Origin of the sequence: Pseudomonas sp. W15Feb9B, from assembly GCF_000828175.1 — a bacterium.
GTDB classification, from domain to species: domain Bacteria; phylum Pseudomonadota; class Gammaproteobacteria; order Pseudomonadales; family Pseudomonadaceae; genus Aquipseudomonas; species Aquipseudomonas parakoreensis.
On record NZ_JTKF01000009.1, the window covers coordinates 57058 to 112590 of the forward strand.

The following is a 55533-nucleotide window of genomic DNA, read 5'->3' on the forward strand; positions in this document are numbered from 1 at the left end:
GGAGTGACAGCATGAGTCAGGAATGGGATGCCGGTCGGCTGGACAGCGACCTCGAAGGCGTAGCGTTCGATACCCTGGCCGTACGTGCCGGTCAGCACCGTACGCCGGAAGGCGAACACGGTGATCCGATGTTCTTCACTTCCAGCTACGTGTTCCGTACCGCCGCCGACGCGGCCGCGCGCTTTGCCGGGGAAGTGCCGGGCAACGTTTACTCGCGTTACACCAACCCGACCGTGCGCGCGTTCGAAGAGCGTATCGCTGCGCTGGAAGGCGCTGAGCAAGCGGTCGCCACTGCCACGGGCATGGCCGCGATCATGGCGGTGGTGATGAGCCTGTGCAGTGCCGGCGATCACGTGCTGGTGTCGCGCAGCGTGTTCGGTTCGACCATCAGCCTGTTCGAAAAGTACTTCAAGCGTTTCGGCGTGGAAGTTGATTACGTGCCGCTGGCCGATCTGTCGGGTTGGGAAGCGGCAATCAAGCCGAACACCAAGCTGTTGTTCGTCGAGTCGCCGTCCAATCCGTTGGCCGAGCTGGTGGATATCAGCGCGCTGGCGGAAATCGCTCACGCCAAAGGCGCGATGCTGGTGGTCGACAATTGCTTCTGCACGCCTGCCTTGCAGCAACCGCTGAAACTCGGTGCGGACATCGTCGTGCACTCGGCGACCAAGTTCATCGACGGCCAAGGCCGTTGCATGGGCGGGGTGGTGGCCGGTCGCAGCGAACAGATGAAAGAAGTCGTCGGCTTCCTGCGCACCGCCGGGCCGACCCTCAGTCCGTTCAATGCGTGGATCTTCCTCAAGGGCCTGGAAACCCTGAACCTGCGGATGAAGGCGCACTGCGCCAACGCTCAGCAACTCGCCGAGTGGCTGGAGCAGCAGGACGGTATCGAGAAAGTCCATTACGCCGGGCTCAAGAGCCATCCGCAGCACGAGCTGGCCCAGCGTCAGCAGAAGGGCTTCGGTGCGGTAGTCAGTTTCGAGGTCAAGGGCGGCAAAGAGGGCGCATGGCGCTTTGTCGACGCCACCCGCTTGATCTCGATCACTGCCAACCTTGGTGACAGCAAAACCACCATCACCCATCCGAGCACGACCTCCCACGGCCGTCTGGCGCCGCAGGAGCGTGAGGCGGCGGGGATTCGTGACAGCCTGATCCGCATTGCGGTCGGTCTGGAAGACGTGGCCGACCTGCAGGCCGACCTGTCGCGCGGTCTGGCGGCGTTGTGATCGAGTTGTCGACGCCGACGGCGGGTACCCATGGCCGCGTGGCGCTGGTCACCGGCGCCGCGCGTGGCATCGGTCTTGGCATCGCGGCCTGGCTGATCAGCGAAGGCTGGCAAGTGGTGCTGACCGATCTTGATCGGGCACGCGGTTCGAAAGTGGCGAAGGTGCTGGGCGAGAATGCCTGGTTCATCGCCATGGACGTGGCGGATGAAAGTCAGGTGGCATTGGGTGTTGCTGAAGTGCTTGGGCAATTCGGTCGTCTCGATGCGTTAGTGTGCAACGCGGCGGTGGCTGATCCGCACAATATCACCCTGGAAAGTCTGGATCTGGCGTACTGGAATCGGGTGCTGGCAGTGAATCTCAGCGGGCCGATGCTGCTGGCCAAGCACTGCGCGCCGTATCTGCGCGCGCACAACGGCTCGATCGTCAATCTGGCCTCGACCCGTGCGCGGCAGTCGGAGGCAGATTCCGAGGCGTATGCGGCGAGCAAGGGCGGGTTGTTGGCGCTGACCCATGCGTTGGCGATCAGTCTTGGGCCGGAGATTCGGGTCAACGCGGTCAGTCCCGGCTGGATCGATGCGCGGGATCCTTCTGCGCGTCGAGCTGAGCCGCTGGCCGATGCCGATCATGCGCAGCATCCGGCGGGCAGGGTAGGGACGGTCGAGGATGTGGCGGCGATGGTTGCGTGGCTGTTGTCGCGCAATGCCGGGTTTGTGACCGGGCAGGAATTCGTCGTGGATGGTGGCATGACGAAAAAGATGATCTACAGCGAGTAGATCTCCTTTTTCTACTGAATTTGCGTTGAATGAACTGACGTCTTCGCGGGCAAGCCCGCTCCCACATGAGGAATGCATTTCTCTGTGGGTGCGGGCTTGCTCGCGAATGCAGTCTTGCAGGATGGAAACAATTTCGTCTTTTTCAGAAAAACTTCAATCCTGCTATTGACTTAGGTTCGCTACCTGCGTAAATTTCGCGGCCTCGGAGATGCAAACGGGTGATTAGCTCAGCTGGGAGAGCGTCTGCCTTACAAGCAGAATGTCGGCGGTTCGATCCCGTCATCACCCACCACTCCCGAGAAACTTGCGAAAGCAAGAGGTAGGCTGAAAGTGCCTCCACCGACGCGCAGCGGTAGTTCAGTCGGTTAGAATACCGGCCTGTCACGCCGGGGGTCGCGGGTTCGAGTCCCGTCCGCTGCGCCATATTTTACGAGTCAGACATTGTCTGGTTCGCGATTGAAAAGCACCGAAGCTTTCAGTCAAAACGAGTTAATTGAGCGCAAGCTCAAAGCGATACGCAGCGGTAGTTCAGTCGGTTAGAATACCGGCCTGTCACGCCGGGGGTCGCGGGTTCGAGTCCCGTCCGCTGCGCCATATCTGTTTCAAGGACCACTGAACGCCTTGAAACACCGAAAGCAACAGCTGGTTGTTTCGGAATCGATAGCAAAGACCCTGGTCGAAAGACCGGGGTTTTTTGTGTCTGAAATTTGGCTTTCCTCTCTTCCTCCCTCCTCAATCCAGCGCAAATCCCTGTGGGAGCGAGCCTGCTCGCGAAGGCGTCGGCACGTTAAAAATCAGCATTGGCTGGAAGAACGCTTTCGCGAGCAGGCTCGCTCCCACAAGGGGTGTCGATATGCCCTGCGATCTGCTGCGGTGCCACGTCGCATTGATTTTTTGATTCTTTAGTCAAATTTTTGTAACTGGTTGTTTGCTGCGAGCGCGGAAACCTTTAAAGTTAACCTTTCGGTCAGCTTTGCACTGTCAACACGCCCTTTGTTTCGCCAAGAAGGGCTTCTGCAAGACTCGAGATTCCCAGTAGATAACCAGAAGGGCGGACACATAACCGCCCAGAGGATGATCCATGTCCAACCGTGATATATCCCGGCGCTCGTTCCTCCAGGGCGGGCTGGTGGCGGGTGTGAGCGTCACGCTCACGCCGCTCAGCAGCCAGGCGCTGGCTGCCTTGATGGAAACCAGCGTCACCGTGCCGTCCGAGAAGTGGCTCGGCAACAACGGCAAGGCGCGTCAACGTAATGATGCGCTGTCCAAAGTTTGCGGCAGCAAAGTATTTGCCCGCGACATTCGCTCCAAGGACATGCCGGGCTGGCCTGAGCAACAGGGCCACGCCATGCTGCTGAAAACCATCAAGGCCGACCGTATCTACGCTGGCTACGACCTGTCGTGGCTCGGTGCCGACTTGCAACCTGACCGCATCGTCACCGCCGCCGATCTGGACAAGGACGGCATCGTCTTCCCGGAAGAGCACGCGCCGGACCCCTTGCTGCCGGAAGGCAAAGTGCCGATGTTCATCGGTCACCCGGTAGCAATCCTGATCTGGAACGATTTCGAGCGTTTCCGCCAGGCCAAGAACAAACTCAAATTCAATGACAAGGCGATTCGTTACGGTGCACAAGTGCCGTACTACGAAGGCGACCCTTATGGCAGCTTCCGCTACGTGCGCGTGGGCGGTCCGACCTCGGCCGACGAAGACGAATTCGCCAGCCTGAAAGACTCGATCCTGTTCCCGATGCTGAAAAACCGTCGGCCGGTGTGGAATTCCCAGCCGAACCTGCACGGCAACCTGACTGAGCGCGGTCTGTTCTACGCCGATCGCATGAAAAAACAGATCGATACCCCGCCAGACAACTGGCTGGTGTTCGACGAGCGCTACAAGACCCCGTCGATCGAACCGGCCGCAATGGAGCCGGACAACGGCAACGGCTGGTACGACCCGAAAACCAAGACCCTGCATTTCGTGGTCGCCACTCAGTGCCCCCTGGAAGCGGCGACCGAGACCGCGAAAATGATCGCGCCGTCGCGCTTTGGCCTGGCCAACCTGAACATGCACCCGGGTTACACCGTGGGTTACGGTTCCAAAGACCACAACATCTTCGTCTACTACGCGGCCCTCGCGGCGCTGTACGGTGCCGGTGTGCCGATCCGTCTGGCGAATGACCGCTACGAGCAGTTCCAGAGCGGCATCAAGCGCCACCCGTTCGACATCCGCTATCAACTGGCGGTGGACAAGAACGACTACAGCTTCAAGATTTTCCGTGCCGAGATGAGCGTCGACGGTGGTGGCCGTATCAACTACAGCCCGTCGGTAGCGGCAGTCGGTGCCACGGCAGCGCAGTCGATCTATTACATGCCGCAGAACGATCTGCAGGTCACCGCTTATCACTCGCGTGGTGTTGAAGCAGGTTCGATGCGCGGTTACGGCACCCTGCAAAGCATGGCCTCGACCGAAATGATGGTCGACGAAATCGCCAATCGTCTCGGCGTTGACGCGATTGATCTGCGTCGCAAGAACGCCTTGCGTTCGGGGATGAAAAACACCCAGGGCGCGATCCCGGCGGGTGCTTTGCGCCTGCACGAAATTCTCGACAAGGCCTCGGTGCACGAAGTCTGGAAAAACCGCGACGCGATCAAGAAACAGCGCGAAGCCGCCGACCCGGACAACTGGTACGGCGTGGGTTTTGCCATTTGCCAGAAAGACTTCGGCACCGGTTCGGAAGCGCCGATGGCCAGCATCGAATTCACCGCTGAAGGTCGCATCACCCTGCGCCACATCGGTATCGAAATCGGCACCGGCATGTCCACTTCGCAGGCGCTGGTCGTTGCTGATTTCCTCGGCAGCCCGGCGCACGACGTGAAGACCGGCGAAACCGAATGGCAGGAAATGCAGCTGATCACCAGCGGCAACCCTTACATCATGAGCCAAGCCGAACAGGACAATCTGCTGCGCAACCCGCGCTGGGTTGGCAAGCTGGCCTCGGCATCGTCGGCGACCAACTCGGCTTACTACTTCAGTCACGCCACCCGTGAAGCGGCGCGCGTGCTGTTCAACAACGGTTTGTGGCCGGCGGCCATGGAAATCTGGCGTCAGGGCCCTTACGGCGGTCAAGCCAACCCTTACGTGGTGCGTCGTGAAGATGCGCATTGGGTCGATGGCAAGCTCACTGCCAATGGCATGCAGCCATTGAGCTTCGAAGAGCTGGCCAAACGCGCTCACGAACGTGGTCTGGTCACCGGCGCCACCGTTCACGCGTTCAACCGCTGGAGCTGGGCCGAGGCCGAATACAGCATCGACGGCGTGCGCGAGCGTCTGCCGCTCGACGGTCTCGCAGTGAAGTACGGTGATGGCGCGCCGAAGGCGAAGAAAGCGTTGATGAGTACCGCAGGTTTCCACCTGCTGGATCGCCAGAACATCAACTACCCGGTGGTCCAGTTGAATAACGCCGCGGTGACTTACTACAGCCCGGTCGCGACACTGGTCGAGTTGAAGGTCAATAAAGGCTCGGCGGAAGTCGAAGTGCTCAACCACCATTCGTGGGTTGAGTGCGGTCGGGTGCTGGTCGAAGAACTGGTCAAGGGCCAGCTTGAAGGCGGGATCGCGATGGGCATCGGTCACGCCCTGATGGAAGAAATGCCGCTGTACGAAGGCGGACCGGGGGAGGGTGACTGGAACTTCAACCGTTATCGCCTGCCGATGGCCCGTCACGTCGCGGTGTGGAAGCAGACCGCGGAGATTCTGCCGCCGCTGTCGCCAAGCGATCCGTCCAAAGGCATCGCCGAAGTGGTGATGATCCCGGTGGTCGGTGCCATCGGTAACGCCGTGGCGCACGCCATCGGTAAACGTGTTCGCGATCTGCCAATCACTGCTGCGCGCATCAAGGAGGCCCTCAATGGCTAACCGTCCGCTTCAACTGACCCTCAATGGTCAATCCGTCGGTCCGGTGGACATCCCTGATGACCTGCCGATGATCGACTATCTGCACGAATACAAGAATCTCACTGGTTCGCGCCTGGGCTGCGGCCAGGGCATCTGCCACGCCTGTGTGGTGATCGTCGACAACCCGGACGGCACCAGCGAAGAAGTGCGCACCTGCGTCACCGGCGCGCATTACTTCGAGGGCAAAAAAGTCCGCACCATCGAAGGTCACGCCAAGCGTGATGAGAGCGGTCAGGTCACTGAGCTGAACCCGATCCAGCAGCGGTTCGTCGACGAATTCGCCTTCCAGTGCAGCTACTGCGCGCCGGGTTTCGTCAACGCCGCGACGGTGCTGGTGGAGAAGCTGCAGCGTCAGCCGATCGTCAAAAGCCAGCTGGAAAAAGTCATCGAGGACAGCCTCGGCCATCACGTCTGCCGTTGCACCGGATACGTGCGTTACTACAACGCCACGCGCAACGTGCTGACCGATCTCGGCCTGGTCAAGGAGGGTTGAGCATGAAGCATCTATTGACCCGCCTGACCCTGGCGGTCGGGCTGGCTGCGCCGGTGTTATTTGCCCACGCCGACGATCAGGTCAAGCGTGGCGAATACCTCGCTCGCGCCGCCGACTGCATGGCGTGCCACACCGCACCGGGCGGCGCGCCGTTTGCCGGCGGGCTGCCGATCGTCTCGCCATTCGGCACGATCTACGGTACCAACATCACCCCGAGCAAAGAGCACGGCATCGGCTTGTACAGCGATGACGAATTCTTCGCTGCGCTGACCGAAGGCAAGCGTCGCGACGGCGCCAATCTGTATCCGGCGATGCCCTACACCTCGTATCACTTGGTGCCGCGGGAAGACTCGGACGCGATTCATGCGTACCTGAAAACCATCGAGCCAATCGAGCGCGCCGCGCCGGTCACCAGCCTGAGCTTTCCGTTCAACGTGCGTCTGGGCCTGATCGGCTGGAACATGATGTACGGCAAGGTCTTGAAGCTGGAATCTGCCGAAGGCAAAAGCGAAGCCTGGAAACGGGGCCAGTACATGGTCGAAGTGCTCGGTCACTGCGGCGAATGCCACACGCCACGCGGTCTGCCGGGCGCGATGCAATTGGACAAGCGCCTGACCGGCGGCATCCTCAACGGTTATCTGGCACCGAGCCTGCTCGCCACCGATCTGGCGGCGCGTGGCTGGAACCAGCAGGACTTGAGCACGTTCCTCAAGCACGGCATGAGCGCCCAGGGCACGATGTTCAACGAGATGTTCCCGGTGTTTCACAACAGCACCCAGGGCCTGAACGATCAGGATCTGGCGGCGATGGCGACGTTCCTGCTTGGCGACAAGCCGCCCGCGGCGAAAGAGCTGACTGAAGTGTCGCTGGACAAGCTCAGCCCGAGCGCCCAGCGCGGCCGTCAGGAATACTTGAACGTCTGCGCCGGTTGCCATGCTGCCGGTGGCGAAGGCAAGCCGCACATCGCCGTGGCCATGCGCGGCAACACCACGCTGCGTCTGGAAGATCCGCGCAACCTGGTGCGGGTGATCGAGGACGGCATCGGCGAGCAGAAATTCGCCGGGTTCGAACACATGCAGCCGATGCCGGGTTTCGCCGACAAGCTCAAGCCTGAGCAACTGACCGATCTGCTGAACTACCTGCGTCAAGGCTGGGGCGGTCAATCGGCTGAACTGGCGGTCAGCGACGTGCAGAAGCTGCAGGCTGACGCTCCGGCCGTCGAGCACAAGGCGCACTGACATGCAGCATCTCGATCTACAGGTTGTGCGACGTGCACTGGAGTGGTCGGTGGCGGGGCAGCGCATTTGGCTGTGCACGGTGCTGACCACTTACGGCTCGGCGCCGCGTGCGCCGGGTTCGCTGCTGGCGGTGAACGATAGCGGCCAGTGGATCGGGTCGCTTTCCGGTGGCTGCGTAGAGGAAGACTTTCTCGCGCGCGTCGCTGAAGGTGCGTTTCTCGATGCGGTCAACGTGGTGCGTTACGGCGAAGGTGATGATCCGCGCTCGCGGGTCAGCCTGCCCTGTGGCGGCATTCTCGACGTACTGGTAGAGAAATTTGACGCCGACTGTGAGGTGCAGGCGCATCTGCGTGAGCTTGAATCGGCGTTGCTCGGCCAGCGTCGTCTGATTCGCGAGGTCGATCTGGCCAGTGGTGCGCGCAGTCTGTTCGCGGATCGCGAGCAGGGCGCGCGCATCGAGCGCGAGATCGACCGGGTGCGGATTCGCATCGGTGCCGTGCAGCGCTTGCTGCTGGCGGGCTATTCCAGCGTGGCGCAAGCCTGTGCCGAGTTCGCGGTCGGTCTTGGTTTTGAAGTGATTCTTTGCGATCCGCGCGACGAAGTGCTCGAAGGCGTGGTGCTGAATGGCGTGGAGATTCGTCGGCAATTGCCGTCAGTGTTTATCGCCGATGGCGGCTGTCACCGCGATACCGCGGTGGTAGCGTTGACCCATGATCCGCGTATCGACGACCTGGCAATGATGGAAGCGGTGCGCACCGAGGCGTTTTACATCGGCGTCATGGGCTCGCAGCAGACCTCGCAGAAACGTTTCGAGCGCCTGCGCAGGATTGGTGGGCTGGGGGAGATCGAACTGGCGCGGATTCATGCGCCGATCGGGCTTAACCTGGGCAGCAAGACACCGGCGGAGATCGCTTTGGCGGTGCTGGCGGATATCTTGCGGATTCGTAGCGGGATCGCCCGGGACCAGCTCTGATCTGAATTCTGCAAATATTTGTGGCGAGGGAGCTTGCTCCCGCTGGACTGCGCAGCTGGCCTTCTTTTCAGATAAAAGAGAGTCCGCTGCGCGAACCGGCGGGAGCAAGCTCCCTCGCCACAGTTGTTTGCCAGTCAAGAAAACTGATCAGAACCCCAGCTTGTCACGCAACCCGTAATACCACGCACCCAATGCCGCAAACGGCGTACGCAGCAACTGCCCGCCCGGGAACGGATAGTGCGGCAGATCGGCAAACGCATCAAAACGCTCAGCCTGACCGCGCAACGCTTCAGCCAGTACCTTGCCGGCCAGATGTGTGTACGTCACGCCGTGGCCGCTGCAGCCCTGCGAGTAATAAATGTTGTCGCCAAGGCGTCCGACCTGCGGCAGGCGCGACAGGGTCAGCAGGAAATTGCCCGTCCACGCGTAATCAATCTTCACGTCTTTCAGTTGTGGAAAGGCCTTGAGCATTTTCGGGCGGATGATCGCTTCGATGTTCGCCGGGTCCCGGGCACCGTACACCACGCCACCACCGAAGATCAGGCGCTTGTCGCCGGTCAGGCGGTAGTAGTCGAGCAGGTAGTTGCAGTCCTCGACGCAGTAATCCTGTGGCAGGAGGGATTTCGCCAGCTCATCGCCCAGCGGTTCGGTAGTGATCACCTGAGTGCCGCACGGCATCGATTTGGCCGCCAATTCCGGCACCAGATTACCGAGGTAGGCGTTGCCGGCGACGATGATGAACTTGGCCCTGACCTTGCCTTGTGGCGTGTGCACCACCGGGTTGGCACCGCGCTCGATGCGCACGGCCGGCGATTGCTCATAGATCGTGCCGCCGAGGGACTCCACCGCAGCGGCTTCACCGAGCGCCAGGTTCAGCGGGTGGATGTGACCACCGCTCATGTCGAGCATGCCGCCGACGTACTGATCGCAGGCGACCACTTCGCGAATGCGGCGCTGGTCGAGCAGTTCCAGTTGCGTGTGGCCGAAGCGCTCCCACAGGCGCTTCTGCGATTCCAGGTGACCCATCTGCTTGGTGGAGAGGGCGGCGAACACGCCGCCGTCCTTCAGGTCACACTGGATGTTGTACTTGGCCACGCGCTCACGAATGATCCGACCGCCTTCGAAGGCCATCTGCCCGAGCAGTTGCGCCTGCTTGGGGCCGACTGTGCGCTCGATGACGTCGATGTCGCGGCTATAGCTGTTGACGATCTGCCCGCCATTGCGCCCCGACGCACCGAAACCGACCTTCGCCGCTTCCAGTACTGTCACGCGAAAACCGTTCTCCAGCAGAAACAACGCCGAGGACAGCCCGGTGTACCCGGCGCCGATCACACAGACATCCGTCTCCACATCATCCTGCAAGGTCGGACGTGGCGGTACGGCATTGGCCGACGCAGCGTAATAAGACTCTGGGTAAGGGGTGTTCGCCATCCTGCAGCCTCTGTTTAATATATTTTACGAGTGCGCCGATCCTACCCGAGTTGAAAAACCTCCGCCAGCCACCGGAAAAATCTTATCTAACGGTCCGAAATTAAATATTTTGCATATTCATAGGGTTAGGTGAAAAAAAGGTGTTGACACCCCTCCGGAATTCCGTAGAATGCCGCCTCACAGCAGGCACGTAGCTCAGTTGGTTAGAGCACCACCTTGACATGGTGGGGGTCGTTGGTTCGAGTCCAATCGCGCCTACCAAACAAAATCCGCTCTGCTGGGCGGTCTAGAAGGGCTCACCGAAAGGTGGGCCCTTTTTTGTTGTCTGCGATTTGTCAAAGCCTTGCTCCAGGCGCTCGCCTCAATCCTTCCGATCTTTCGTTACCCTGACCGCTTAGCGTGTTTCGAAATAACACGACCTGCTGATATGGCGTTCTGTGCTTTTTTGGATCCGTCTAAAAAGTGTGGATATTGAAGGGGTTACCGGTATTTTTAACCGTCCGGTGATCAAAAAAATGTTGTTGCTGATCGTGAACTTCAGTAACATCTGCCCCGCGTTCACCACCACGGTTTATGCATTTTTAAATCCCAAGCTTCCATCAGCTGCTTGGGATTTTTTTTGCCTGCGATTTGGCCAATCCCTTTCTCTGTCTCCTTGCTTCCTGCGCGAAGCTTTCCAGTCCCACTGCTGTGTGCGGGCGAAACCGGTTTTTTTCGACTACTACTGACTGGCGTTTTCCACGGCTTTCTCAAGGAGTTCGTCGATGCTGGTTCATTGGTTTCTCGCCGCTATTCATCTCTTGGCTTTTGCACTGGGCTTCTGGGCCGTGTTGACCCGTGGCACGGCGTTCAGTCGTCTGGCGGCTGGCGTCGGTGAAGCAAAGCGGGTTTTGCTTGCCGATAATCTGTGGGGGATTGCTGCGCTGGTGCTGCTGGTGACTGGTGGCATGCGCGCCTTTGGCGGCTTTGAAAAGGGTGCTGACTACTATCTGCACCAGCCGCTGTTTCATTTGAAGATGACGTTGTTCGTGCTGCTTCTGTTGATTGAGCTGGCGCCGATGATCACGCTGGTCAAATGGCGGATCGCATTGGCGCGAGGCAAGGCGTTCGATACCACGCGTGCAAAGCTGTATGCACGGATCAGTCACGTCGAGGCGCTGCTGTTGGTATTGATGGTGATTGCAGCCACCGGCATGGCGCGCGGCGTGACGTTCGGCTAACAAGGAGCAATTCCCTGTGCGCTCTCGGAAATGTCTGACAGCCAGGCTGGGCAGTCGCGGGTAGTATCGCGCTGCAGGAGAGGAAGGGAGCAAATGAAGTAGAGCGATGGGATGTGTCAGGCGCCGTGCCGAGTGGGCTGGGGAGCGGATGGCAATACGGCGCGTGTATCTCTAGCCAGTCATTATGCAAAGCAAACGAACTGGCTACTGACTGCAATGCGGTTCAGGGCGTTTGTGGCTTGTCCGGGGCGGTCAGGCCGGCCTGAATGCGCTGATAGATTTCTTCACGGTGTACGGCAACGTTTTTCGGAGCATTGATGCCGATACGGACTTGCTGACCGCTTACGCCGAGGATGGTGATCGTAATGTCATCACCAATATTTATGCTTTCACCGACTTTGCGGGTGAGTATCAGCATGGTCTTCTCCTTGATTGCTTTGTAGGGCACCTGATTCAGACAGTGCAGAGGTCGGTGGTACGTATAGATTAGTGCGAAGTCTCACGGTTTGGGTGCCTCTTTCTGACGCGCAGATGCGGCATTAATTCCCAGGGCGTAACTATACAGAGGCTGCAATCATCAATCTCGTTGTTTTGTGCCCATTTTGCGGGCCTCGCGAAGTATTTATGAATGTTAAGATCGCCGCTTTGTGATTTTCGAGGAAAGCGTTGTGCGCAAATTGGTCTGGATGTTCGCGGCACTGGCATTGGCAGGGTGTGGTGAAGGCAAGAGTGTAGACGTGCAGAAGCCGAAAACGACAGTCGCAGCCGCGCCTGTGGCGGCATCTTCTGCGCAGTGGGACCTCGAAGTGCGCGGCGAAACACCTCAGGCTGTCAGCGACCTGAGTGGCTGGTTGATCGAGCATGCGTTCGTGCCGACCGTGATCAAAGACAGTAGCGGCAAGACGCGGATCCTGATTGGTCCGTTCAACTCCCAGGCCGACGCGCAAGCGCGCAAGGTCGAGGTGGATGCAGCATTGGTGAAGGCCAAGAAGCAGAACGTCGAATCGGTGATCGTCGAGCATCCGCTCGCACCGTAAGCCGCACTTTCAGCGGAGCGGCCTAAAGGACATCGCAGTCGACTCGTCTTATACGAGTCAATCACGATTTCTCGAAGGAGCTCCGCATGGCCTCCGCCGCTCCCTATAAGCTTTTCAATGCGGTTTTGCGCCGCAAGACGCTGGTGAGTCCGCACATGATGCGGATCACGCTCGCCGACCCTTCAATAGGTGGCATGGCCACTTGGGCGCCGGACCAGCGCGTCAAACTGTTCTTCCCTGCTGAAGATGGATCACCTGCGAGCCTTGCGCAGGAGGAGGGCTGGTACGCGCGTTTTCGTTCAATGCTGGCGAGCCGTCGACCGGCAATGCGCACGTACACCATTCGTCATTTACGCGCTGATCTGGGCGAGGTCGACATCGATTTTGTCCTGCATGGCGAGACCGGTCCCGCGTCGCGCTGGGCGCTGCGTGCGCAGCCGGGAGCGTCGATGCAGATTCTTGCTCCCGGCAGCGGTTTTTCCGCGCAGGACGCCGGAGGGTTCGAATGGAAACCGCCACAGCTACTCAAACAGGTTTTGCTGGTGGCCGATGCCACGGCATTGCCGGCGGCGATGGGTATTCTTGAAGAATTGTCCGCCATGGCTGAGCCGCCCCAGACTCACGCGTACTTTGAAGTCGATAGTTTGGCAGACATGCTCTCGGTGCCAGACTGGCCCGGGCTGGCGGTGCAGTGGCTGGTTCGCGATCAGGGGCCAGAAGCAGTGGCTGGCGCGCTGATGGTCGAGGCGGTGCAGCAGGCGTTCTTGCCTGCAGAGGATTCATCGGTCGGGCAAGCAGCCGAACTCGCCGAAGTCGATATCGACAAAGACATTCTCTGGGAGATCGCCAACACGGCCCCCGAAGGTTTTTATGGCTGGATTGCCGGCGAAAGTGCTGCGGTCATGCGTCTGCGCAAATACCTGATCAAGGAATGCGGTATCCCCCGTGAGTCACTCAATCTGATGGGCTACTGGCGCTACAACAAGGCTGGCAGTTAGGTACAAAAAAGGCCTCGAACATCACGTTCGAGGCCTTTTCCTTTGAGCTGGAGGGTCAGCCGCAGGCTTTCAGGTTCACCGGGCCGACGAATTCATTGCCGTGTCCCATGACGCACGCCACGCTCTGATTACGCTGGCGTTCCCAGTCTTGCACCGGGTACGTCTTGTCCCAGGCTTCGTAAAGCTGCCGATCCTGTTTCGACAGGCGCAAGCCGTACTGCTTGCTCATGTAGAAATAGGTGCGCGCGATCATGCCGCGAATCGACGGGCGAGGCATGACCTTCTTGGCCTTGAAGTCTACTTGAGTCAGGCACGAGCCATATTGACCGGATTGCACCGGCAGCCAGCCATAACTGAAATTGCTGCGATCACCGTTGACCTCGCCAATGCTCGGTACCAGGTTGTGCAGGTCGGCTTCGGCTTTCTGATAACTCGGGTCGTAGCGTGTGCAGTTCTTGCGCCCGCCCGACTGCCAGCATTGACGCTGGTGACCGAATTCCCACGCAGGGACAATGTGCTCCCATTCGATGCGCGAAGCGCGCTTGGCATTTTTGCGTGGTACATAACCGCAAGCCTTCAAGTCCACCTTGTTGCCAGTGTATTTGCATCCGCAGTAAAACTCGGTGGACTGCGGTGCGTACAGCTTCCAGGCGGCTTTCTTGGCCTCGGTAAAGGTGCGGGGAGCGCCAGCCTGGGCGCCAAAAGCGATGAACAGCAACAGTAATGCAAAACAGCGGACACTCATTGAATCAATCTTCCTTCGGCACAACCCAAAAAATCTGCACGCCGCCATCGTCGCGATAGGCGAGTGTGACGTTGTCGTTCTCGTCGATTTCCTCGAGCAGTTGCTCCCATGCATCCACAGGCTCGTCCGGCAGGCGGAAGATCAAGGCGGCTTTGGCTTTTTGTGCGGTAGGGGAATTGATGATTTTTTGAACGCGCATACCCATGCGTTCGTAAGCGTCAGGAGCATCAGGGGAGGTGGCCACGAGGTTATCCTTATTAGGCTGTACGTGCATACAGTATTTAACTGTAAGCATTTTCGCAACTGCTTAAAATTCAAGAAAATCCTCTGACAGCGCTTTTACGATTTTGGTGTAAGCCGGGTCGATTATTTTGTGCGAAAAGGTCGCGCGCAGCGTAGGTGGCAGCACCACCCGCCGCGCGGGCGAGTGGTGAGCAGGTTGCCCGATCCGGAAAGGCTCAGGCGTGGGCCAATCAATATTCCCAGAACATCCGTTGCAGCTCTTTGCTGTCGTTGGTTTTGGTCAGGGCGACCATGGCCAGGATCCGAGCTTTTTGCGGGTTCAGGTCGTGAGCGACGACCCAATCGTATTTGTCGTCAGGTTGTTCGGCGTTACGCAGAACGAAACCACCGGCGTTCACGTGGGACGAGCGGATGATCTGCACGCCGTCTTTACGCAAGGCTTGCAGGCTCGGCACTACGCGCGAAGAAACAGAACCATTACCGGTACCGGCATGGATGATGGCTTTGGCGCCGGCCTGGGCCAGTGCTTTGTAGGCGGTGTCATCAACGTTGCCGTAGGAATAGGCGATTTCTACGTCAGGCAGGCTCTTGATGTTCTTGATGTCGAATTCCGAATCCATGGTGTGGCGCTTGGCTGGCAAGCGGAACCAATAGGATTTGCCTTCGACCACCATGCCCAGCGGACCCCAAGGGCTTTTGAACGCCTCGGTCTTGATGTTGATCATTTTGCTCACGTCGCGACCAGACTGGATCTCGTCATTCATGGTCACCAGCACGCCTTTGCCGTGCGCTTCTTTGCTGCTGGCGACGGCGACGGCGTTGTACAGGTTGAGCATGCCGTCCGCCGACATGGCGGTGCCCGGACGCATCGAGCCGACGACGATGATCGGCTTGTCGGTCTTCTCTACCAGGTTGAGGAAGTAGGCGGTTTCTTCCAGGGTGTCGGTGCCGTGGGTGATGACGATGCCATCGACGTCTTTGCTGTCGGCCAGTTCCGATACGCGGCGACCCAGTTGCAGCAGGTTGTCGTTGGTGATGCTTTCCGAGGCGATCTGCATGACTTGTTCGCCACGCACGTTTGCCAGTTTGCTCAACTCGGGGATGCCGGCAATCAGTTGTTCAATGCCAACCTTGGCCGCCTGGTAAGTGGCGCTGTTGGCTGCGCTGGCGCCGGCACCGGCAATGGTGCCGCCAGTGGCAAGTACCACGACGTTGGCGAGTTTGGTCTGGGTTTCGACTTCTTTTGCCTGAAGGGCGGTTGGCAGGAGCAGGAGGAGGGCCAAAGCGCCCGGTACCAAGGTGTTGAAAGCAGATTTCATTATTTTTCTCTCTAGTAGTGAGACGGTGCTGATGCAGGTTCATCTAGATGCGCCCTGAGCCGATCTGAATGCTCGGGGTGCAGGCTAGGGAGCAGGATCCGTACCAGCGCTACTTTGCTTCAGAGAAATGTTTAACTTCATGATTTGCATCAGGTTTTTGTGGAATGGCCAATGGTTGGGCCGATCACCTGTCCGGGTTTCCGAATATTGGGATCTTTCATGTTCGGTTCACCGAAAAGGACTACAGCTCTTGGCGAACGAAACGGCTTGCCGGTTTCGGCTTTTCTGCTAAAGAAACCCGTCAGCAGGCCGATGGGTGTTAAAGGAAACGATTATTTAGGGAGTTCACATGTCACTGACGATCGGTTTTTCACATCCCGGCGCAGTCACCATCGGCGGTAAAACCGCAGCGACAATCAATGCAATGAACCAGGCGGAAGCAGACGCATCCGAAGAGGCGCTGGGCGTTGAAAAAGAGCAAAGCAACCAGGTCAGAACCGGTGGGCCTGCGCAAGAAGCCAGCCAGGCGAGTAATGCTGACAGCGGCGATAGCCTGAGCATCACCGTCAAAATGCTGCTCAAGCGGATGCAGGAATTGCAGAAGCAACTGCAAGAACAGCAACAGCAATTGGCGGCGGCGCAGGCGGCAAGTTATCCGACGCCCGAGGCCAAGTCACAGGCGGTCATGTCCGTTCAGGGCCAAATCGCGCAAACCAGCGGCGCGCTGATGGAAGTCGCAGCGGCACTGGTCAAGGAAATGTCCAAGGATTCAACCAGCGGCAACCTGGTCAGCACCACGGCTTAAGCAGGGAAGGGCGAATCGGACGATTCGCCCTGCAATAAAACGATGATTTCTGATTGTTGACAAATGTCAGCGGGATTCGCATAGTTCGGTCTACGCAAACGTTTGCGCGGCTTCCCCGGTACACTATTGGCCGGAAGAGAGCGCTGAAGCTTACGCCAGCGCGAGCGTTGCTCACAATAATCATAAGATCGGAGTGAACCCATGAAGCTGCCATTCGCTGGACGTCTTCTTGCTGTCGCTATGCTGGCTGCTGCAGCCGCCGCACTACCTGTCTCTTCGGCCTTCGCCGAGTCCCCGGAAAAACCCAAAGTCGCATTGGTCATGAAATCCCTGGCCAACGAATTCTTCCTGACCATGGAAGATGGCGCCAAGGCGTACCAGAAAGAACACTCCGCTGATTTCGACCTGATCTCCAACGGCATCAAGGACGAGACCGATACCGCCGGCCAGACCCGCATCGTCGAGCAGATGATTCTGGCCAAGGTCAACGCGCTGGTCATCGCACCGTCCGATTCCAAGGCCATGGTGCCGGTCATCAAGAAAGCCGTCGATGCCGGCATCACCGTGATCAACATCGACAACCAGCTTGATCCGCAAATCGTCAAAAGCAAAAATATCAGTGTGCCATTCGTAGGGCCGGACAACCGCAAGGGTGCGCGTCTGGTCGGTGAGTACCTGGCCAAGCAACTGAAGGCCGGTGACGAAGTCGGCATCATCGAAGGTGTGTCCACCACCACCAACGCCCAGCAGCGCACCGCCGGCTTCAAGGATGCGATGGATGCGGCGCAGATCAAGGTGGTCTCGTTGCAATCGGGCGACTGGGAAATCGACAAGGGCAACAAGGTTGCTGCTTCGATTCTCAGCGAATACCCGGATGTGAAAGCGCTCTTGGCGGGTAACGACAGCATGGCCGTCGGCGCTGTTTCCGCTGTGCGCGCTGCCGGCAAGGCGGGCAAGGTACAAGTGGTCGGTTACGACAATATCAACGCGATCAAGCCGATGCTCAAGGACGGTCGCGTGCTGGCGACGGCCGATCAGTTCGCTGCCAAGCAGGCTGTGTTCGGTATTGAGACCGCGCTGAAAATCCTCAAGGGCGAAAAAGTCGACAGCGGCGCCAATGGCGTGATCGAAACGCCAGTCGAGCTGGTCACCCAGTAAGTCTTCCGGCGACACAACGGCGCTCGTCCGTCCGGACGAGCGCATGGAGAGTTTTTATGTCAGTTTCCGCCCCGAACGCTGTCCTCTCGGTCAGCGGTATCGGTAAGACCTATGCGCAACCGGTGCTCACGGGCATCGACTTGACGCTGATGCGCGGTGAAGTGCTGGCGCTGACCGGTGAGAATGGTGCCGGTAAAAGCACGCTGTCGAAGATCATTGGTGGTCTGGTTACGCCGACCACAGGCCAGATGCAGTTCCAGGGCAAAGACTACCGCCCCGGCAGCCGTACCCAAGCTGAAGAGCTGGGCGTGCGCATGGTCATGCAAGAACTCAATCTGCTGCCGACCCTGTCGGTGGCGGAAAACCTGTTTCTCGACAACCTGCCCAGCAACGGCGGCTGGATCAGTCGCAAGCAATTGCGCAAAGCCGCCATCGAAGCCATGGCGCAGGTCGGTCTCGATGCGATTGATCCGGACACTCTGGTCGGCGAGTTGGGTATCGGGCATCAGCAGATGGTCGAGATCGCGCGCAACCTGATCGGCGATTGTCATGTGCTGATTCTTGATGAGCCGACGGCCATGCTCACTGCCCGTGAAGTTGAAATGCTCTTTGAGCAGATCACCCGTTTGCAGGCGCGTGGCGTTGCGATCATCTATATCTCCCACCGCCTGGAAGAGCTGGCGCGCGTCGCGCAACGCATTGCTGTGCTGCGCGACGGCAATCTGGTCTGTGTCGAGCCGATGGCCAACTATAACAGTGAGCAGTTGGTGACCTTGATGGTCGGCCGTGAGCTGGGCGAACACATTGACATGGGCCCGCGCAAGATTGGCGCGCCAGCCCTGACGGTCAAGGGCCTGACCCGCTCCGACAAGGTGCGCGATGTTTCCTTTGAAGTGCGTGCTGGCGAGATTTTCGGGATTTCCGGGCTGATCGGCGCCGGGCGCACTGAATTGCTAAGGCTGATCTTCGGTGCCGACCTGGCCGACAGCGGCACGATCGCGCTGGGTTCGCCGGCGCAGGAGGTCAGTGTGCGTTCGCCGGTTGATGCAGTGAAACACGGCATCGCCCTGATCACCGAAGACCGCAAGGGTGAAGGCCTGCTGCTCAGTCAGTCGATCAGCGCCAACATTGCTTTGGGCAACATGCCGGAAATTTCCCGGGTCGGGGTCGTCAATAACAGCAACGAAATTTCCTTGGCGCAGCGTCAGATCAACGCCATGCGCATCCGCAGTTCGAGCCCGACCCAATTGGTTTCCGAGCTGTCTGGCGGCAATCAGCAGAAGGTCGTGATCGGTCGCTGGCTGGAGCGTGATTGCTCAGTGCTGTTGTTCGACGAGCCGACTCGCGGCATTGATGTGGGTGCCAAGTTCGATATCTATGCCTTGCTGGGCGAGTTGACACGTCAGGGCAAGGCGCTGGTGGTGGTATCCAGTGACCTGCGCGAGCTGATGCTGATCTGCGACCGTATCGGCGTTCTGTCGGCAGGGCGTTTGATCGACACCTTCGAGCGCGACAGCTGGACCCAGGATGATTTGCTTGCTGCCGCGTTCGCCGGCTACCAAAAACGTGATGCGCAGCTCAATGAAGCGGCGCCTAGGGAACTCCCATGAAAACTGCATCTTCTGCCGGCAAACGTGGTGGCAATTTCTACGGTCTTGGCACCTATCTGGGCCTGGCGGGTGCCTTGTTGGCGATGGTGGCGTTGTTCTCGGTCATGAGCAGCCACTTTCTGTCCTATGACACCTTCAGCACGCTGGCCAACCAGATCCCCGATCTGATGGTGCTGGCGGTGGGCATGACCTTCGTACTGATCATCGGCGGCATCGACCTGTCGGTCGGTTCGGTGCTGGCGCTTGCCGCCTCCACAGTCAGCGTAGCGATTCTCGGCTGGGGCTGGAGCGTGTTGCCGTCCGCTCTGCTTGGAATGGCGGTAGCTGCACTGGCGGGTACGGTGACCGGTTCGATCACTGTGGCGTGGCGTATTCCGTCATTCATCGTTTCGCTCGGTGTGCTGGAAATGGCCCGTGGCCTGGCGTATCAGATGACCGGTTCGCGCACCGCCTACATCGGTGATTCGTTTGCCTGGCTGTCGAACCCGATCGCCTTCGGTATCTCGCCGTCGTTCATCATTGCCTTGCTGGTGATCTTCATTGCGCAAGCGGTGTTGACCCGCACCGTGTTCGGTCGCTACCTGATCGGCATCGGCACCAACGAAGAAGCGGTGCGTCTGGCCGGGATCAATCCAAAACCGTACAAGATTCTGGTGTTCAGCCTGATGGGGCTGCTCGCGGGCATCGCCGCGCTGTTCCAGATTTCCCGTCTGGAAGCGGCGGATCCGAATGCCGGCTCCGGCCTCGAACTGCAAGTGATCGCTGCGGTGGTCATTGGTGGCACCAGCCTGATGGGGGGGCGTGGTTCGGTGATCAGCACCTTCTTCGGCGTGTTGATCATTTCGGTGCTGGCCGCCGGTCTGGCGCAGATCGGTGCGACCGAGCCGACCAAGCGCATCATCACCGGTGCGGTGATCGTCATTGCGGTGGTTCTCGATACCTATCGCAGTCAACGCGCCAGTCGACGGGGCTAAGTCATGGCAACGATCAAGGATGTGGCGGCGCTCGCGGGGATTTCCTACACCACGGTTTCTCACGTGGTGAACAAGACGCGCCCCGTCAGCCAGGAAGTGCGGTTGAAGGTCGAGGCGGCCATCAAAAGCCTCGATTACGTGCCAAGTGCCGTGGCGCGTTCACTGAAAGCCAAGACCACTGCGACCATTGGCTTATTGGTGCCCAACAGCCTCAACCCGTATTTTGCCGAGTTGGCTCGGGGTATCGAGGATTACTGCGAGCGTAACGGCTATTGTGTGATCCTTTGCAACTCTGACGATAACCCGGAAAAACAGCGCAGCTATTTGCGGGTGCTGCTGGAGAAGCGCATTGACGGCCTGATCGTCGCCTCCGCCGGTGGCGACATCGGGCTCGCGCAAGGGCTGGCCGGGGTGAAAACGCCGATGGTCATCGTCGACCGTGGACTGGATGGCGTGGACGCCGATCTGGTGCGCATCGACCATGAATATGGCGCTTATCTGGCGACGCGGCACCTGCTGGAGCTGGGCCATCGCGACATCGCCACCATCGGTGGTCCGTCGAGCACCAGCGTGGCGCAAATGCGTCAGGCCGGTTTTTGTCGGGCGCTGCAGGAGGCGGGCATCACCGTGCGGCCCGAACGCATGCTGGAAAGCGATTTCACCAGTACCGGTGGCTACAACGCGGCGGCGATCCTGCTTGAAAGCAATCCGCCGAGCGCGATCTTCGCCGGAAACGACATGATCGGTATCGGTGTGCTGCGTGCGGCGGCCGAGCGCAATGTGCGCGTGCCAAGCGAGCTGTCGGTGATCGGCTTCGACGATATCCAGATGAGCCGTTATGTGTACCCGGCGCTGACCACCGTTGGTCAGTCGATCCTGCAGTTGGGCGAGATGGCTGCCGAAGTGCTGCTGCGAAGGATTGCTACCCCGAGTCTGGTCACCGATCAACGAATCGTGACCCCGAGTATTGTCTTGCGCGAATCGACTGCACCGCTGTCAGGCGTGTTCACCGAGTACCGCTGAAATCGAATTGACGAGTAGTGATGTATGCCAGCAAATGTAGTGGTAATAGGCAGCCTGAACATGGATCTGGTCACCCGGGCGCCACGGCTGCCAAAGGGTGGTGAAACGCTGATCGGTCATTCCTTTGCCACCGTTTCCGGCGGCAAGGGCGCCAATCAGGCAGTCGCTGCTGCGCGCCTGGGTGCGCAGGTGGCGATGGTCGGCTGTGTTGGCAACGATGACTACGGCGTGCAATTGCGCGACGCATTGCTGGCCGAGCAGATCGATTGTCAGGCGGTGAGCACGGTTGCCGACTCCAGTGGCGTGGCGCTGATTGTGGTCGATGACAACAGTCAGAACGCCATCGTGATCGTCGCTGGCGCCAACGGTGCAATGACCCCGGCGGTGATTGACCGTTTTGATGCGGTGCTGCAAGCGGCCGACGTGATTATCTGCCAGCTGGAGATCCCGGACGCAACGGTGGGGCATGCGCTCAAGCGAGCGCGTGAGCTGGGCAAAACCGTGATTTTAAACCCGGCGCCGGCCAGTCGTCCGTTGCCGGCAGACTGGTTTACCGCCATCGATTACCTGATTCCCAACGAAAGCGAAGCCGCTGCGTTGAGCGGGTTGCCAGTCGATTCGCTGGAGGCCGCAGAAAGCGCTGCCAGCCAGTTGATCGCCATGGGCGCGGGCAAGGTCATCATTACCCTCGGTGCGCAAGGTTCGCTATTTGCCAATGGCAAAGGTTTCGAGCATTTCCCGGCGCCCAAGGTGAAGGCGGTCGATACCACCGCCGCGGGCGATACCTTTGTGGGTGGTTTTGCCGCAGCGCTCGCCAGTGGCAAATCCGAGGCTGAGGCGATCCGTTACGGGCAAGTCGCTGCAGCGTTATCTGTGACCCGGGCCGGCGCACAGCCTTCCATTCCCACCATGTCCGACGTACAGGCGTTCAAACCCGCATGAAAAAGACTCCTTTGCTCAACGTCGCGTTGTCGCGGCTGATCGCCTCCCTGGGGCATGGCGACATGGTGGTGATCGGTGACGCCGGACTGCCGGTTCCTCCTGGCGTTGAATTGATCGATTTGGCGCTGACCCACGGCGTTCCGGATTTCGTCAGTACCCTGAAAGTCGTGCTCAGCGAGATGCAGGTGGAAAGCCATGTGCTGGCCAACGAAATCCTCGACAAGCAGCCGACCGCCCTGGTTGTGCTGGACGAGTTGCAAGAAGAGGGCGCCCTCGGTCGGCGCGATCTGCTGACGCATGAGCAATTCAAGGTCCTTAGCCGACAGGCACGGGCGATTGTTCGTACAGGCGAATGTCAGCCGTACTGCAACATCGTGCTGGTGGCCGGAGTAACGTTCTAATCGGATTTTCGACCCTTTCATTTTCATCAGCACAAGGAATGCGCCATGCACCGCTATGCTCAAAAACTCCATCAATTGCTTCGGAGTCTGCTGCTTTTGTCTTTTATTACCGCCACCAGCGCTCAGGCTGCTGAAAAGATCGACCTGATCATCGACACCGATCCGGGTGCCGACGACGTGGTCGCGTTGCTGTTCGCCCTGGCTTCGCCGGATGAACTGAACATTCGCGCACTGACCACCGTGGCCGGCAACGTACGCCTCGACAAGACGTCGCGCAACGCGCGCCTGGCTCGCGAGTGGGCAGGGCGCGAGGATGTTCCGGTTTACGCCGGCGCGCCGAAGCCGCTGATGCGTACGCCAATCTACGCCGAGAACATCCATGGCAAGGAAGGCCTGTCGGGTGTCACCGTGCATGAGCCGAAAAAAGGCCTGGCCGAAGGCAATGCGGTCAACTACCTGATTGATACCCTGAAAAAAGCCAAGCCGCACAGCATCACCATCGCCATGCTTGGCCCGCAGACCAACCTGGCGCTGGCGCTGATCCAGGAGCCGGAGATCGTTAACGGTATCAAGGAAGTGGTGATCATGGGCGGTGCGCACTTCAATGGCGGCAACATCACCCCGGTGGCCGAATTCAACTTGTTTGCCGACCCGCAAGCGGCAGAAGTGGTACTCAAGAGCGGTGTAAAACTGACCTATCTGCCGCTGGACGTGACCCACAAGATCCTCACCAGCGACGCCCGCCTGAAGCAGATTGCCGCGCTCAACAACAATGCGAGCAAGATTGTCGGCGACATCCTCAACGAGTACATCAAGGGCGACATGGAGCACTACGGCATCCCGGGTGGCCCGGTGCATGACGCTACCGTCATTGCTTACCTGCTCAAGCCGGAGCTATTCACTGGTCGCTCGGTGAACGTGGCCATCGACAGCCGTGAGGGGATCACGTTCGGTCAGACCGTGGTCGACTGGTACGACGGTCTGAAACAGCCGAAAAACGCATTTTGGGTCGAGAATGGCGATGCCCAAGGTTTCTTCGATCTGCTGACTGAGCGTCTGAAGCGCTTGAAGTAAGGCCACGACCCGCAGGTGCAAGCCTGCGGGTTTTTAATCCCTATCCGTGTCCTGCATGCTCTTGTCGTCATGCTGGTACCTCTCGAACACTTGAGCGATAAACGTTTGTGCGCCTTGGGTTCCCATCGTCTTGACCAGCAGATCGATGCTGATCAGCGCCAGCTCCTCCGAACTGCCCGGGCTATACGAACTGTGTCCCTTCGGCCACAAAACCTTGATGTCGGCGGAGATGCTTACGGTGCTCATGAGTGCGCTCGAAAAGTCGGGAATGCCTGAGCGCGAGTTAACCACTTTGTCGGGCGTTTGGCACTGCGACTTAGGCATGGGCGCGCCGCTATGCGACACTTGGTCTTTTCCGGCTGAACCAAGGAATGTGCTGTGCAGATCGATTTGAACTCCCCCGACGGCCTCACACTCGACGCTGTGCGCCAGTTGCTCGCGTCGGCCAGCGATGATGTGCATACGCAGCTGCGTGTGACCAAGGGTGGGATTGCCTATATTTCTTCCGGTGTGACCGGCGGGCAGGATATTGATGGCCTGCTCTTTCGCCTGGAGACCTGGGCCAAGGGTTCGGGGTATGTCGGCAACGTCGCGGCCAGCGATGAAGTCTGGGTGATGCAGATTTTCAATGCGCTGAAAGACAACTGGCCGAATCCGCCGCTCGATTACATCGACGTCTATTGAGCTTCGTTAATATTCGGTGACGATTGTGTGAGGATGCGCTGCACGCTCTTCAGGCAGACTCAGCGTTTTTCCGGATCGTGGGGCAGGGTGGCAGCATTGGTTGTGAAACCAAACGCCAGATTGGCGGTCGCACGATCTCAGCTTAACCATTTGAAAGAAGGAGGCTTCATGCCTTTGAAGTTCGCGTCTCTGGGTGCACTTATGGCCGTTGCCATGTTGGCCGGTTGCAGCACGTCCTCCAGCGAGTCGGCAAAGGATCCTGTGGCGACCGATGCCGGTCACAGCCGCTGTGAAGCAAAGGCAGCGGAATTTGCCATCGGTAAAAAGGCTTCGCCGGAACTGCTCGATCAGGCGCGTGCCAAGTCTGGCGCGCAAAACGCCCGTTTCCTCAAGCCAACCGACATGATCACGCTGGAATACCGCTCCGATCGCTTGAATCTGAACACCGACAACAACCTGGTGGTCACTCGCGTCAACTGCGGTTGATCGCAGAGCGCTTTTGTTGCAGGCATAAAAAACCCCGTCACATGGACGGGGTTTTTTTAGTGCGCCGGGAAATTACTCTGGGCGAACTTGTGCAGCTTGCATACCCTTTTGGCCTTTCTCAGCCACGAAAGAGACGGTCTGGCCTTCTTTCAGGCTTTTGAAACCGTCGGATTCGATAGCTTTGAAGTGTACGAACAGGTCGTCACCGCCACCTTGAGGAGTGATGAAGCCGAAGCCTTTTTCATCGTTGAACCATTTAACGGTGCCGGTTTGGCGATTAGACATGGTGTATCTCCAAGAAACATATATTTTCAGTAGTACTGTGCTGCTCAGGCCAACTGGGCACACCCGGGTATCATAGTCGAAATGTTCGCTTTGGTAGCCCCCCGGACGTGCTGTTTGCTTTCATATTGCATCGATTTCAACCTCTGAAATGTCTGCAAGCCCCGGTTTCAGTGGCTTTTGGCCGAATGAAGAGGGTGTAAAAAAAGCTATAAAACCTGCGTAAATTATCGATTTCGGGGTCTTTTTGGCGGTTTTTGGTCTGCCGGACGCCCGAAAAAACACTCATCAGCGCTTATTTCTGCACTCGGCAAACCGAGATTTCTTTCAGTGCGCGCTGACCCAGTTCACCACTTGGTGGAGTGTTCTTGTCCATCAGTTGCGCGATCTCTTGTGTGGTGAATTTCTTTTCCAGCACATCGGCACCGCAGGCGCAGTGTTTATTGGCTTCGGCTGGATTGACGCTCTTGCTGGCTGCGGCGGTGCAGTCGTTCATGTACTGGGCTTTGACACCGGCAGGCCAGGCCGCGTTGGCGCTCAGCGGCAGTAGCAGGGCCAGCGGGGCCGCGTAAGCAAAAAGTCGGATAAGGCGCATGTCGGAAACTCCTTGGGTTGATATCGGCGACGATTCTCAGCTTATTTGAGGCAAAGCGTATATCCCAAGTTCACTTTGCGCCGCAAAAATGCACAAATATTCAGCACTGAAAATCCTTCGACTCGATGACCGCTCATCTGTGCTAGCATGCCGGGCTCAAGCGTTCTCAGGCTCCGGATGGCCTTCAGCCCCGAAGCGGTCAGCGTGCGAAACCCTGATTTGAATCCCAGTCACTCTGGTTCGGTTTTCCGGTTGGCCGCAAGGCTCCTGCCGCTGTAAGGCAGGCGTTCGTCATTGAATGGCCTGGATCGGATCTTGTACTGGCTCATCCCAACCCACGTGACCTTTGGTAGGGGTCACCACTAGGAGAGGAGGCGCCATGCCAACTATTACTCTTCCCGACGGCAGTCAACGTTCATTCGATCACCCGGTTTCCGTAGCCGAGGTCGCCGCATCCATTGGTGCCGGTCTGGCCAAGGCCACCGTGGCCGGCAAGGTCAACGGCAAGCTGGTCGACGCCTGCGACATCATTGACAGCGACGCGACGCTGCAAATCATCACGCCAAAGGATGAAGAGGGGCTGGAGATCATTCGCCACTCCTGCGCGCACCTGGTTGGCCATGCGGTCAAGCAGCTGTACCCGACTGCGAAAATGGTCATCGGCCCGGTTATCGATGAAGGCTTCTATTACGACATCGCCTTCGAGCGTCCTTTCACTCCGGACGACATGGCCGCCATCGAACAGCGCATGCATCAGCTGATCGACAAGGATTACGACGTCATCAAGAAAGTCACTCCGCGCGCCGAAGTGATCGAAGTGTTCAAGGCCCGCGGCGAAGACTACAAGCTGCGTCTGGTCGAAGACATGCCGAACGAGCAGGCCATGGGCCTGTACTACCACGAAGAATACGTCGACATGTGCCGCGGCCCGCACGTGCCGAACACTCGCTTCCTTAAATCTTTCAAGCTGACCAAGTTGTCCGGTGCCTACTGGCGCGGTGATGCCAAGAATGAGCAGCTGCAGCGCGTTTACGGTACTGCCTGGGCAGACAAGAAGCAGCTGGCGGCTTACATCCAGCGCATCGAAGAAGCGGAAAAACGCGATCACCGCAAGATCGGCAAACGCCTGGGCCTGTTCCACACCCAGGAAGAAGCACCGGGCATGGTGTTCTGGCACCCGAACGGCTGGACCCTGTATCAAGTGCTCGAGCAGTACATGCGCAAAGTGCAGCGTGACAACGGCTATCTCGAGATCAAGACGCCGCAAGTCGTTGACCGCAGCCTGTGGGAGAAATCCGGGCACTGGGCCAACTACGCCGACAACATGTTCACCACCGAGTCGGAAAGCCGCGACTACGCCATCAAGCCGATGAACTGTCCGTGCCACGTGCAGGTGTTCAACCAGGGCCTGAAGAGCTACCGCGAGCTGCCGATGCGTCTGGCCGAGTTCGGTGCCTGCCACCGTAACGAGCCGTCGGGTGCGTTGCACGGCATCATGCGGGTGCGTGCGTTTACTCAGGACGACGCCCACATTTTCTGCACTGAAGAGCAGATGCAGGCCGAATCCGCAGCGTTCATCAAGTTGACCATGGACGTTTACCGCGACTTCGGCTTCACCGATGTCGAGATGAAACTGTCCACTCGTCCGGAAAAACGCGTAGGTTCCGACGAGCTGTGGGATCGCGCCGAAGCAGCACTGGCTGCAGCCCTTGATTCCGCGGGTCTGCCGTATGATCTGCAGCCGGGTGAAGGTGCGTTCTACGGTCCGAAAATCGAGTTCTCGCTGAAAGATTGCCTCGGTCGCGTCTGGCAGTGTGGTACCTTGCAGCTCGATTTCAACCTGCCTGTCCGTCTCGGCGCCGAATACGTCTCCGAAGACAACAGCCGCAAACACCCAGTGATGCTGCACCGGGCGATCCTCGGTTCGTTCGAGCGTTTCGTCGGGATTTTGATCGAGCATTACGAAGGTGCATTCCCTGCGTGGCTGGCGCCAACCCAGGCAGTGATCATGAATATCACTGATAAACAGGCAGATTTCGTCGCTCAGGTTGAAAAAACTCTCAACGAAAGCGGATTTCGTGCCAAGTCCGACTTGAGAAATGAAAAGATCGGCTTTAAAATCCGCGAGCATACTTTGCTCAAGGTTCCCTATCTTTTGGTTATCGGAGATAAGGAAGTCGAGATGCAGACTGTCGCTGTGCGTACTCGTGAAGGTGCTGACCTGGGCTCGATGCCCGTCGCCCAGTTCGCTGAGTTTCTCGCGCAAGCGGTTTCCCGGCGTGGTCGCCCAGATTCGGAGTAATTATTATTAAGCGTGAAATGAGACAAGATAAACGAGCTGCACCGAAAGCCCCGATCAACGAGAATATCTCGGCACGCGAGGTTCGGTTAATTGGCGCTGATGGCGAGCAGATTGGCATCGTCTCGATTGATGAAGCGCTTCGTATTGCTGAAGAAGCAAAGCTTGATCTGGTAGAAATCTCTGCTGACGCAGTCCCACCGGTTTGCCGGGTGATGGACTACGGCAAATCGATCTTCGAAAAGAAGAAGCAGATTGCAGCAGCGAAGAAAAACCAGAAGCAGATTCAGGTAAAAGAAATCAAGTTTCGTCCAGGGACGGAGGAAGGGGATTACCAGGTAAAACTGCGCAACCTGGTACGTTTCCTGAGTGACGGGGACAGGGCCAAGGTATCCTTGCGATTCCGCGGCCGTGAGATGGCCCACCAGGAGCTGGGGATGGAACTCCTCAAGCGGGTTGAAGCTGACCTGCTCGAGTACGGTTCGGTCGAACAGCATCCTAAGATGGAAGGACGCCAGCTGATCATGGTCATCGCCCCGAAAAAGAAGAAGTAATCAACAGGGCACGGCAGGCCTTCTGATTATGTTTATCAACTGAATGCGGAGTATCCGAACATGCCAAAAATGAAAACCAAAAGTGGTGCTGCTAAGCGGTTTCTGAAAACTGCTAACGGTATCAAGCACAAGCACGCTTTCAAGAGCCACATCCTGACCAAAATGTCGACCAAGCGTAAGCGTCAACTGCGCGGTAGCAGCTTGCTGCATCCGTCTGACGTGGCAAAAGTCGAGCGCATGCTGCGCCTTCGTTAATTTTAGTCAAGAATAGAGGAAGTAACTCATGGCTCGTGTAAAGCGTGGCGTCATTGCCCGTAAGCGTCACAAAAAAATTCTGAAACTTGCTAAAGGCTACTACGGCGCACGCTCCCGCGTATTCCGTGTTGCCAAGCAAGCGGTAATCAAGGCAGGCCAATACGCCTACCGTGACCGTCGTCAGAAAAAACGTCAGTTCCGCGCTCTGTGGATCGCTCGTATCAACGCTGGTGCTCGTGTTAACGGTCTGTCCTACAGCCGTTTCATTGCTGGCCTGAAAAAAGCGTCCATCGAGATCGACCGTAAGGTTCTGGCTGATCTGGCAGTGAACGAAAAAGCGGCGTTTGCTGCGATTGTCGAGAAAGCTAAAGCCACCTTGGCTTAAGTACCCCCGACAGTCACCCGGCCCCACCTCTGTGGGGTCAGGTGTTAAACGTCATAAATAGGGGAAGAGCCTTCAAGCTCTTCCCCTATTTTGTATCTGGAGTCTGTACATGGAAAACCTGGATGCGCTGGTCTCTCAAGCACTAGAGGCTGTGCAAAGCGCTGAAGATATCAATGCCCTGGAGCAAATCCGGGTTCAATACCTTGGCAAAAAAGGTGAATTGACTCAGGTGATGAAGACCCTGGGGAATTTGCCGGCAGAAGAGCGTCCGCAAGTCGGTGCCCTGATCAACGTTGCCAAGGAACGTGTCACAGGCGTTCTCAATGCGCGCATGGCTCTGTTTGAAGAAGCCGAACTGGCTGCCAAACTGTCTGCCGAATCCATTGACGTGACGTTGCCGGGCCGTGGCCAGACCTCCGGTGGTCTGCATCCGGTGACCCGGACTCTGGAACGAGTCGAGCAGTTCTTCACCCGCATCGGCTACGGCATCGCCGAAGGCCCTGAGGTCGAAGACGACTATCACAACTTCGAAGCGCTCAACATCCCAGGCCACCACCCGGCCCGGTCGATGCATGACACCTTCTATTTCAACGCGAACATGTTGCTGCGCACCCATACCTCGCCAGTACAGGTCCGCACCATGGAGTCCAAGCAACCGCCGATCCGCATCGTCTGCCCAGGCCGTGTGTATCGCAGCGACTCCGATATCACCCACTCGCCGATGTTCCACCAGGTCGAAGGCCTGCTGGTCGATCGCGATATCAATTTCGCCGATCTCAAAGGCACCATCGAAGAATTCCTGCGGGTGTTCTTCGAGAAAGAGCTGGCCGTACGTTTCCGTCCTTCTTACTTCCCGTTCACCGAGCCATCCGCTGAAGTCGATATGGAATGCGTGATGTGCAGCGGTAAAGGCTGCCGCGTCTGCAAGCAGACCGGCTGGCTGGAAGTCATGGGCTGCGGCATGGTCCACCCGAACGTGCTGCGCATGTCCGGCATCGATCCGGAAGAGTTCTCCGGTTTTGCTTTCGGTATGGGCGTCGAGCGTCTGGCCATGCTCCGTTACGGCGTGAACGACTTGCGTCTGTTCTTCGACAACGACTTGCGGTTCCTCGCGCAATTTCGCTAGTCGTAACGAATTCTTAGGAGAGCAGGATGAAATTCAGTGAACAATGGCTGCGTGGCTGGGTTAGCCCGCAGGTAAGTCGCGACGAGCTGGTTGCTCGTCTGTCGATGGCGGGTCTGGAGGTCGATAGCGTGACCCCGGCCGCCGGTGTATTCAGCGGCGTGGTCGTCGGCGAGGTGCTGAGCACCGAGCAACACCCTGATGCCGACAAGCTGCGTGTGTGCCAGGTCAGCAATGGTGCGGAAACCTTCCAGGTCGTGTGCGGTGCGCCAAACGTGCGTCCGGGCCTGAAGATTCCGTTCGCCATGATCGGTGCCGAACTGCCGGGCGACTTCAAGATCAAGAAGGCCAAACTGCGCGGCGTCGAGTCCAATGGCATGCTGTGCTCGCAAGCCGAGCTGCAGATTGGTGAAGGCAACGACGGTCTGATGGAGCTGCCGGCCGATGCGCCGGTGGGCGAAGATTTCCGTGTGTATCTGGATCTGGAAGACGCCAGCATCGAGGTCGACCTGACCCCGAACCGTGGCGACTGCCTGTCGCTGGCCGGTCTGGCCCGTGAAGTGGGTGCGCTGTACGCCGCTCCGGTTACCCGTCCGGTGGTCATGGCGATTCCGGCTGTGCACGACGAAGTACGTCCGGTAGACGTGCTGGCGCCTGCCGCTTGCCCGCGTTACCTGGGGCGTGTCATCCGTAACGTTGACCTGTCCAGGCCGACCCCGCTGTGGATGGTTGAACGACTGCGCCGCGCCGAAGTGCGCAGTATCGACGCTGCCGTCGACATCACCAATTACGTGATGCTCGAGCTGGGTCAGCCGCTGCACGCGTTCGATCTCGCCGAAATCAACGGTGGCATCCGCGTGCGTATGGCGGAAGACGGCGAGAAGCTGGTGCTGCTCGACGGTCAGGAAGTCAGCCTGCGTAGCGATACGCTGGTGATTGCCGACCATACTCGCGCTCTGGCGATTGCCGGCGTAATGGGGGGCGAACACAGCGGTGTGTCCGCGACTACGCGCGACGTTTTCCTGGAAAGTGCGTTCTTCGACCAGATCGCTGTGGCTGGCAAGGCTCGCTCCTACGGCCTGCACACCGACGCTTCGCATCGTTATGAGCGTGGTGTGGACTGGCAACTGGCCCGTGAAGCCATGGAGCGCGCCACTGGCCTGTTGCTGGAAATCGCCGGTGGTGAAGCCGGCCCGATCATCGAGACCGTCAGCGAGCAACACCTGCCGTCGATCGCGCCGATCACCCTGCGTGCACAGCGCATCACCCAGATGCTGGGGATGGAAATGGATTCGGCGCAGGTCGAGCGTCTGCTCAGCGCCCTGGGCCTGAAGATCTCCGCTGATGGAGCAGGGCAGTGGCGCGTAGAAGTGCCAAGCCATCGCTTCGACATCAGCCTGGAAGTCGATCTGATCGAAGAGCTGGCGCGTCTGTACGGCTACAACCGTCTGCCGGTTCGTTACCCGCAAGCGCGTCTGGCGCCACAAGCCAAAGCTGAAGCGCGCAGCGAGTTGCCTGAGTTGCGTCGTCTGTTGGTTGCCCGTGGTTATCAGGAAGCGATCACTTACAGCTTCATCGATCCGAAGCAGTTCGAACTGTTCAACCCGGGCGTTGAGCCGCTGCTGCTGGCCAATCCGATTTCCAATGACATGGCTGCCATGCGCTCGTCGCTGTGGCCGGGCCTGGTCAAGGCGTTGCAGCACAACCTGAACCGTCAGCAGGATCGTGTGCGTCTGTTCGAAAGCGGTCTGCGCTTCATCGGTCAGCTGGAAGGTCTGAAACAAGAGCCGATGCTTTCGGGTGTTGTTTGCGGCAGCCGCCTGCCGGAAGGTTGGGCACAGGGTCGCGACAGCATCGATTTCTTCGATGTGAAAGCTGACGTCGAAGCGGTGCTGGGTTATGCCGGTGCGTTGGGCGCCTTCACTTTCACTCCGGGCAAACATCCGGCGCTGCACCCGGGTCAAACCGCGCGCATTGAACGTGATGGGCGTGAAGTCGGCTTCATCGGTGCGATTCACCCTGAACTGTCCAAAGCCTTGGGCCTGGATCGTCCGGTATTCGTCTTCGAGCTGGTTTTGGCTGAAGTCGCTTCCGGAAAAATGCCGCAATTCCACGAGTTGTCGCGTTTTCCTGAAGTGCGTCGTGACCTTGCACTGATCGCGCACAAAGACGTCGCGGCCTCGGCTGTACTCGACGTAATTCGTGAAAATGCAGGCGAATGGCTCACGGATCTCAGGCTGTTTGACGTGTATCAGGGTAAAGGCATTGATCCTGATAGAAAAAGCCTTGCAGTTGGCTTGACCTGGCAGCATCCATCGCGCACTCTTAATGACGATGAGGTGAATTCGACGACGCAAAATATCCTCACCTCGCTCGAACAAAGGTTGAACGCCACGTTAAGGAAGTGACGTATGGGGGCTTTGACGAAAGCTGAGATGGCGGAACGTCTGTATGAAGAGCTGGGCCTGAACAAGCGGGAAGCCAAGGAATTGGTCGAGCTGTTTTTCGAGGAAATCAGGCACGCTCTTGAAGACAACGAGCAGGTCAAATTGTCCGGTTTCGGCAATTTCGACCTTCGGGACAAACGCCAGCGGCCTGGCCGCAACCCGAAAACGGGGGAAGAAATCCCGATCACGGCTCGCCGTGTGGTCACCTTTCGTCCAGGGCAGAAGTTGAAGGCCCGAGTTGAGGCTTATGCTGGAACCAAGTCATAACGACGAACTACCCGTCATCCCGGGCAAACGCTACTTCACCATTGGTGAAGTCAGCGAGCTGTGTGCGGTAAAACCACACGTGCTGCGCTACTGGGAGCAGGAGTTTCCTCAGCTCAATCCCGTCAAACGCCGCGGAAACCGCCGGTATTATCAGCGCCAGGACGTGCTGATGATCCGGCAGATCCGCGCGCTCCTTTACGATCAGGGGTTCACCATCGGCGGCGCGCGCCTGCGTTTGTCCGGCGATGAAGCCAAAGACGACACCACCCAATACAAGCAAATGATCCGCCAGATGATCGCTGAGCTTGAAGATGTGCTGGTGGTGCTCAAGAAATAAAAAGCTGCGTTTGAATACTTCCAGTTTTCAAAAGCTTGCGCTATATTCTTGAGCGCTCTTCGAGATGAAGGGCAGGTTCCAAACTAGTCGGGGCGTAGCGCAGTCCGGTAGCGCACTAGCATGGGGTGCTAGGGGTCGAGTGTTCGAATCACTCCGTCCCGACCATATATTTCAATGACTTAGGCCAATGTTGATGACATTGGCCTTTTTCATGCGCGTGAGTTTTGCGGGACGACTATGCTGTGCGCAGCCAAAAAGCCACGCCTCAGTGCAGAACCCTCCGGCTCTCACCAATCCTGATTCGGTCCAGGGCCCGGTTTAATGCATCCAGTGCATCCAGAAGCGCCTTTGCCTCTGCCTCTCGGCCATCGCCCCATAAACGTTCCGCCATTTTGTTCAGGGCCTGGATCGAGCGTTCGATGTCAGCGGCGGTCGCGGGTGCCTGGGTTTGCGCTTCTTTGCTGGGCATACTTTCATTCATCTGCAGGGGATTGGCGATGCCCAGCATGATCGGCGTTCGTTGTCGGTCAATCCAGTGGTTACTGCTTGGGCTTGCGCTGAATATCTTCCGAGTCGCTGGAAGTTGCCGCGTCTTTCTCGGTTTCATTCGATTCTGCGCCCGAGTTCGAACCTGAGGCTTCTTCACCTTTCTTGTTGGCTTTTTCTTCGTTTGATTCAGATGTGTTGCTGGATTGGTTGACGCCTGGGATGGCCGTGGGCGGTGCGGCCGATCCTGCTTTCTCGGTTGCCAGTGTCAAGGCAGAGCCAGCCAGCATCAGGCTAGCAAGCATCAGGGTTGCAATCTTGTTGTCCATTTTTCCGGCCTTGGGTGAGGGGTGTATCGCATTGGAGGCACCAGGCGCACCAAGGTGCTGCTCATTGGACGAACGGCTGGCTTTGCGCGCATGCGGCAATTTGCTGGCCCCCAGGTCTGAGCTTCCCCGGCAAACTCGCCTTTTTTCAAAAGGTTAGGTTGGCTATATGCGGACGATTGTCATAACCGTTGCAACGCTTTCCCTGGCTGCCTTTGCTTCGGCCATTGAAGCGAAGGAGTTGAGCAAGAGTCATCGTTTTGCCTGTACCTGGGGCTCGGACATCGCTGCCGGGGCGCAACAGTCGAAGCTCTCGGGGATCTCGTTGTATGGCGCGCGCAAGCAGTTGCAGGTGCGCAAGTTCCAGCAACCGTGGATGCGCATGACGGCGATGGGCATTACCGAGCAGACCTACAACAGCACCTCGAAGCTCAAGCCGGCGGCAGTCAAGCAAACCTACTACGAACAATGTGTGCGGCATGAGCTGGCCCAGCGATAAACTCAAAAGCCCAACCTGAAACGGTTGGGCTTTTTCATGCCTGACGAAACGTCAGCGTCACTTGTCGCTCTCGCAATTGACCATCCAGGAGACCCCAAAGCGATCGACCAGCATGCCGAAACGGGCGGCCCAGAACGTCGCCTCCAGCGGCATATCGACGCGACCGTCTTTGGCCAGCGCATCAAACACCCGTTTGGCTTCGGCGATGCTGTCGACGTTGAGGGAGATCGAGCAACCGCTCATGCCGCCGGTTGGGCGGTCGGGCGTGGTGTCGGAGGCCATGATCATCTGGTCGCCGACTTTCAGGCAGGTGTGGATGACCAGGTTGTGGTGCTCTTTCGGTACTTGTGCGGCGGCGGGTGTTTCGCCGAAAGTCATCATCGCTTCGAGTTTGCCCTGCAAGGCTTGTTCGTAAAAAGTGAAGGCTTCGCGGCAGTTGCCGTTGAAGATCAGATAGGGATTGATTCGCATGGTTGCGCTCCTGGCAGTAGGCGCGGAGAGAGGCGATTTTCGCCAGGTTCCGCGAAAGGCGGTTAAAAACATAGCAGAGCTTTGGACGTCGTAACGGCCGGAGTTTTTCCAGATGTTTTTCTTCTGAAAACGCTGCGCTTCAGCACGGATAAACCCTGCGGAGTACCATGACACCGTGTAAGACCTGTCGAGCTTGATCTGCCATGCCTTTGATTTCCCGCTTCAACGCCCTGTTCGATCAAACCCGGCGCGCCTTGCTATTGGTTTGGGCGACATCACGCGGGTTGTTTCTGGGGCTGGTGTTGGCGACCCTGATTGCCGGTGTGCTGCCGGCGCTGGCCGCGTGGCTGGGGCAGCGTATTGTCGATGCGGTGGTGACCGCGATGCAGTTGCACGCGCAGCAGGGCGATGCACCGCTGTGGCCGGTGTTGCGTTATGTCCTGTTGGAAGCGGGGGTATTGGCGTTATTGTCCGGCACGCAAAGGGCATTGTCGGTCCAGCAGTCGCTACTGCGGGTGCAGTTGGGGCAGAAGGTCAACACGCTGATTCTGGAAAAGGCCCAGACCCTGTCGCTGGTGCAGTTCGAGAACTCCGAGTTCTACGACAAGCTGGTGCGCGTACGCCGCGAAGCCTCGACTCGACCGCTGGCGTTGGTGATGAAGTCGCTGGGACTGACCCAGAACCTGATCATGCTGATCAGCTTTGGTGTGCTGTTGGTGCACTTTTCGCCGTGGGCACTGCTGTTGCTGGTGATCGGCGCGTTGCCGGTGTTCTTTGCCGAGGCACATTTTTCCGGCGATGCTTTCCGCTTGTTTACCCGCCGGGCCCCGGAAAGTCGGCAGCAAAATTACATCGAAACCTTGCTGTCCCACGAGGCCTATATCAAAGAGGTCAAGTTGTTCGGCTTTGCGCCGTTGCTGCTGCAGCGTTATCGGGACACGTTCGCCAAGCTCTATGCCGAGGACCGGCGGCTGACCTTGCGTCGCGATGGCTGGGGTTTTGGTCTCGGCTTGCTCGGCACCGGGGCGTTCTACCTGGCTTATGCGTGGGTGGTGATCGATGCCGTGCACGGCAATATCAGTCTCGGCCAAATGACCATGTACCTGGTGTTATTCAAGCAGGGGCAAAGCGCGGTCAGTAGCAGTCTGAGCGCAATCAGTGGCTTGTATGAAGACGGTTTGTACCTGTCGAACCTTTACGAATACCTGGCTGAACCGGTGCTGGCCGATTCCGGTCATCTCACCGTCGGCGCGCACCCGGGTGATGGCCTGCGCTTTGAAAACGTTGGTTTTCGATATCCGGGCGCTAATCGCGCGGCACTGGAAGGCATTGATCTGCACCTCGTGCCGGGCAGGAGCGTGGCGCTGGTGGGAGAGAACGGTTCAGGCAAGACCACCCTGATCAAACTGCTGACCCGCCTGTATCGGCCGGATCAAGGGCGCATCCTGCTTGATGGCAGTGACTTGCAGGATTGGGAAGAGACCACTTTGCGCCGGCGCATCGGCGTGATTTTCCAGGACTACATCCGCTATCAGTTCACCGTGGGTGAAAATATCGGCGTTGGCGATACCCTGGCGTTCAATGAAGAATCTCGCTGGAAGGCTGCGGCTACCGAAGGCATGGCCGCGCCGTTCATTGAAGGGCTCGACCGCGGCTACGCCACACAGTTGGGCCGCTGGTTTGCTGGCGGTCAGGAGTTATCGGGCGGGCAATGGCAGAAGATTGCCTTGTCCCGGGCCTACATGCGCCGCGATGCCGACATCCTGATTCTCGACGAACCGACCTCGGCCCTGGATCCGGCAGCGGAAGCGGCAGTGTTCGAGCATTTCAGCCAGCACACCGAAGGTCGCATGACCCTGCTGATTTCCCATCGTTTTTCCAGTGTGCGCAACGCCGATCAGATCATTGTGCTGGAGGCCGGACGGATATTGGAGCAGGGCGGTCACGACAGCCTGATTGCCGCCAATGGACGCTACGCCAAGCTGTTCGATCTGCAGGCTCGCGGCTATCGCTAGGAATCCTGTGCGCTGCGGGCCACTGCCGGCCCGGCCACGCGCGGCGCGGGTCTGGACTGCATCAGCGCATCGATCGCCTTGCGATAATTCTGTCCGCCCAGCGCCATGCTGTTGTTGTGGGTTGCGCCTGGCACCAGCAGCAGTCGTTTCGGTTGTCGGGCGGCGTTGAACAGTTGCTCGCTGAAGCGTGGCGGTACGAACGCGTCGGCCATGCCGTGCACCACCAACAGCGGCATGTGAATCTCGGCGATCTTGTCGATGGAGTCGAATTTCTGCGACAGCAGCCAGCGCACCGGCAGCGAGGTATTGGCCACGGCGGCGGCCACGTCGGCGAGTGAGGTGAAGGTCGACTCGATCACCAGCCCCTTGACCGGTAGCGGTGTATGGTCCCGCGCGGCGTCCTGGCCGAGCTCTGCCGCCAGATCAATGGCCACGGCACCGCCTAGCGAGTGACCGTAAATCAGGCGTTTATTCGGGTCGGGCTGCAGCAGTTTGAAACGTTCCCACGCCACACGGGCATCTTCGTACACGCTGCTTTCCGAAGGCAGATCACCCTTGCTCTGGCCGAAACCACGATAGTCGATGGCCAGTACCGAGTAGCCGGCCGCGCGCAACTGCTCGATGCGGAACAGTTGTCCGGTGAGATTCCAGCGCACGCCATGCAGATAGAGAATGGCCGGTGCATTGGCTTTGTCCGCCGGCCACCACCAGGCATGAATATTCTCCCCGGCCCTGAAACTCCTGGGCTGCAGGTCGAGCTCCTGTACGCTGTCCGGCAGGCCGTGATACCAGCCGGCCGTGCCCGGTTCGATGCGAAACAGCAGTTTGCGCTCGGTGTGTTCGAGCACCGCACAACTCGTCGGCACGCCAATGATCAGCGCAGCCATGCAGGCGAACGCCAGACGGCGACGACGCAAACGGGTCATGAAGGACAGGAACATTAAACGGTTCACCACAGCGCAGACAAAGAAGGCTTTTTACCAGAAGGCTCGGTCTGCGCGTGACTTTTTCGACCACCGTGCGCCCTTAACGATTACAAAATGCTGCGGCTCAATTCACCCGCAGAACGATTTTGCCGATGTGGTCGCCACCCTCCATGCGCGCATGCGCCTGGGCCGCATCGTTCAGCGAATAAACCTTGTCGATGATCGGCAAGCAGCGCCCGGCGGCCAGCGCTGGCCAAACATGTTCGCGCAGTTGCCCGGCAATCTCGGCCTTTTCCTCTGCGGTGCGCGCTCGCAGCAATGAGCCAGTGATCACCGCACGCTTGGCCATGATCGCCAGCAGGTCGATGTCGTTGGCCTTGCCACCACCAAGAAAGCCCAGCATCACCAGCCGGCCATCCATCGCCAGCGCGCTGACATTTGCGTTGAGGTACGAGGCGCCCATGATGTCGAGAATCGCGTTCACCCCTTGGCCTGCAGTTTTTTCGGCGATGACCATGGCGAAATCCTGTTCGCGATAATTGATCGGCTGCCCACCCAGTTTGCTGATTGCCGCGCATTTATCGGCACTGCCGGCGGTGGCAAAGGCTTCGATGCCGAACTCGCGGCACAGCATCAGCGCGGTGGTGCCGATGCCGCTGGTGCCACCGTGGATCAGCACGCGCTGACCACGTTGGGCGTTGCCGAGACCGAACAGGTTGGCCCACACGGTAAAGAACGTTTCGGGGATCGCGGCGGCCTGCACCCAGTCCAGACCTTCGGGGATCGGCAAGGTTTGCCCGGCCGGCACCGTGCAGTATTCAGCGTAACCGCCGCCGTTGGTCAGCGCGCAAACCTTGTCCCCCACGGCAAACTGACTGACACCGGCACCCAGCGCCACCACTTCGCCGGCCACTTCCAGACCGGGGATCGGGTTCATGCCCGGCTTCATCGGGTATTTGCCTGCCCGTTGCAGGGCGTCGGGGCGATTGATCCCGGCGGCATGCACGCGAATCAGCACTTCACCGGCTGCGGCGACGGGCAGGGGCACACGCTTGGCTTGCAACACTTCGGGGCCACCAGGTTGAGTGATTTCGATACGGGTCATTTCGCTGGGCAAAGTCATGTCGATTCCTGTTGCTTGAGGTTCTGAAGATGGGAGCACAGCCCGCAGGCAATGATTCCCGTCAATTTTCACAGACGCGCGGTTCAGTCGCTGAGGGCAGCCATTTCAGGGCATGCTCCAACATAATCGCCACGACAATCGCCCCTGCGGCGATCACGAAGAGTATTGCGTGATGACCGCCCGTGGCATTGAACAGCGCCGAATAGGCAAATCCGGCCAGCGCCTGAAAGGTGGCAAACGAAACGGTGGCGCGGCTCCAGGCGATTTGCTGGCGATGGTGATCAGGCACCAGTTCATGCACGCGAGCCAGGGCCAGAGGCACGATGCCGGGCGGGAATGAACCGATGATCACTGCCAGTACGGCCAACGCCATGAAGGAGTGGGAAACCGCCAGCAGTCCCAGCGCAATCGCCTGTACCACCAATACCAGCCGAATGCCCATCCGCGCGCCAAGCCGATCCGCGAGAAAGCCATAACTTACCGGGCCGACAATTGCCCCCAGGCCATACATCACCCAAACCAGTGCACCAATCTGCGCCCCGGCACCAAGCCCGCGAGCCACGTAATCCACCAGAAACACCATGGCCGGCACCAGACCTGCGGCCATGAATGCGTATTGGCCGAACAGCAAATAGACGGCGGAGGGGGTTGGCTCAACCGTCGCGCCTGCGTGAGTGGCGGTCGGGTGCGGGAGATCAGCAGGCCAGCCAAACCAGCTTATTGCGGTCAGCAACAGCGACAATCCGCCCAGACCCAACCAGGTGGCGTGCAGGCCCATATTCAATAAGGGCGGGACGAGGGTGCCGGAGGCGGCGATCCCCAGGCCGATGCCGAGAAAAATCGCACCACTGGCCAGCCCTTTGCGGGATGCCGGCACGTGGGGCAGAACAGTCGCCGCCACCAGCACCATAATTGCGCCGCCGGTAATCCCCGACAGCAACCGCCAGCCAAAGAACCAGCTCACCGACAACGGAAATGCACAGGCAAAAAACGCTGCGGTGACCAGCAGCATCATCAGTCGCAAGGCGTTTTTATTGCCCAGCTGCCGCGCTAGCGGCCGGCCGAGCAAGGCGCCGATCAGATAACCGATCAGATTGGCTGCGCCGAGGTACACCACATCGTTGGCAGAAAACCACTGCGCCTGAATCAGCGAGGGAATAAGCGGTGTATAGGCAAAACGCGCCAGACCAATGCCGACCAGGCTGGCGCATAGCCCCGAGAAAATCGGTAACGCGGAGGTCGATGTACGCATGACAGCAATCCTGAGGGAGGTCTATGGCGCTCAGGATATCGGCTATCTTTGCTGCGGTAATGCAGCGATTTGGCTTTATAGTGATGCAAATTCGCATCGGGCGGGACAACATGAACTGGGATGATGCGCGGGTATTTCTCGCGGTATGCAGAGAGTCGACTTTACGCGGCGCAGCGCGGGTTCTGGGGGTGGATCAGGCGACCGTCGGGCGACGGATCACGGCGCTGGAAAAGTCCTTGAGCGCGACCTTGTTCCTGCGCACGTCCGACGGCTACGCACTGACCGCAGTCGGCGAAGCCGCGCTCAAAAGCGTGGAAAAAATGGAGCAGTCGGCGCTGGCGCTTGAGCGGCAGATTCAGGGCCTGGATGATCGTCTGACCGGCACCGTACGCGTCAGCACCACCGATTCACTGGCCATCGACTTCCTGATCCCGGCCATTAGCCGCCTGCACGCGCAGCACCCGGACGTGCGCGTGCAACTGGACGCTTCCACGCAGATACTTAGCCTGGCCAAGCGCGAGGCGGACATCGCTGTGCGTAATACCCGGCCTGACAATCCCGATCTGATCGCGCGGCGGATTGCGCGCTGGCCCGTGGGATTGTTCGCATCACAGACGTATATCGACGCCCATGGCATTCCGCCGCAGAGTACGGCGTTCGAAGGCCATGACCTGGTGGTCTACCAACCGTATTTGCAGACGCATAAGGACATGACACTGGTGTGCGAGCCGCTGCATCGCGGGCGTATCGTCGCCAGCCTGAGCTCCAGTCTGTTGGTCCGCCGCTCGATTGCGGCTGGTCTGGGCGTAGGAGAGATTCCGGTGTACATGGGCGAGCGCGATGGCCTGGTCAGGCTCTGGCCGGAACGCAATCGCCCGCAGCCGTATGAGGTCTGGCTGGTGACCCACGCGGATTTACGTCACACCGCACGTGTCAGGGCGGTGATTGAGCAGATTGTCGAGGCGTTTGCACTGGAGAATGAGTAACGGCTCAAAGCGCTTTGGACAAGCTACATAGACTGACGAAACGCCCTACATTCAAAGCAGAACCAGCCGGCTTGTGGGCTTGGAGCGTCAGCCCTACTGTTGATGCAACTTGCAGCGCCAGGAAATCGGTGTGAGGGATGCGCCAGAACAGGTATCGGTAACCCAGGGAAGGGATCGGATTGAAAGCCAGGGAATTCGAGCAATATCAAAGCACTGACACATTGAACAGGGGTCGTAACACACAAGCCATGAACGCTATCAGCCGTGAAGAATTCAACGCCAGGATCGAGACCATCGAGGTAAGGATGGATGCTCGGGTAGAGCGAGTGCACGCCGATATTCGAGAGTTCCTTTGCTCCCAGGCAGAGCGAGACAAGGTGAATGAGCGCATTCAGGTCGAACGGGATAAACGCTACGACTCGATGATTCAAGGCATTGCCATCGAGTCCAAAGAGGCGCTCAAAAAGGCGGGTACCGTGAATGCCAACGTCTGGATGGCAACGGCTGTGCATTTGTTTGGTGTGGTCAGCATTGTCGTGGGTGGCTATTTCGCCAGTCAGGCCAACCTGTATGCAGCGATACAAACAACTTTGGCGGCGGTTCAGGCGGGCAAAGATGTCGGTGCTGCCAAGCCTGCCGAGTTGCCATCATCGGTGTTGCCAAAATAAAAAAACGGCCTTCAATCGAAGGCCGTTTTTGTTGGCTTTGGAAACCCTGCCTCATGGCATTTGCGGCAGCTCTTGCGGACGCAAGTCAAACACCAGGACTTCGGCATCCACGCCATTGCTCAGGGTCAACGCCTGTTCCTCGCGAACCCGCACGCCGTCACCTTCCTGCAGCGACTGGCCGTTGAGTTCAACGCTGCCACGCGCCACATGCACGTAGGCGTAACGGTTGGCGGGCAGTTCCAGCGTCGCGCTTTCCTTGCCATCGAACAACCCGGCGTAAACCCGGGCATCCTGGCGCACTGTCAGCGAACCATCGCTACCGTCCGGCGAGATGATCAGTTGCAGGCGACCGCGTTTTTTCTGCGCGCTGAAGTGCTCCTGCTGGTAGCGCGGCTTGGCACCGGCCACTTCCGGCACGATCCAGATCTGCAGAAAGTGCACTGGCCGGGTGGCCGAATGGTTGAATTCGCTGTGGGCCACGCCACTGCCGGCGCTCATCAGTTGCACGTCACCGGGGCGGATCACCGAGCCGGTGCCCAAGGTGTCCTTATGCTCCAGCGCACCTTCAAGCACGTAGGAAAAGATCTCCATGTCGCGGTGCGGGTGCTGGCCGAAACCCTTGCCGGCCGCCACGCGGTCATCGTTGATCACCAGCAGGTCGGAAAAACCCTGTTCGCGCGGGTCGCGGTAGCTGGCGAAGGAAAAGGTGTGGAAGGACTTCAGCCAGCCATGATTGGCGAAGCCGCGGTCGGAAGCTTTGCGAAGGGTCAGCATGATGAATTCTCCTTGCAGGACGTTGATTCGTCCGAGTGAGGAGAAGGTTACTGTTAATCGGATGAGGCAATAAGTAGATCGAAATTGAAATACTGTCCTGTTCAGGTTGACAGTTTTGTGGAGTCGATCACGCATTCTTTTCGCTGGATGTCACGCACTTGGCCATAATGCGGGTCTGTTCCTTCCCTTGATTTCAGTGATGTTCACCCATGAAAACCGTGGCAATGGTGCTGTTCCCCGACTTTCTCCTGCTCGACATGGCCGGCCCCATGGAGGTGTTTTCGGTCGCCAATCGCTACTTGAAACCCGAAGATCATTACCAACTGATCACCTTGGGCACCGAGCACGGGATGCTGCGGGCGTCCAATGGTGTGCGGGTGCAGACTGACCGCCATATTGACGACCCGGCCCAGGCCTTCGACTTGCTGCTGGTGCCGGGTGGACCGGGTGCCTATAACGAAAAACATCCGGCGCTGCTTGCCTGGTTGCAACGCTCGGTGGGGCAGTCCGGTTGCTACGGTTCGATCTGCACCGGGGCGTTTGTGCTCGGGCATGCCGGTCTGCTCGACGGTTATCGCGTGACCACTCACTGGAACTACACCGAACGTCTGATCAAGGCGTTCCCCAAGGCGCAGGTGGAAACCGACCAGATTTACACCGAAGACCGCAACCTGATTACCTCGGGAGGCGTGACCGCCGGCATCGATCTGGCATTGGCCGTGGTCGCCCGGGATCACGGGAAAAAGCTCGCTCAGGACGTGGCCAAGGTGCTGCTGGTGGTGATGAAACGTCAGGGCGGGCAAGCGCAGTTCAGTCCGTTGATGGCCGCAGTGGCGCCACAGGAAACCGCGATCACCCGGGTGCAGAACCATGTGCTGGAGCATCTCGACGAAGCCTTTACCGTCGAGCGCATGGCGGGGCTGGCAAACATGAGTACCCGGCATTTTGCGCGGCTGTTTGCGCGGGATGTGAACATGACGCCGATGGAGTTTTTGCAAAACGCCCGGATCGATTGCGCGCGTAATCTGCTGGAAACCACTGAGCTGCCGTTGAAGACCGTGGCCTACAAAAGTGGTTTCGGCAGTGTGCGCCATATGCGTTTTCTGTTTGCGGAAAAGCTCGGCCTGACCCCGGCGCAATACCGCGAACAGTTCAGCTAGAGCGGTTGTGTCCGTCCGGTGCATCCGGATGTCCGTGTTGCGCCCTGTATGGAGGTTGTACCGTCACCTGCGCCTGCCAAGATAAACGGTAACGCTTGGAAGGGAGAAGCGCTGAGCGCCGAGGGCATGCTGCCCGCGCGCGCTGGCGCTGGAAAACGGCATGAACAGCCACAAAGATTTACCCGCTGCATCGGTGTTGTATTTCGGGCCATACGCCTTTCATCTGCGCCAACGGCTGATCCTCGACGGGGATCGACCATTGCGCATGGGCGGCCGCGCCCTCGATATTTTGCAGGTGCTGGTCGAACACGCCGGTCGCGTCGTCCGCAAGGAGCAGTTGATCGCCCGCGTGTGGCCGGACAGTGTGGTCGAAGAGATCAACCTGCGGGTGCACATCGCCGCGTTGCGCCGGGCGCTGGGCGATGGCGAGAAGGGCCAGCGCTACATCGTCAACGTGCCGCAATGTGGTTACAGCTTTATCGCGCCGGTGCACGGCGACAGCGTCGCGCAGGTCGTGTTCGATACCTTGCAGACGCCGCAACAGAATCTGCCCGCTCGCCTGACTCCGGTCATCGGCCGCGATTCGCTGGTGGGCCGTCTGGTCCGGCAAATGCCCCTGTGCCGCTTGATGACACTGACAGGCCCGGCCGGCATCGGCAAATCCACGGTGGCGCTGCGGGTGGCCGAATTGCTGTTGCAGCATTACCGCGACGGCGTCTGGTACATCGACCTGTCCATGCTCGGTGATGCGCCGTCATTGCTTGAACACCTGTTGCGCAGCCTTGACCTTTCGTTCGATGCGTTAGCGTCGCGTCATGCCTTGCTGCTGCTGGATAACAGCGAGCGGTGTCGTGACTCATGCCGGGCATTGGTGGAGCGACTGCAACTGGCGGCGCCGCGGCTGGCGCTGCTGGTCACCAGTCGCGAACCGTTGCAGGCCAATCTGGAAACCCTGCAACCGATTGCGCCATTGACCTTTCCCAAGGCCTCGACACCGGCCAGTATCGATGAGCTCATGGGCTATTCGGCGGTGCAATTGCTGGTCAGTCGCGCGCGTGCCCGGCAGCACGATTTCAGCCTGCGCGAGCAGGATCTGCAAACCGTGTGCAGTCTCTGTCGTCGTCTCGACGGTTTGCCATTGGCCATTGAACTGGCGGCCGCGCAGATCGATGCGCTGGCGCTGGTAGGGCTGCAAGCGCAACTGGACAACGGTCTGCACCTGCTCAGGCATGGTCGTCGCACCGCGAAGCCACGGCATCAATCCATGAGCGCAGCGTTGGACTGGAGCTATCAGGATCTGCGGCCCTGCGAACGTCGGGTCTTGCAGCGCCTGTCGGTATTCAAGATGGCCTTCACCGAAGAGGCTGCGCTGCGGGTCATCGACGGTGGGCATCTGCGATCGGTGATCGAACGCCTGGCCGCCAAGTCATGGCTGACGGTGGAGCGGGGTGCAGATGCGGTGCGTTATCGAATGCTCAATCTTCTTCGCTGTTACGTCCGTGAACAGCCCGAAGCCAGCGTTGAACCGAGTGCTATCGCGTACCATCGTGCGCTGTACCGCAGGCCAAATCGATCAACTGCGGGTGTGCAACTGTTCATGCAACGCATCGAGCAATAAGCGCACCTTGCGCAGGTCCGGCGTGGCGTAGCCTTCGGTGAGGCGTTGATGGATCGGGGTCAGCAGCGCCAATGCTTCGCGGTGGCGTGATTGGCGCTGCCACAGTTGGGCCAATGTTGTGGCGCTGCGCAGTTCCCAGGCCAGCGCGCCCTGGGCACGGGCGATGGCGATGGCGTTTTGCAGGAGGTGTTCTGCCTGTTCGCCAAGGCGTCCCTGCGGACTATCCGCCTCATCCGCCAATAACCGCTCAGCCTCGGCCCGCAGTACCTCCGCCGTGCTCCAGCCTGCCGCGCCACTGTGTGCCCGCTCCAGCAACGCGTCATCGATATGGCGAGCATCGAGCGTGACCATCAGCTCCTTGATCAGCCCGTTATCCGCCGGCGCGTCGGGTGGGGCCAGGCGTTCATCGATCACCTGCGCATAGTGCCGTCCCCAACGATAGAACAGCAGCACCGAGTGCTTTTGCGCCTGCTCCAGCAACAGTTGCAACAATTCGCGCGCAGTCCTGGCGTCGCCGTTGTAATGCGCAATCAGGCAGCTGGCCAATGCCAGGGTGTAGCAGATCGACGTACCGTGGTTGATCTGCACGGCGATATCCAGCGCCTGCCGGGCGGTGCGCCACGCCTGTTCGGGAAACCCCTGCAGCCACAACACCCGGGCGAGAATGGTCAACGAAGCCACGCTCTGGTCGTACTGCACGCCAAAGCCGTGGGTGAAGCGGTTGCGACAACCACTGTGGGCCATACGCTGAATCACTTGCTCGGCGTTGATCCGCGCGCGCGGCTGGTCGCCGGCAAAGTGCAGCGCCAGGACGCGCAAGCGGTGAATGCTCAATGACAGCAGCGGGTCGTCGTGGCCACCGAGGCGGTCGAACTGTTCGCTTTGCTGCAATGCCGCCTGGTAATGCCCGCAGCTGAGATTGACCGCCAGGTGGCCGGAAATGGCGCGCAATTGCGCGGCGACGTCGTGGTGCTGCTGCGCCAGCGCGTGAGCCTGAGTGAACGCTTCAATGGTTTCCGGTGAACCGCCGCAAGTGTGATAACAAGCGCTGCCGAGTGCCAGTTGCAAGGCTGTCTGCAGGCGCGGACAAGGTTGTGCCGCGCTTTCGAGCAGGGTCAACGCCTGACGGACATGCGCGCCATATTCCTTGAGCAATGACAGCTCCTGCCACAACGCGGCCGACGTCGCGGTCAAACGGATGCCGAGAGGGCGCGAGCCGTTGCCGTGCAAACTCCAGTCGAGTGCAGCGCGCAGGTCTTCCAGACCTCGGGCATAGCGCTCGATCCATTGTGTGGTCGGAGTGTGTTCCCACTCGGTCTGTGCTTGCTCCATCAGCGTCAGATAGCGTTCGGCGTGGCGTTCGCGCAGGATTTCGCGTTCGCCGCTGAGTTCGAGTTTTTCCAGGGCGTAATGGCGGGTGGTGTCGAGCAGGCGATAAAACACTTCTTCATCACCGACTTCCACGTTCAGCAGCGATTTACCCACCAGTTGCGTAACCGATGCGAGCACCTGCGTGGGATCGATGTGTTGACCGACGATCACCGCCGCGGCCGAGGCCAGACTGAAGCTGCCGCGAAACACCCCGAGGCGGCGCAGGCAAGTCTGTTCGCAAGGGGTGAGCAGATTGAAACTCCAGTCCAGTGTGGCGTGCAGCGTTTGATGCCGCGCATGGCGCTGGTGGTTGCCCGCCGCCAGCGGGTGCAAATGATCCTGCCATTGTTCCAGCAGGCCGCTCAGGCCCAGGCCTTCGACCTGCGCTGCCGCCAGTTCCAGAGCTAGCGGAATACCGTCCAGACGCCGGCAGATTTCCATCGCCAGTGGCAGCTCGGCGTCGCTCAGTTCAAAGCGTTCATGGGCGCCCATCGCTCGTTCGACGAACAGTTGCAGGGCGGCGAAAGTCATCGCCTGCTCGCGATCGAGACGGCTCGTCGCAGGCGGGCAATCGAGGGATTCCAGACGCTGCACGAACTCGCCCTCAGCGCGCAGACTTTCGCGGCTGGTGGCCAGAATGTGTACCTGCGGCGCGCCGCGCAGAAGGCTCTCGACGAGCAGCGCCACGGCATCGATGAGGTGCTCGCAGTTATCGATCACCAGCAGCATCTGCCGCTCGCGCAAATCGTTGATCACACTCGCCAGCGGCGCGCCGTCGTGTACTGCCAGATCGAGCAGGGTCGCCAGTTGTGAGGCGATCAGCGCCGGGTCGTTGAGCGGCGCCAGATCCAGCAGGCGGATGCCATCGCGATAGCGTCCGAGCAACTGCTCGGCGACGCGCAGGGCGACGGTGGTCTTGCCAATGCCGCCGGGGCCGATGAGGGTGATGCAGCGCTGTCGCGGCAGTTGCTGCATCAAGCTGTCCACCAGTGACTGGCGCCCGATCATCCGGGTACGGCGCAGCGGCAGGTTGTGACGCCCGGGCGCCGCCTCCAGTAGCCGTTGTCCGTTGGCGTGCACCGTCAGTGGGGCAACGAAACTGTAGCCGCGCTGGGCCACAGTCACGATATAGCGCTGACCGGCCTGACCGTCGCCCAGTGCCTTGCGCAGGGCGGCCATGTGCACCCGCAGATTGATGTCCTCGACGACGGTGTCCGCCCATACGCCGGCGAGCAGTTGCTGCTTGCTCACCACTTCCCCGGCATGCGCCAGCAGCATCAGCAGAATATCCATGGCGCGCCGTCCCAGCCGCAACGGCTGGTCACCTTCCATGACCAATCGTTGCCCGGTGTAAATCCGATAGGGGCCGAAGCCGATGGCCTGATTCGGGGAAAGACTCAACAGCGCACTCCTGCGGTGATGCGGCGATCCTGGCAGATGGACGCTGCGTGAAGACGCAGATCGTCGGCTACAAGGTATCGCAGCATATTCCTCAGGTTTGGCCATCAGTGCAACGCCGGGCTCCTGCGCAACGCTCAAAAGCTCAGATGCCGTGTCCGGGTGTCTTTGTCTTCACGCATGACCTGACAGCGCCAGGCAAACGGATTGATCCCTTCGCTGCGGGTGAACATGTGACAGAAATGTGCCTGATCACAGAATCCGCAATCCAGGCTGATCTGCGTCAGGCTCAGGTCGGTGTGGCGGATCAGCAGCTTGGCGCGGGCAATGCGCTGTTCGCGGATCCAGTCCTGCGGCGCGAGGCCGGTGCTGGCCTTGAACGCCCGGGAGAAATGGCTGCGCGACAATGAGCAGGCGCGTGCCAGCTCGGCCACTTCCAGGCTTTCTCCGAGGCGTTCGAGGATCAGTTGTTTGACCTGCCGCTCCCGTTGCGGGCTGAGGCCGCCGATAAGCGGCCGGGGCGTTTCGCTGGCAGGGGCGAGGGCGACGGATTGCTGTAGATGAGCCATGGCCGGTGTCCGTGTCGTGGAGGTGAAAAACAACGCTGCGCAGAGGCCTTCATTGTTAAGAAGGGACATGCCGGCTGACGAGTTAATCGTTGTTAATTCGCAGGCATGACACGGATGCAAACCACCGTTGATCGGGTAAAGTGCTCGGCACTTGCGAACGGTCTTAGAAGGAATTGCAGCCCATGAACCGTAACGATCTGCGCCGTGTCGACATGAACCTGCTGGTGATTTTCGAAGCGCTGATGTTCGAAAAGAACCTGACCCGCGTCGCCGAAAAACTGTTCATGGGCCAGCCAGCAGTCAGTGCCGCGCTGGGGCGTTTGCGTGATCTGTTCGATGATCCGCTGCTGTTGCGCAACGGCCGCAGCATGGAGCCGACGGCGCGTGCGCTGGCGATTCTGCAGGAGCTGCAACCGGCGATGGATGTGATCTCCGGCGCGGTCAGCCGGGCCAAAGAGTTCGACCCGGCCAGCAGTTGCGACGTGTTCCGCATCGGCCTGTCGGACGACGCCGAGTTCGGTCTGTTTCCACCGCTGCTGCGCAACCTTCAGCAAGAAGCACCGGGTATTGTCGTGGTCGTACGCCGCGCCAACTATCTGCTGATGCCGGCACTGCTGGCTTCCGGGGAAATCTCGGTCGGGGTCAGCTACACCACCGATCTGCCGGCCAACGCCAAGCGCAAGAAACTGCGCGACATTCCCTGTAAGGTCCTGCGTGGTGATGATCGCCCGGGCCCGCTGACCCTCGACGAATACTGCGAGCGCCCGCACGCCATGGTGTCGTTCTCGGGGGATCTGAGCGGCAACATTGACGTGGACCTGGCCAAGGTCGGCCGGCGCCGCCGAGTGGTGCTCGGCGTGCCGCAGTTCAGCGGTTTGCGCGCCTTGCTCGCCGGCACTGAAATGATTGCCACCGTGCCGGACTATGCCGCGTGTGCGCTGGTCGAAGGCTGTGCGTTGCGGGCTGAGGATCCGCCATTTCCGATTGATGCGGCGCAACTGTCGATGGCGTGGAGCGGGGTGCATGACAACGACCCGGCGGAGAAATGGCTGCGGTCGCGGATCAGCCAGTTCATGTCGGTGTCGCTGGATATCCCGGCGGTTTAGCGCGGTGTTCAAAGGTATTGTGGTTGCGTGCGATAAGCCACAAGGCCTTTCGGCTTTCGCCGAGCGAACTTTTTGCACGAGATACATCGAAGGTAATTATTCGATCGAGCCTTTTGTCGGAATAGGACAAAACCTGTAATTTCTGACAGTAGCCAACCCCTCTCATCTCGAGTCTAAATGCTCCGTCGCCTCTTTTGTTGGCAGGAGTTTTCGTCATGAGTTTTCAAATATCGGGAAACACTGTCTGCTCACCTTTTCACTTCTTTCTATTGGCAAGGCAATCGAAGGTCTTCGGATGTCTTGCATTCCTGATTCTTACGCTACTGACCGCGAACGCTCAGGGAGTCACGGGACCGGAAGTTGCACAGTTGCTCAATCGCAGTTTTCAATACAACACTCGAATGTGTCCGGGGGATAAACCGGCCTTTTTCTGTAGCGGTGTACTGGCGCGTGGAAGCCCGTCAGAGGGAGAGTTCTGGAAGCATGATGCGGTGTCGTCCCAACTGGGGGCGGAAAGCTTTGTTTACTTGCGCTCCGATCTCAGTACACGAACACTCGATGCAGCACATGGAGTTTTGTTCAGCGATGGATTCACGGCTATCGGCCAAGGCAAGGACCTGGAACTGCTTTGTGCGTATCCATTCAAGTTACCTCTGCAAGCGGCGCATCCCGAATTTGGTTGCGGATGGAAAGTGTCGACTGCCGCGGCAATGACCGATCCAAGCTCCTGTGCCAGCCTGGGGGTCAATGATTCGGCGAGTTGGATCGAACATTTTCGACAACATGACTGGCAGCCGGCAGCTCAATGTTCATTCAGCAGTCAAGAACCACAAACATTTGAGGCAAGTTTGATAGCTCATCAGGGGATCGATGCCGCGTGGTCAGCCCGTCCCACCCAAGTACAGATTCGCAACTGGGAGGCCAGCGCACCCTTGCAAATGCCGATTCTGGGGCTTTTTTATGACGTGACACATGAAGGAGCATTAGCGGGAGCTCAAAAAGATCAACGTGACTACTTCAAGGCCACCGGCGATTGGTTGCCCATATTACGTTTGGCTCTCGACTTGGCACCCGATAAAGTATTTGGCTTCAATCAACAAGATCAGCTCTATGTCGGTTATCAAGTGGCTGCTCAGCTCAATGCGAGATACATGAATACCAGTAAAACTTGTTCAGGCGGTAAAACGGCATTTCATTGCAATGGTGTATTGATAAGGGGAACCAAAGCCTCCACAAGCTACCATATGTGGAATCCCAGTCCGGGTTCTGTCATCAATAATGGGGTTTCATTTACCTATTTGCGCAAGGACGCAAACTTGAAAAAGCCGGTATATCAACAGGGTTTTATTGTTCGTGAAAGCTTCGCACCGGCGGCAACTCCTCTCAGAGTAATGTGTGCCTATCCCTTTGACGGAGCTACAGCCCGTCCAGTAGAAGACACCTGTCGAGTTCGGGGGCAGATGTGCGACGAACGGGGTGTCACTAGTGTAGAAAGTTGGGCTGCTCTCTATGCCGCACAGCCGCGCACAAGTTGTGCTTTCAATATTGATCCTGAACAGTTTCAACTTAACATCGATGTTCGCCCCAGCGTGCCGAATGGCGATGGATGGAATGAGGTCATGATTCAAACATGGCCTCAGGACATACCCTTACAGATTCCGCTTGAAGCTTTTTACTACAGCCTCAAGGGCCACTACACCAGCAAGGGCTTGTTGCAGGCTCAGTTTGGTCAACACGATTACTTCCAGACGACAGGTCGATTTTTGCCGATAGTAAAAGTCGATATGGAGGCATCAGATACTAACGTGTTCAGTTATAACCCCGATGATCAGATTGCACCTGGAGAGCCAGCAGCGGGAATGGACACTTCCTTTGGGGGCTATTGAAGTGACACATGAATGTTCTATTTACAAGTGTCAGCGATGAAGGCTCGTTTTTCTGTGGATCGCGCAATGGATCATGCTCGGTGCGTTGGCGGTGAACCGGGCGCTGGATAATCTGCAGTTGAAGGCTGAAGCACCACTGTAGCCCGACCGTTCCAAGGCAAAGAGAGCACACCCATCCAATTTCCCCTGGATCAATCGTTGCACCATTACCGGCAATGATTGATCAAGGGTGAGCCCATGAACGCTGTACAACGCAATGACCGGGCGCAAAACCTCGGCCTGCTGTTTCTGCGGGTGACCGGCGGGTTGTTTCTACTGTTCGTCCACGGCTTGCCCAAGCTGCTGGACTTCACCGCGCAACTGCAACTCATCGAAGACCCGTTCCATCTCGGTGCTCACCTCACGTTGATCCTGGCGATCTTCGCCGAAGTCCTCTGTCCGCTGCTGATCGTCGCCGGGTTACTGGTGAGACTGGCGTGCTTGCCTATTCTGTTTGTGCTGCTGGTAGCGCTGCTGCTCGTGCATCCGCAATGGAGTGTGGCCGAAGGGCAGTTCGGCTGGTTGCTGTTGATCCTCTTCACCACTGTGCTGATCGCCGGGCCCGGACGGCTGGCGCTCAATGCTCGTTTGCCCGGAGTGCTTCGCTATGCCTGATACCCCGTCCCTGAGAAAACCGGGAACCGAAGAAACCGTGACGCTGATCGTCAAGCATCGAGTCAAGGCCGGCTTCGAACAGCCCTACGAAGCCTGGCTGCGCAATATCGTCAGCGTAGCGGGGCGTGAAGAAGGGCACCTGGGTGTGGACGTAATGCGCAGTAAACAGGGTGGCCTCGCGCTGTTCACCTGCGTGCTGCGTTATTGCTCGACCGAGGCGATGCAGCGCTGGCTCGACTCCCCACAGCGTCAGGCGCTGATCGAAGAAGCCGCGCCGATGCTCGCCGACGGCGACCAGACCGAGGTCAATGCGGCCAACGAATTCTGGTTCACGCCACTGGTCGACGCTGCCACGCCACCACCGCGCTGGAAGCAGGCCGTCGTGACGCTGTTCGTGATTCTGCCGCACACCTTGCTGGTGCCGCTGATCTGGGGACCGCTGCTGCAACTCAATGCATTCCTGTCCAACTATGTGGTCGCCACGTTCCTGATCACCCTGACCATCGTGCTGTCGGTGGTGTACGTCTGCATGCCGGCCGCCACTCGCTTGTTCGCGCCGTGGCTGGCGGCCAGTCAGTCCCATGAACACCTGGAATCCAACGCCCATCCGCCGCGCTGAAGGGGCGGATACGGACTTCGTTTCACTTATCTCGAAGGAACTGCGATGAACGCCGATCTGATTCTGTTCAATGGCCAATTTCATACGGTAGACCGCGAAAAACCCCTCGCCAGTGCTGTGGCGATCAAGGACGGACGCTTTGTCGTCGTCGGCAACGACACCCAGGCCATGGCCCTGCGTGGTTCGGCCACGCAAGTGATCGACCTGCACGGGCGCTGCGTGATCCCCGGCCTCAACGACTCGCACCTGCACCTGATCCGTGGCGGCCTCAACTACAACCTCGAACTGCGCTGGGAAGGCGTGCCGTCGCTGGCTGATGCACTGCGCATGCTCAAGGAGCAGGCCGACCGCACGCCGACCCCGCAATGGGTGCGCGTGGTCGGTGGCTGGAACGAATTCCAGTTCGCCGAAAAACGCATGCCGACCCTCGAAGAACTCAACCAGGCCGCGCCGGATACGCCGGTGTTCGTCCTGCACCTGTACGACCGCGCGCTGCTCAACCGTGCCGCACTGCGGGTTGCCGGTTACACCCGCGACACGCCGAACCCGCCGGGCGGCGAGATCGTGCGCGATGCCAACGGCAATCCGACCGGCATGCTGGTGGCAAAACCCAATGCGATGATTCTGTACTCGACGCTGGCCAAGGGGCCGAAGTTGCCGCTGGACTATCAGGTCAACTCGACCCGGCAGTTCATGCGCGAACTCAATCGCCTCGGCCTGACCAGCGCGATCGATGCCGGCGGTGGTTTCCAGAACTATCCCGACGACTATCAGGTGATCGAGCAACTGGCCAAGGACGACCAGTTGACCGTGCGCATCGCCTACAACCTGTTCACCCAGAAACCGAAAGAAGAGCTGACCGATTTCCAGAACTGGACCGGCAGCGTCAAGTTGCATCAGGGTGATGACTTCCTGCGCCACAACGGCGCTGGCGAGATGCTGGTGTTCTCCGCCGCCGACTTCGAAGACTTCCTCGAACCGCGTCCGGACCTGCCGCAGACCATGGAACAGGAGCTGGAACCGGTGGTGCGCCATCTGGTCGAGCAGCGCTGGCCATTCCGCTTGCACGCCACCTACAACGAATCGATCAGCCGCATGCTCGACGTGTTCGAGAAGGTCAATCGCGACATTCCGTTCAACGGCCTGCCGTGGTTCTTCGACCACGCCGAAACCATCACCCCGCAGAACATTGAGCGGGTGAGGGCACTGGGCGGCGGCATCGCGATTCAGGATCGCATGGCGTTCCAGGGCGAGTACTTCGTCGACCGTTACGGCGCGAAAGCCGCCGAAGCCACGCCACCGATCAAACGCATGCTCGCCGAAGGCGTGCCGGTGGGCGCGGGCACCGATGCCACCCGGGTTTCCAGCTACAACCCGTGGACCTCGCTGTACTGGATGGTCAGCGGTCGCACCGTCGGCGGTCTGGCGTTGTACGAAGAAGGTTTGCCGCGCACCACTGCGCTGGAATTGTTCACCCACGGCAGCGCCTGGTTCTCGTCCGAGCAGGGCAAGAAGGGCCAGATCAAGGTCGGGCAACTGGCGGATCTGGCGGCGCTGAGCGCGGACTTCTTCCACGTTGAAGAAGAAGCGATCAAGTGGATCGAGTCGGTGCTGACCGTGGTCGGCGGCAAGATCGTTTACGCCGCCGGAGATTTCGAAGACCTCGGCCCACGCTCGATCCCCGTGCTGCCGGACTGGTCGCCGGTGGTCAAAGTGCCGGGCCACTGGCGCCCTAACTCGCCTTTGCAGGCGCAGGTGCATCAGTGCGTCGGTGCCTGCGCGGTGCACGCGCACAGCCATGAAAAAGCCCGACTGTCGAACGCTCCGGTCAGTGACTTCGCCGGTTTCTGGGGCGCGTTCGGCTGTTCCTGTTTCGCGTTCTGATCACTACAAAAAAGCGCCGGCCACCCGGTCGGCGCCTCACGCAACAACCATCCACCGAGGAGTTTCCCATGAGCGTTCCCTACAAGCGTCTGAACAAAGATGATGCGGTCGTGCTGCTGGTCGACCACCAGACCGGTCTGATCTCGCTGGTACAGGATTTCTCGCCAAACGAATTCAAAAACAACGTGCTGGCACTGGGCGACATCGCCAAGTTCTTCAAGCTGCCAACCATCCTCACCACCAGTTTCGACGCCGGCCCGAACGGCCCGATCGTGCCTGAGCTGCGCGAGCAGTTCCCGGATGCACCCTTCATTCAACGTCCTGGCCAGATCAACGCCTGGGACAACGAAGACTTCGTCAAGGCGATCAAAGCCACTGGCCGCAAGCAACTGATCA

At 59.0% G+C, this 55533-nt stretch carries 57 protein-coding genes and 5 tRNA genes (1 of these 62 only partly in view); 45 read left to right on the plus strand and 17 right to left on the minus strand.

Annotation, left to right across the window (positions count from 1 at the left end; genetic code table 11):
- Window positions 1–11 precede the first annotated feature (11 nt).
- The 9 genes from OC71_RS06700 (at window position 12) to OC71_RS06740 (ending at window position 8652) form a co-directional block, all read left to right on the plus strand.
- A complete protein-coding gene (locus OC71_RS06700) occupies window positions 12–1223 on the plus strand; it encodes an O-succinylhomoserine sulfhydrylase (RefSeq protein ID WP_041066068.1) in 1212 nt (403 codons plus the stop codon).
- Complete coding sequence (locus tag OC71_RS06705; RefSeq protein WP_041066071.1) at window positions 1220–1996, plus strand: SDR family oxidoreductase; 777 nt, start codon at window positions 1220–1222, stop codon at window positions 1994–1996. The genes OC71_RS06700 and OC71_RS06705 overlap by 4 nt, the downstream gene beginning before the upstream one ends.
- A gap of 216 nt (window positions 1997–2212) precedes the next feature.
- Window positions 2213–2288, plus strand: a tRNA-Val gene (locus OC71_RS06710).
- A gap of 54 nt (window positions 2289–2342) precedes the next feature.
- A tRNA-Asp gene (locus tag OC71_RS06715) sits at window positions 2343–2419 on the plus strand.
- 94 nt (window positions 2420–2513) lie between these two features.
- A tRNA-Asp gene (locus OC71_RS06720) sits at window positions 2514–2590 on the plus strand.
- 487 nt (window positions 2591–3077) lie between these two features.
- Window positions 3078–5909, plus strand: coding sequence for a xanthine dehydrogenase family protein molybdopterin-binding subunit (locus OC71_RS06725; RefSeq protein ID WP_041066073.1), 2832 nt, complete (start codon window positions 3078–3080; stop codon window positions 5907–5909).
- Window positions 5902–6441 carry a (2Fe-2S)-binding protein gene (locus tag OC71_RS06730; protein ID WP_041066077.1) on the plus strand — a complete coding sequence of 180 codons (540 nt, stop codon included), beginning with the start codon at window positions 5902–5904 and terminating at the stop codon, window positions 6439–6441. The genes OC71_RS06725 and OC71_RS06730 overlap by 8 nt, the downstream gene beginning before the upstream one ends.
- A 2-nt stretch (window positions 6442–6443) precedes the next feature.
- A complete protein-coding gene (locus OC71_RS06735) occupies window positions 6444–7679 on the plus strand; it encodes a cytochrome c (RefSeq protein ID WP_041066083.1) in 1236 nt (411 codons plus the stop codon).
- 1 nt (window position 7680) lies between these two features.
- A complete protein-coding gene (locus OC71_RS06740) occupies window positions 7681–8652 on the plus strand; it encodes an XdhC family protein (protein ID WP_041066086.1) in 972 nt (323 codons plus the stop codon).
- A 147-nt stretch (window positions 8653–8799) separates the two neighbouring features.
- On the opposite strand, the gene OC71_RS06745 is transcribed toward OC71_RS06740, so the two are convergent.
- Complete coding sequence (locus tag OC71_RS06745) at window positions 8800–10083, minus strand: FAD-binding oxidoreductase (protein WP_041066089.1); 1284 nt, start codon at window positions 10081–10083, stop codon at window positions 8800–8802.
- A gap of 184 nt (window positions 10084–10267) precedes the next feature.
- On the opposite strand from OC71_RS06745, the gene OC71_RS06750 reads away from it, so the two are divergent.
- From OC71_RS06750 to OC71_RS06755, 3 genes are all read left to right on the plus strand, one after another.
- A tRNA-Val gene (locus OC71_RS06750) sits at window positions 10268–10344 on the plus strand.
- A gap of 203 nt (window positions 10345–10547) precedes the next feature.
- A complete protein-coding gene (locus OC71_RS27550) occupies window positions 10548–10811 on the plus strand; it encodes a hypothetical protein (RefSeq protein ID WP_161794898.1) in 264 nt (87 codons plus the stop codon).
- Between the two features lie 36 nt (window positions 10812–10847).
- Entirely contained in the window at window positions 10848–11303 is a 456-nt protein-coding gene (locus OC71_RS06755) for a DUF2214 family protein (protein WP_041066092.1), read from the plus strand.
- Window positions 11304–11526: 223 nt separating this feature from the next.
- Here the strand turns inward: OC71_RS06755 and csrA are convergent, their stop codons facing one another.
- Window positions 11527–11721, minus strand: coding sequence for a carbon storage regulator CsrA (gene csrA / locus OC71_RS06760; RefSeq protein WP_003179932.1), 195 nt, complete (start codon window positions 11719–11721; stop codon window positions 11527–11529).
- Between the two features lie 250 nt (window positions 11722–11971).
- On the opposite strand from csrA, the gene OC71_RS06765 reads away from it, so the two are divergent.
- Both OC71_RS06765 and OC71_RS06770 read left to right on the plus strand, forming a co-directional pair.
- Window positions 11972–12340 carry a sporulation protein gene (locus OC71_RS06765; RefSeq protein WP_041066098.1) on the plus strand — a complete coding sequence of 123 codons (369 nt, stop codon included), beginning with the start codon at window positions 11972–11974 and terminating at the stop codon, window positions 12338–12340.
- Between the two features lie 86 nt (window positions 12341–12426).
- Window positions 12427–13338, plus strand: coding sequence for a siderophore-interacting protein (locus tag OC71_RS06770; RefSeq protein ID WP_041066100.1), 912 nt, complete (start codon window positions 12427–12429; stop codon window positions 13336–13338).
- 55 nt (window positions 13339–13393) lie between these two features.
- Here OC71_RS06770 and OC71_RS06775 read toward each other — a convergent pair whose 3' ends face one another.
- The 3 genes from OC71_RS06775 to OC71_RS06785 all read right to left on the minus strand — a co-directional run bounded on the left by OC71_RS06775 (window position 13394) and on the right by OC71_RS06785 (window position 15645).
- Window positions 13394–14083 carry an endonuclease gene (locus OC71_RS06775; RefSeq protein WP_041066103.1) on the minus strand — a complete coding sequence of 230 codons (690 nt, stop codon included), beginning with the start codon at window positions 14081–14083 and terminating at the stop codon, window positions 13394–13396.
- Between the two features lie 4 nt (window positions 14084–14087).
- Window positions 14088–14378: a DUF1654 domain-containing protein gene (locus OC71_RS06780; RefSeq protein ID WP_041066105.1), complete on the minus strand. Its 291-nt coding sequence runs from the start codon at window positions 14376–14378 to the stop codon at window positions 14088–14090.
- 178 nt (window positions 14379–14556) lie between these two features.
- A complete protein-coding gene (locus OC71_RS06785) occupies window positions 14557–15645 on the minus strand; it encodes an asparaginase (protein WP_027611548.1) in 1089 nt (362 codons plus the stop codon).
- Between the two features lie 349 nt (window positions 15646–15994).
- On the opposite strand from OC71_RS06785, the gene OC71_RS06790 reads away from it, so the two are divergent.
- The 8 genes from OC71_RS06790 to OC71_RS06825 all read left to right on the plus strand — a co-directional run bounded on the left by OC71_RS06790 (window position 15995) and on the right by OC71_RS06825 (window position 23632).
- Window positions 15995–16450 (plus strand): hypothetical protein, encoded by a 456-nt coding sequence (locus tag OC71_RS06790; protein ID WP_041066108.1) that lies wholly within the window; start codon window positions 15995–15997, stop codon window positions 16448–16450.
- A 201-nt stretch (window positions 16451–16651) separates the two neighbouring features.
- Window positions 16652–17608, plus strand: a complete 957-nt coding sequence (locus OC71_RS06795; protein ID WP_041066111.1) for a sugar ABC transporter substrate-binding protein — start codon at window positions 16652–16654, stop codon at window positions 17606–17608.
- Window positions 17609–17664: 56 nt separating this feature from the next.
- Window positions 17665–19218, plus strand: a complete 1554-nt coding sequence (locus OC71_RS06800) for a sugar ABC transporter ATP-binding protein (protein WP_041066114.1) — start codon at window positions 17665–17667, stop codon at window positions 19216–19218.
- On the plus strand, window positions 19215–20192 hold the full coding sequence (locus OC71_RS06805) for an ABC transporter permease (protein WP_041066117.1): 978 nt from the start codon (window positions 19215–19217) through the stop codon (window positions 20190–20192). Before OC71_RS06800 ends, OC71_RS06805 begins: the two co-directional genes overlap by 4 nt.
- Before the next feature lie 3 nt (window positions 20193–20195).
- Window positions 20196–21215 carry a LacI family DNA-binding transcriptional regulator gene (locus OC71_RS06810; RefSeq protein ID WP_041066120.1) on the plus strand — a complete coding sequence of 340 codons (1020 nt, stop codon included), beginning with the start codon at window positions 20196–20198 and terminating at the stop codon, window positions 21213–21215.
- A 24-nt stretch (window positions 21216–21239) separates the two neighbouring features.
- Entirely contained in the window at window positions 21240–22157 is a 918-nt protein-coding gene (gene rbsK, locus OC71_RS06815; RefSeq protein ID WP_041066122.1) for a ribokinase, read from the plus strand.
- Complete coding sequence (gene rbsD / locus OC71_RS06820; protein WP_041066125.1) at window positions 22154–22558, plus strand: D-ribose pyranase; 405 nt, start codon at window positions 22154–22156, stop codon at window positions 22556–22558. The genes rbsK and rbsD overlap by 4 nt, the downstream gene beginning before the upstream one ends.
- Before the next feature lie 45 nt (window positions 22559–22603).
- The gene (locus tag OC71_RS06825) at window positions 22604–23632 is read left to right on the plus strand and encodes a nucleoside hydrolase (protein ID WP_041066127.1); all 1029 of its coding nucleotides are present in this window, start codon (window positions 22604–22606) and stop codon (window positions 23630–23632) included.
- 33 nt (window positions 23633–23665) lie between these two features.
- Here OC71_RS06825 and OC71_RS06830 read toward each other — a convergent pair whose 3' ends face one another.
- Window positions 23666–23878 (minus strand): hypothetical protein, encoded by a 213-nt coding sequence (locus tag OC71_RS06830; protein WP_041066331.1) that lies wholly within the window; start codon window positions 23876–23878, stop codon window positions 23666–23668.
- Window positions 23879–24010: 132 nt separating this feature from the next.
- Between OC71_RS06830 and OC71_RS06835 the strand changes: the two genes are divergently transcribed.
- Both OC71_RS06835 and OC71_RS06840 read left to right on the plus strand, forming a co-directional pair.
- Window positions 24011–24316, plus strand: a complete 306-nt coding sequence (locus OC71_RS06835; protein WP_041066130.1) for a hypothetical protein — start codon at window positions 24011–24013, stop codon at window positions 24314–24316.
- 168 nt (window positions 24317–24484) lie between these two features.
- Window positions 24485–24802 carry an I78 family peptidase inhibitor gene (locus tag OC71_RS06840; RefSeq protein ID WP_041066133.1) on the plus strand — a complete coding sequence of 106 codons (318 nt, stop codon included), beginning with the start codon at window positions 24485–24487 and terminating at the stop codon, window positions 24800–24802.
- 72 nt (window positions 24803–24874) lie between these two features.
- Here OC71_RS06840 and OC71_RS06845 read toward each other — a convergent pair whose 3' ends face one another.
- Together OC71_RS06845 and OC71_RS06850 are read right to left on the minus strand one after the other, a co-directional pair.
- The gene (locus OC71_RS06845; RefSeq protein ID WP_003179963.1) at window positions 24875–25087 is read right to left on the minus strand and encodes a cold-shock protein; all 213 of its coding nucleotides are present in this window, start codon (window positions 25085–25087) and stop codon (window positions 24875–24877) included.
- A 292-nt stretch (window positions 25088–25379) separates the two neighbouring features.
- Window positions 25380–25679: a hypothetical protein gene (locus OC71_RS06850; RefSeq protein WP_041066136.1), complete on the minus strand. Its 300-nt coding sequence runs from the start codon at window positions 25677–25679 to the stop codon at window positions 25380–25382.
- Between the two features lie 379 nt (window positions 25680–26058).
- Between OC71_RS06850 and thrS the strand changes: the two genes are divergently transcribed.
- The 9 genes from thrS to OC71_RS06895 all read left to right on the plus strand — a co-directional run bounded on the left by thrS (window position 26059) and on the right by OC71_RS06895 (window position 33511).
- Window positions 26059–27981: a threonine--tRNA ligase gene (gene thrS, locus OC71_RS06855; RefSeq protein ID WP_007961251.1), complete on the plus strand. Its 1923-nt coding sequence runs from the start codon at window positions 26059–26061 to the stop codon at window positions 27979–27981.
- On the plus strand, window positions 27981–28532 hold the full coding sequence (gene infC / locus OC71_RS06860; RefSeq protein ID WP_170929410.1) for a translation initiation factor IF-3: 552 nt from the start codon (window positions 27981–27983) through the stop codon (window positions 28530–28532). Before thrS ends, infC begins: the two co-directional genes overlap by 1 nt.
- Window positions 28533–28592: 60 nt before the next feature.
- Window positions 28593–28787 (plus strand): 50S ribosomal protein L35, encoded by a 195-nt coding sequence (gene rpmI / locus OC71_RS06865; RefSeq protein ID WP_002553160.1) that lies wholly within the window; start codon window positions 28593–28595, stop codon window positions 28785–28787.
- Between the two features lie 28 nt (window positions 28788–28815).
- Window positions 28816–29172, plus strand: coding sequence for a 50S ribosomal protein L20 (rplT, locus tag OC71_RS06870; protein ID WP_002553161.1), 357 nt, complete (start codon window positions 28816–28818; stop codon window positions 29170–29172).
- A gap of 109 nt (window positions 29173–29281) precedes the next feature.
- Complete coding sequence (gene pheS / locus OC71_RS06875) at window positions 29282–30298, plus strand: phenylalanine--tRNA ligase subunit alpha (protein WP_003226365.1); 1017 nt, start codon at window positions 29282–29284, stop codon at window positions 30296–30298.
- A gap of 26 nt (window positions 30299–30324) precedes the next feature.
- Window positions 30325–32703, plus strand: a complete 2379-nt coding sequence (gene pheT, locus OC71_RS06880; RefSeq protein WP_041066169.1) for a phenylalanine--tRNA ligase subunit beta — start codon at window positions 30325–30327, stop codon at window positions 32701–32703.
- Between the two features lie 3 nt (window positions 32704–32706).
- Window positions 32707–33009: an integration host factor subunit alpha gene (ihfA, locus tag OC71_RS06885; protein WP_002553164.1), complete on the plus strand. Its 303-nt coding sequence runs from the start codon at window positions 32707–32709 to the stop codon at window positions 33007–33009.
- On the plus strand, window positions 32990–33346 hold the full coding sequence (locus OC71_RS06890) for a MerR family transcriptional regulator (protein WP_003179985.1): 357 nt from the start codon (window positions 32990–32992) through the stop codon (window positions 33344–33346). Before ihfA ends, OC71_RS06890 begins: the two co-directional genes overlap by 20 nt.
- Before the next feature lie 88 nt (window positions 33347–33434).
- A tRNA-Pro gene (locus OC71_RS06895) sits at window positions 33435–33511 on the plus strand.
- 100 nt (window positions 33512–33611) lie between these two features.
- Here OC71_RS06895 and OC71_RS06900 read toward each other — a convergent pair.
- Together OC71_RS06900 and OC71_RS06905 are read right to left on the minus strand one after the other, a co-directional pair.
- Window positions 33612–33815 carry a hypothetical protein gene (locus OC71_RS06900; RefSeq protein WP_041066334.1) on the minus strand — a complete coding sequence of 68 codons (204 nt, stop codon included), beginning with the start codon at window positions 33813–33815 and terminating at the stop codon, window positions 33612–33614.
- 70 nt (window positions 33816–33885) lie between these two features.
- Entirely contained in the window at window positions 33886–34161 is a 276-nt protein-coding gene (locus tag OC71_RS06905; protein WP_041066175.1) for a hypothetical protein, read from the minus strand.
- 166 nt (window positions 34162–34327) lie between these two features.
- Between OC71_RS06905 and OC71_RS06910 the strand changes: the two genes are divergently transcribed.
- The gene (locus OC71_RS06910) at window positions 34328–34657 is read left to right on the plus strand and encodes a hypothetical protein (RefSeq protein WP_041066178.1); all 330 of its coding nucleotides are present in this window, start codon (window positions 34328–34330) and stop codon (window positions 34655–34657) included.
- Between the two features lie 57 nt (window positions 34658–34714).
- Here OC71_RS06910 and OC71_RS06915 read toward each other — a convergent pair whose 3' ends face one another.
- Window positions 34715–35128 (minus strand): VOC family protein, encoded by a 414-nt coding sequence (locus tag OC71_RS06915; protein ID WP_041066181.1) that lies wholly within the window; start codon window positions 35126–35128, stop codon window positions 34715–34717.
- A 203-nt stretch (window positions 35129–35331) separates the two neighbouring features.
- Between OC71_RS06915 and OC71_RS06920 the strand changes: the two genes are divergently transcribed.
- Window positions 35332–37143, plus strand: a complete 1812-nt coding sequence (locus OC71_RS06920; protein WP_041066184.1) for an ABC transporter ATP-binding protein — start codon at window positions 35332–35334, stop codon at window positions 37141–37143.
- Here the strand turns inward: OC71_RS06920 and OC71_RS06925 are convergent.
- From OC71_RS06925 to OC71_RS06935, 3 genes are all read right to left on the minus strand, one after another.
- Window positions 37140–38084 carry an alpha/beta hydrolase gene (locus OC71_RS06925; protein WP_041066187.1) on the minus strand — a complete coding sequence of 315 codons (945 nt, stop codon included), beginning with the start codon at window positions 38082–38084 and terminating at the stop codon, window positions 37140–37142. The genes OC71_RS06920 and OC71_RS06925 overlap by 4 nt on opposite strands.
- Window positions 38085–38193: 109 nt before the next feature.
- Window positions 38194–39192 (minus strand): NAD(P)H-quinone oxidoreductase, encoded by a 999-nt coding sequence (locus OC71_RS06930; RefSeq protein ID WP_041066190.1) that lies wholly within the window; start codon window positions 39190–39192, stop codon window positions 38194–38196.
- A gap of 61 nt (window positions 39193–39253) precedes the next feature.
- On the minus strand, window positions 39254–40444 hold the full coding sequence (locus OC71_RS06935) for a YbfB/YjiJ family MFS transporter (protein WP_041066193.1): 1191 nt from the start codon (window positions 40442–40444) through the stop codon (window positions 39254–39256).
- 110 nt (window positions 40445–40554) lie between these two features.
- Between OC71_RS06935 and OC71_RS06940 the strand changes: the two genes are divergently transcribed.
- Window positions 40555–41430 carry a LysR family transcriptional regulator gene (locus OC71_RS06940; RefSeq protein WP_041066337.1) on the plus strand — a complete coding sequence of 292 codons (876 nt, stop codon included), beginning with the start codon at window positions 40555–40557 and terminating at the stop codon, window positions 41428–41430.
- 248 nt (window positions 41431–41678) lie between these two features.
- Window positions 41679–42098 (plus strand): hypothetical protein, encoded by a 420-nt coding sequence (locus OC71_RS06945; protein WP_041066339.1) that lies wholly within the window; start codon window positions 41679–41681, stop codon window positions 42096–42098.
- Window positions 42099–42149: 51 nt separating this feature from the next.
- On the opposite strand, the gene OC71_RS06950 is transcribed toward OC71_RS06945, so the two are convergent.
- Window positions 42150–42872 carry a pirin family protein gene (locus tag OC71_RS06950; RefSeq protein ID WP_041066195.1) on the minus strand — a complete coding sequence of 241 codons (723 nt, stop codon included), beginning with the start codon at window positions 42870–42872 and terminating at the stop codon, window positions 42150–42152.
- Between the two features lie 209 nt (window positions 42873–43081).
- Here OC71_RS06950 and OC71_RS06955 point away from each other — a divergent pair, with 209 nt between their 5' ends.
- Complete coding sequence (locus OC71_RS06955; RefSeq protein WP_041066198.1) at window positions 43082–44032, plus strand: GlxA family transcriptional regulator; 951 nt, start codon at window positions 43082–43084, stop codon at window positions 44030–44032.
- 160 nt (window positions 44033–44192) lie between these two features.
- Window positions 44193–45650: a winged helix-turn-helix domain-containing protein gene (locus OC71_RS06960; RefSeq protein ID WP_041066201.1), complete on the plus strand. Its 1458-nt coding sequence runs from the start codon at window positions 44193–44195 to the stop codon at window positions 45648–45650.
- Here OC71_RS06960 and OC71_RS06965 read toward each other — a convergent pair.
- Both OC71_RS06965 and OC71_RS06970 read right to left on the minus strand, forming a co-directional pair.
- Window positions 45606–48422: a winged helix-turn-helix domain-containing protein gene (locus OC71_RS06965; RefSeq protein WP_041066204.1), complete on the minus strand. Its 2817-nt coding sequence runs from the start codon at window positions 48420–48422 to the stop codon at window positions 45606–45608. The two genes, OC71_RS06960 and OC71_RS06965, sit on opposite strands and share 45 nt — an antisense overlap.
- Before the next feature lie 134 nt (window positions 48423–48556).
- Window positions 48557–48988 (minus strand): helix-turn-helix domain-containing protein, encoded by a 432-nt coding sequence (locus OC71_RS06970; protein WP_041066207.1) that lies wholly within the window; start codon window positions 48986–48988, stop codon window positions 48557–48559.
- 182 nt (window positions 48989–49170) lie between these two features.
- Between OC71_RS06970 and OC71_RS06975 the strand changes: the two genes are divergently transcribed.
- From OC71_RS06975 to ycaC, 6 genes are all read left to right on the plus strand, one after another.
- The gene (locus OC71_RS06975) at window positions 49171–50094 is read left to right on the plus strand and encodes a LysR family transcriptional regulator (RefSeq protein WP_041066210.1); all 924 of its coding nucleotides are present in this window, start codon (window positions 49171–49173) and stop codon (window positions 50092–50094) included.
- 215 nt (window positions 50095–50309) lie between these two features.
- On the plus strand, window positions 50310–51980 hold the full coding sequence (locus OC71_RS27555) for a hypothetical protein (protein WP_140396019.1): 1671 nt from the start codon (window positions 50310–50312) through the stop codon (window positions 51978–51980).
- A gap of 237 nt (window positions 51981–52217) precedes the next feature.
- On the plus strand, window positions 52218–52634 hold the full coding sequence (locus tag OC71_RS06985; RefSeq protein WP_041066213.1) for a DoxX family protein: 417 nt from the start codon (window positions 52218–52220) through the stop codon (window positions 52632–52634).
- Window positions 52627–53253 carry an antibiotic biosynthesis monooxygenase gene (locus OC71_RS06990; protein ID WP_041066216.1) on the plus strand — a complete coding sequence of 209 codons (627 nt, stop codon included), beginning with the start codon at window positions 52627–52629 and terminating at the stop codon, window positions 53251–53253. The genes OC71_RS06985 and OC71_RS06990 overlap by 8 nt, the downstream gene beginning before the upstream one ends.
- Before the next feature lie 45 nt (window positions 53254–53298).
- Window positions 53299–55137: an amidohydrolase gene (locus OC71_RS06995; RefSeq protein ID WP_041066219.1), complete on the plus strand. Its 1839-nt coding sequence runs from the start codon at window positions 53299–53301 to the stop codon at window positions 55135–55137.
- Between the two features lie 68 nt (window positions 55138–55205).
- Window positions 55206–55533, plus strand: the 5' portion of a protein-coding gene (gene ycaC, locus OC71_RS07000; RefSeq protein WP_041066222.1) for an isochorismate family cysteine hydrolase YcaC. It continues 296 nt past the right edge of the window; only the first 328 of its 624 coding nucleotides appear in the window; its start codon is at window positions 55206–55208; its stop codon lies off the right edge, out of view.

Coding starts and splice junctions, on each gene's coding strand:
- OC71_RS06960 (WP_041066201.1), top strand. CDS start 44,193: ATGAACAGCCACAAAGATTTACCCGCTGCATCGGTGTTGTATTTCGGG.
- OC71_RS06805 (WP_041066117.1), top strand. CDS start 19,215: ATGAAAACTGCATCTTCTGCCGGCAAACGTGGTGGCAATTTCTACGGT.
- OC71_RS06795 (WP_041066111.1), top strand. CDS start 16,652: ATGAAGCTGCCATTCGCTGGACGTCTTCTTGCTGTCGCTATGCTGGCT.
- OC71_RS06785 (WP_027611548.1), bottom strand. CDS start 15,645: ATGAAATCTGCTTTCAACACCTTGGTACCGGGCGCTTTGGCCCTCCTC.
- OC71_RS27555 (WP_140396019.1), top strand. CDS start 50,310: ATGAGTTTTCAAATATCGGGAAACACTGTCTGCTCACCTTTTCACTTC.
- rpmI (WP_002553160.1), top strand. CDS start 28,593: ATGCCAAAAATGAAAACCAAAAGTGGTGCTGCTAAGCGGTTTCTGAAA.
- OC71_RS06840 (WP_041066133.1), top strand. CDS start 24,485: ATGCCTTTGAAGTTCGCGTCTCTGGGTGCACTTATGGCCGTTGCCATG.
- OC71_RS06910 (WP_041066178.1), top strand. CDS start 34,328: ATGCGGACGATTGTCATAACCGTTGCAACGCTTTCCCTGGCTGCCTTT.
- OC71_RS06745 (WP_041066089.1), bottom strand. CDS start 10,083: ATGGCGAACACCCCTTACCCAGAGTCTTATTACGCTGCGTCGGCCAAT.
- OC71_RS06755 (WP_041066092.1), top strand. CDS start 10,848: ATGCTGGTTCATTGGTTTCTCGCCGCTATTCATCTCTTGGCTTTTGCA.
- OC71_RS06700 (WP_041066068.1), top strand. CDS start 12: ATGAGTCAGGAATGGGATGCCGGTCGGCTGGACAGCGACCTCGAAGGC.
- OC71_RS06735 (WP_041066083.1), top strand. CDS start 6,444: ATGAAGCATCTATTGACCCGCCTGACCCTGGCGGTCGGGCTGGCTGCG.
- OC71_RS06725 (WP_041066073.1), top strand. CDS start 3,078: ATGTCCAACCGTGATATATCCCGGCGCTCGTTCCTCCAGGGCGGGCTG.
- rplT (WP_002553161.1), top strand. CDS start 28,816: ATGGCTCGTGTAAAGCGTGGCGTCATTGCCCGTAAGCGTCACAAAAAA.
- rbsD (WP_041066125.1), top strand. CDS start 22,154: ATGAAAAAGACTCCTTTGCTCAACGTCGCGTTGTCGCGGCTGATCGCC.
- OC71_RS06810 (WP_041066120.1), top strand. CDS start 20,196: ATGGCAACGATCAAGGATGTGGCGGCGCTCGCGGGGATTTCCTACACC.
- OC71_RS06905 (WP_041066175.1), bottom strand. CDS start 34,161: ATGGACAACAAGATTGCAACCCTGATGCTTGCTAGCCTGATGCTGGCT.
- OC71_RS06830 (WP_041066331.1), bottom strand. CDS start 23,878: ATGAGCACCGTAAGCATCTCCGCCGACATCAAGGTTTTGTGGCCGAAG.
- OC71_RS06935 (WP_041066193.1), bottom strand. CDS start 40,444: ATGCGTACATCGACCTCCGCGTTACCGATTTTCTCGGGGCTATGCGCC.
- OC71_RS06915 (WP_041066181.1), bottom strand. CDS start 35,128: ATGCGAATCAATCCCTATCTGATCTTCAACGGCAACTGCCGCGAAGCC.
- pheT (WP_041066169.1), top strand. CDS start 30,325: ATGAAATTCAGTGAACAATGGCTGCGTGGCTGGGTTAGCCCGCAGGTA.
- rbsK (WP_041066122.1), top strand. CDS start 21,240: ATGCCAGCAAATGTAGTGGTAATAGGCAGCCTGAACATGGATCTGGTC.
- OC71_RS06940 (WP_041066337.1), top strand. CDS start 40,555: ATGAACTGGGATGATGCGCGGGTATTTCTCGCGGTATGCAGAGAGTCG.
- OC71_RS06730 (WP_041066077.1), top strand. CDS start 5,902: ATGGCTAACCGTCCGCTTCAACTGACCCTCAATGGTCAATCCGTCGGT.
- OC71_RS06825 (WP_041066127.1), top strand. CDS start 22,604: ATGCACCGCTATGCTCAAAAACTCCATCAATTGCTTCGGAGTCTGCTG.
- OC71_RS06790 (WP_041066108.1), top strand. CDS start 15,995: ATGTCACTGACGATCGGTTTTTCACATCCCGGCGCAGTCACCATCGGC.
- OC71_RS06890 (WP_003179985.1), top strand. CDS start 32,990: ATGCTGGAACCAAGTCATAACGACGAACTACCCGTCATCCCGGGCAAA.
- OC71_RS06780 (WP_041066105.1), bottom strand. CDS start 14,378: ATGCTTACAGTTAAATACTGTATGCACGTACAGCCTAATAAGGATAAC.
- OC71_RS06930 (WP_041066190.1), bottom strand. CDS start 39,192: ATGACTTTGCCCAGCGAAATGACCCGTATCGAAATCACTCAACCTGGT.
- OC71_RS06770 (WP_041066100.1), top strand. CDS start 12,427: ATGGCCTCCGCCGCTCCCTATAAGCTTTTCAATGCGGTTTTGCGCCGC.
- OC71_RS06800 (WP_041066114.1), top strand. CDS start 17,665: ATGTCAGTTTCCGCCCCGAACGCTGTCCTCTCGGTCAGCGGTATCGGT.
- OC71_RS06995 (WP_041066219.1), top strand. CDS start 53,299: ATGAACGCCGATCTGATTCTGTTCAATGGCCAATTTCATACGGTAGAC.
- pheS (WP_003226365.1), top strand. CDS start 29,282: ATGGAAAACCTGGATGCGCTGGTCTCTCAAGCACTAGAGGCTGTGCAA.
- OC71_RS06920 (WP_041066184.1), top strand. CDS start 35,332: ATGCCTTTGATTTCCCGCTTCAACGCCCTGTTCGATCAAACCCGGCGC.
- OC71_RS06900 (WP_041066334.1), bottom strand. CDS start 33,815: ATGCCCAGCAAAGAAGCGCAAACCCAGGCACCCGCGACCGCCGCTGAC.
- OC71_RS06925 (WP_041066187.1), bottom strand. CDS start 38,084: ATGTTCCTGTCCTTCATGACCCGTTTGCGTCGTCGCCGTCTGGCGTTC.
- OC71_RS06975 (WP_041066210.1), top strand. CDS start 49,171: ATGAACCGTAACGATCTGCGCCGTGTCGACATGAACCTGCTGGTGATT.
- OC71_RS06845 (WP_003179963.1), bottom strand. CDS start 25,087: ATGTCTAATCGCCAAACCGGCACCGTTAAATGGTTCAACGATGAAAAA.
- OC71_RS06990 (WP_041066216.1), top strand. CDS start 52,627: ATGCCTGATACCCCGTCCCTGAGAAAACCGGGAACCGAAGAAACCGTG.
- csrA (WP_003179932.1), bottom strand. CDS start 11,721: ATGCTGATACTCACCCGCAAAGTCGGTGAAAGCATAAATATTGGTGAT.
- OC71_RS06740 (WP_041066086.1), top strand. CDS start 7,681: ATGCAGCATCTCGATCTACAGGTTGTGCGACGTGCACTGGAGTGGTCG.
- OC71_RS06950 (WP_041066195.1), bottom strand. CDS start 42,872: ATGCTGACCCTTCGCAAAGCTTCCGACCGCGGCTTCGCCAATCATGGC.
- OC71_RS06850 (WP_041066136.1), bottom strand. CDS start 25,679: ATGCGCCTTATCCGACTTTTTGCTTACGCGGCCCCGCTGGCCCTGCTA.
- OC71_RS06775 (WP_041066103.1), bottom strand. CDS start 14,083: ATGAGTGTCCGCTGTTTTGCATTACTGTTGCTGTTCATCGCTTTTGGC.
- ihfA (WP_002553164.1), top strand. CDS start 32,707: ATGGGGGCTTTGACGAAAGCTGAGATGGCGGAACGTCTGTATGAAGAG.
- OC71_RS06955 (WP_041066198.1), top strand. CDS start 43,082: ATGAAAACCGTGGCAATGGTGCTGTTCCCCGACTTTCTCCTGCTCGAC.
- OC71_RS06985 (WP_041066213.1), top strand. CDS start 52,218: ATGAACGCTGTACAACGCAATGACCGGGCGCAAAACCTCGGCCTGCTG.
- OC71_RS06945 (WP_041066339.1), top strand. CDS start 41,679: ATGAACGCTATCAGCCGTGAAGAATTCAACGCCAGGATCGAGACCATC.
- thrS (WP_007961251.1), top strand. CDS start 26,059: ATGCCAACTATTACTCTTCCCGACGGCAGTCAACGTTCATTCGATCAC.
- OC71_RS06970 (WP_041066207.1), bottom strand. CDS start 48,988: ATGGCTCATCTACAGCAATCCGTCGCCCTCGCCCCTGCCAGCGAAACG.